Genomic DNA, 57,671 nt, shown 5'->3' with positions numbered 1-57,671 from the left:
CCTCTCGCCAGCCCTGGTGCAGGGAGAAGGGGCACCGGACTCCATTGCTGCGGCCCTCGACGTACTTAATGAGCATGGCGAAGCCGAGGTAATCATTGTTGGGCGTGGTGGTGGTTCGATTGAAGAGCTATGGGCCTTCAATGAAGAGGTAGTTGTACGCGCCATCGCGCGTTCAAGTGTGCCTGTGATTAGCGGTGTTGGTCATGAGACGGATTTTACATTGGCTGACTTTGTCGCAGATCAACGCGCCTCCACGCCAACGGCAGCCGCGACTGCCGTTGTTCCCAATATTGAGGATTTGCGCCTGGAATTGCTGGATCGGCAGCAAGAGCTAACCTCGTTATTGGAGGAGCGTATAGAAGCGTTTGGCGAGCAACTTGCCGACATCCAACGTGAATTGGAGCGCTTTAGCCCAATGGGACGCATAGACAGCTATCGTCAACAGCTTGATGATTTGACTGAGCGTATGCAGACCCATACACGACATCTTTTGAGCCTGCGTGGTGAGCGCTTGCGTGGTATCGCCCTACAACTTCAATCGCTCAGCCCATTGCTCACCATCGCACGTGGTTATGCCGTCGTGCATCGTGATGGGGATCAACGGCTGGTAACAAGTGTGCAGCAGGTGGAGGTTGGTGACGACCTGCATATTCAGGTCGCGGATGGGGACATAGTAGCACGTGTGAGTGAAATTGGGCGGGAATTATGAGATGCCAGATAGTGATTGATTAGTGCTCACATTGTTGGCTTGTTTCGGCAATGCCAACGCTTACAGGGGAAGGAAGTTCACCTTCAATGGAAGAGGCATTATCGTTTGAAGACGCCTTTGCCAGACTAGAGGAGACGGTGGAAGCTCTCAAGGATGGGCAGCTATCGCTTGAGGAGGCCCTTCATTCGTATCAGAAGGGTGTGGCGCTGGTACAGCATTGTAACGACCTGTTACAGAAAGCCGAGTTGACGATTCAACAATTGCAGGGTGATAGCGAGGGCTCGTTATCTCTGCGCTCGTTTGACCTCTAAGAGGGGAGACGCTCTAGCTATCTATGGTAAATGATTCGCTTTTGGATAACCGTGTGTTGCTAGCTTCAGTTCTCGCCTGGCTGATCGCACAGGTGAGTAAGACTGTTGGTGAGATTATCAAGGAGCGCCGACTGGTGCTCAGTCGTCTGGTGTCGTCTGGTGGTATGCCTAGCTCACACTCTGCCTTGGTTACCAGTCTAGCGACGACCACGGCGCGTATAATGGGGCTTGGTTCTCCTACGTTCGCGGTTGCTGCTGTTCTCGCGGGAATTGTCATGTATGACGCCGCTGGCGTGCGACGCGCGGTAAGTATTCAAGCGCGTATTCTCAATCAAATGATTGACGAAGCTTTTCAGGGCCGACCATTCGCAGAAAAACGTTTGCGCGAATTGATCGGGCACACGCCGACCCAGGTCTTTGTTGGTGGCGTTTTAGGAATTTGTGTCGGTCTGGTGGTTACTAGCTATTAGGATATGATAGGATCGCTCCTCGCGAGTGCGCGAAAAGCGGTAATTATCGTTATGTGAGCCTTTCAGCTCAAAGAGATTATTTTCTTTTCCTCAATTCAGGCAATAACGCTCCTTTCTGGTATTTTCAGAAGGAGCGTTATTGCCTATTTTTTTCTGGTATAAACTGAGCTTTTCTATACGCCAAAAAAGATAAAAGAACGCGTCTATGAGATAGAAGTACTCTGCTTTATCATCAGCATAAATCAAGAGCGACTGAATGCATAGAATAAATTATGCTATTTTAAGGTTCTCATGGTATAATCCTGGACTGGTAAGCAGATACGTCAAATATGGTGTATAGTGAAAAAGGCTGAAAATTAATGATATTGCGCGTTTGAGAGTGGGGCGATCCTGGTATTGTGATAGGGACCAGAATCTAGCCGCTCTTAAATAAGCGTTACATATTTTCACCAATGAGTTGTTCAGGGGGGAACTACTACATTGGCCTATTTATCAATTGATAGAGAGGCTCTGATACTGCCGCGTGCCTTAATTTTTTATCCAACCAAAATTGAAAATCAGGAATATAAGTGTTGTGAAGATGAGTACAAGGTATTTCTCGATTCTGGAGGTGATGCTGCATCTCTGGCGTAGATAGAAATGAAAGCCAGAAAATTGGGTTAATTCTTGAAGTGATTTACCTTTACAATCTCGTAAGCCGCAGGATGGCTTATTTGCATAAATGTATATTCTGTGCTATGTGCTGTACTCTGTGTTTATTAGGGGAGGAGTCGCATGAAATTACTGGTCATTGATAGTGACCGTGATTTAGTGGAGATGCTCACAAGCTGGCTGAAGACGCTGGGCTATGAAGTATATCGTGCCTATAATAGCGAGCGAGCCAGGAGCGAATGGTTAGAGCAGCGCCCGGACCTGGTGATTATTGATCCTATGTTGAAGGGTGGGGATGTGTTAAGTATGTGTCGAGATCTGAGCATCAAGCATGATGCCTTAATTCTGGTGGTGACGGATGGGAAAGATGTGCAAGATGAGGTACGCTGTCTGGAGTCAGGGGCCGACGATTATCTAAGAAAACCTTTCTTCCCTTCTCAACTGCTGGCGCGTATTCGAGCGGTGAGTCGTCGCGCTCGCTCAACGTTGGAGCGTCGCCCGTCGTCTATAGTGACGGTTGGTCCTATCTGTGTAGATTCGCTCCATAATGAGGTGAAGGTTCATGGCAATCCCGTGCGCTTGACCCCTACTGAGAGTAAACTACTGCATCTCTTAGCGATTAATGCTAATGATGTCTGCACCGCTAATCAGATTGTAACCCATGTCTGGGGATATGATGGTGACGGCGATGCCTGTTTGATTAAGGCGCATATTCGCCATTTGCGTCAGAAGATAGAACCTCAACCCAGCAATCCCCATTATATTCTTACCGTTCCTGGTGTTGGGTATACCTTAATTCGTCGCAACGAAGAGCCACTAGAGAAGGTTCAGGAAGAGCGTCCCTTACGTGTTCTATCTGTTTAGTGTAAGGTTCGGGCTACAACGTCTCATCCGGGAGCAGCAATGCTGCTCCCTTTGTTTATGCTCTGAGAAGGTGATACATGTTTACAAGTCTCAACTAGATAGGGGAAGATATAACCGTTTTGAAGTACATTCTGGCATTCTATCTCTACGTTGATCCGCTAAGCTGTAAGCAAGCACCAACCCTTTCACGATAGTATACACAGACATAGAATGCTTCAGGTCTCTCGACTCCTGTGATGCATTTGCGCGTTGAGAAGAGCTCTGAAGAGATATGCAGATGCTAGAGTAGTGAGAATGCTTTATTTACAGATGGATCAGGGCCAGTCTATGGCGAGAAGGCGAAGCCGATTGGGGAAGAATGAACGTCCACCGCTACCTTATTTGCGCGTCTTGAGGCGTATTCCTGAAGAGTATCGTTCTCTGCTTCCCCTTCCTTTTATGCTCAGGCAGCGGTGTGCTGTCATCGGAGGCGAAAATGGAAAGTTAACAGTCGCTATCCATGATGTGGAACAAGTGTTGCTCGCGCCTACGCTCAAGCGGTTGACTGGGCATACTATTTTCTTTGTGCGTGTCAATGAACGGCAGTTAAGCCGAGCGTTGGAGCATATGGAACGGGCGATGGTCTCTGGGTCGAAGGGGCGCTGGCCGATTTCTGTCTACCAGCAGTTACATGCACGAGCGTTACTGACGCTGTTCTTTGTGACTCTTGACAAGAAATAGCATTGCCCATGAGCGAAGAGAGAGAAGAGCCGCATATCATCATCCTGCGGCTCTTCTCTCTCTTCTTAACGACGGATGGCAGATTGATCGAGCTGTGAGTTTTGTACAGGCTTAAGTGCTATGCCTACATATGATGGGTTCGAGCCTTTTGAGCATCGCTGTGGCTCATGGGGAAACTGTTGGGTTTCATAGTTGCTCAACCACCTCCACGTGCCAGGATCATGACTGGAATGGTCAGGAAAATGAGCTTGAGATCTTGCCAGAGTGATTGAGCTCGAAGATAACTGATATCCATCTCTATCATCTCTTGAAAAGTCACGCGCGAGCGCCCATAGACCTGCCAGGTTCCAGTGAGACCAGGTTTGCCAGTAAGACGTAACCACTCGCGTTCGCCATAGATCTCAACTTCGTATGGAACGGGCGGACGTGGACCTACTAGTGTCATATCACCGCGCAAGACATTCCAAAATTGGGGTAATTCATCTAAACTCGTTTTACGAATAAAGCGCCCCACACGTGTAATTCGTGGGTCATTATGAATTTTGTAAGCCATCCCCTCCCCTCCCTCTTCACTGAGCTTTTGCCCCTGCATGTATTGCTTGATCTTCTCCGCGTGTAGTTGCTGATTGCTATTGACATACATCGAGCGAAACTTGAGCATGTCGAAGGCGACCCCGTTTTGTCCAATGCGTTTCTGGCGGAAGAAAATTGGGCCTGGTGAGTCGAGTTTGATGCAGATAGCAACAAGTAGGCACACGAACAGAACACCAGGTGCGATCAAGAGTGTGAAGGCGATATCCAGCAACCGTTTGATGCGCAGATAGCTTGCGTCGATGGTGAGCTGAATCTGTGCTGCTTGTGCTTGAACAGCCATAGCTATTCCTCCCCGAAGGTGTAATAAGAAGTTGCTCGTTCTTAAGCCACCGCAACCTCTACTATTTGGCACCGTGTGAGTAATGGTAAGCCATGACGGTAGAGAACTGGTACGTATGCATATGCAAAAACGGTATCAGAGTGTGTATGTGGTGGAAAAATAGTAATAGTGCTATGTGTCAATATGTTGCATAGTGATTGGCTCTTCACTGTCTCACTGAAAACTCGTTAGCTTTTCTCGTTTTAGACTCAACTACAGGTTCTCCACTCGCGCCGAGAAGTTGCACCTAACCTAAACCTCAACAAGTATCGAGTGTTCACTGCTGGATGGTACTATCCAGACTAGCGAGGCCGTAGCACCAGTGGCGAGATGAGGAGTCCGCCTTAGGATTTTCTACGAAACGAACGTCGTTTTTGCGGCGAGCACTGACTTTCAAATAGGGATTTAGAGAAAGATAAGGAGCGAAGAGGACGTGGCAGCATTAAGAGTTCCCCTGGTTGATTTACAAGCTCAGTATCGGAGCCTTAAGCCTGAGATCATGGAGGCGTTCGGCGAAGTCCTTGATGAGATGCAACTGTTTCTAGGACCCAGAACACGAGCTTTTGAACAGCAGTTTGCGAGCTATTGTGAGTGTCTCTATGGTGTGGGGGTGTCCTCGGGAACCGATGCGCTGGTTCTAGCCTTGCGCGCCTGTGACATTGGTCCCGGTGACGAGGTAATAACCGTTTCTAATACCTTTATCGCGACGGTTGAGGCTATCGCAATGGTAGGGGCGCGCCCGGTTTTCGTAGATGTTGATCCAATCACCTACCTCATGGATTGGCGACAATTGGAAGGGGTTCTCTCGGAGCACACAAAGGCCATACTGCCAGTGCACTTGTATGGGCATGCCGCTGAGATGGGACCTATTATGGAGTTCGCGCGCGCACATGATTTGCGTGTCATTGAGGATGCTTCGCAGGCGCATGGCGCTACCTATAACGGGCGTAGGGTTGGGAGCTTTGGCGATGTGGGCTGCTTTAGCCTCTATTATAGTAAGAATCTGGGAGCTTTTGGAGAGGCGGGGATCTGCACAACTAACAATGAAGAGCTTGCGGAGCGCCTGCGTATGGTGCGCGATCATGGTTCTCGCGTGCGTTATCAACATGAGGTGATTGGCGGTAATTATCGCCTGGACGAGCTGCAGGCGGCAGTCTTGCTGTTGAAGATGCCCTACCTGGAGCAGTGGAATCAGGCTCGCCAGCAGCATGCACGTTTCTACACTGAGCGCCTTGGTGATATTGTGGCGCAGGTGCCTCAATTCAGACCGTGGGCAACCCATGTGTACTGCTATTATGTCGTTCAAGTTGAGGGGCGTGATGAGTTTCGTATGAGCCTGGAGCATGAGGGCATTGGGACGAATGTGCATTATCCTGTGCCGCTGCATCTCCAACCCGCGTGCGCTAAGTATGGCTACACACGTGGAATGTTGCCTGTCACTGAAGCCGCATCGGAACGTATCGTTTCGCTTCCCATGTATCCGGAGTTGACTGCCGAACAACTCGAACTGGTAGTGATGACGGTACAGAAAGCCCTGTTGGCAGGCGCGCATCAAGCATGATGGCTCATTATACTGAGTAATTTTGCGTATTGTAGGAGCAATTGGGAATTTAAAAGGAATAAGCAAGCTATGGCGGATTTACGTTTTGGTATCATCGGTTGGGGGTACTGGGGACCAAAGATCGCGCGCAATTTGGAGAGCGTGTCGCATGCCTCAGTGTCAATGGTCGCTGATCTCGACAAGCACCGTGTGGCGATGGTGGCATCTCAGCAGCCAGGGATGCGGACCACAACAGAGATTAATGAATTACTGGCGTCGGATGTGGATGGTGTAGTTATCGCGACGCCTGTACGTACTCACTATCAGCTCGCGAAGCAGGCGTTGTTGCGAGGTAAGCATGTTCTGGTAGAGAAGCCACTTACAGCGAATGTTGAGGAGGCTGAGGAACTGGTTTCTCTGGCACGTCAAGTTGGGCGCGTTCTGATGGTTGGGCATACCTTTGAGTATAGTCCTGCTGTCAACGAGATGAGGAAACTTGTGCAGAGTGGAGAGCTGGGGAAGATCTATTGTGTGGAGGCGGAACGTGTCAATCTGGGACTATTTCGACGTGATATCAATGTTATCTGGGATTTGGCCCCACATGATGTCTCAATCCTCCTTTACCTCTTTGGGCAGACGCCTACCCAGGTTCGGGTCCAGGCGAATGCGCACCTGTTGCCACATATTCATGATGTGGCGCATCTAGACCTTGGTTTCAGCGATGGTATGACTGCGCACATTCATGTGAGCTGGCTTCACCCTTGCAAGATTCGGCGCGTGACGGTCATTGGAGACGCCAGGATGGTTGTCTATGATGATACTAATCCAGCGGAGATGGTGAAGATCTATAACAAAGGCGCAGATGTTAATGTTGACCCGGTTGTTTCATACCGGCACGGAGCCATTACGATTCCGCATATTGATTGGATGGAGCCGTTGCGCCTGGAGTGCGAGGACTTTGCGAACGCTATTCGGACTGGTGAGCCGCCACGCGCGAGTGGGGAGGTGGGTCTCTCCGTGGTGCGTGTGCTGGCTTCAGCACAGCAAGCTCTGGATATGTCAGCGCGTGCCGGAATAGTGACAGCGGTTCCTGCATAACGAACATTTGGCTTGTGAGGCCCTACCTTGTCCGTGTGTTCTGGACAGGATAGGGCCTGATGTATTTCATGGTGATCAGGAGAGATAGAGCATATGAGTGAACAATTTTATGTCCATCCTCTGGCGGAAGTGGAGTCAGGTGTCAGTGTAGGCGCGGGGACGCGCATCTGGAGATATGCGCATGTGCGTGCGCAGTCCTCAATAGGGGAGAACTGTAATTTGGGCAAAGGGGTCTATGTCGAGACCGGGGTACGTATTGGTTCGCGGGTTAAGATTCAGAATCATGTTTCGCTTTTTGAAGGTGTTGTTGTTGAGGATGGTGTCTTTATAGGGCCACATGTCTGCTTTACGAATGACATGTATCCGCGCGCGATCACACCTGAAGGCGCGTTGAAGGGAAGCGAGGATTGGGAGATAACGCCGACATTGGTCAGGAATGGGGCTTCGATTGGAGCCGGGTCAATTATTGTCTGTGGGGTAACCATTGGCGAGTTTGCGTTGATTGGTGCTGGTTCGGTGATAACAAGAGATGTTGCGCCCTATACGCTGGTGTTTGGCAATCCCGCCAGTGCGCGCGGTTATGTCTGTCGTTGCGCGCGGCGCTTGCTCTCAGCGCGCGTTGAGGGCGATAAACTTACTGGTACCTGTGAGGTATGTGGTCAGGTCACGTGGTCGTTGAGCATGCCTTGAATGGTATATCTACATAAATGCATGAATGGATATATGGTATAGAAGATGCTCTGTATCAGTATTGGTATTTTTGTCTGTAATAATTTGCAAAAGCTTGAAAATATGGATACAGATGTCGTATAATCACGATGTTCTCGAAGAAATCTGTTGGGGTTGGAAAGGGATTGATGAACCATATGTCCTCATTATTTACGCCTCTCAGGGTTTCCTCCACACGGGATTATATTGTGGAGGCCATCACGTTGTTGATTGGTATCCGTGATCGAAGGAGTACTGGTCGGCTCTCTATTCGCAGTTGTGATCGCCACGGCTTAGTGCATTTCTATTTCCAGAATGCGTGTCTGATGCATGTGATGGGCGATAGATGTGATGGGGATGCGCTTTTGAATGACTTGCTAGGCTGGCGCAAGGCCAATTTGCGCTTTGATCCTGACGTGTTTGCACCCTATGAAGATGTAACCTGGCAGCAGGCTGAGCTATTTACACGCTGGCTTGGATTATTAGAGGTTCATGGTGAGACCTATAATGTTCCACCGGAGGTCATTGGGGGGTTGACGAAGAGCCTCACCTCGCATCTGCCATTACGTCCCTTGGAGAGTGAGTTCTTGCCTGAATCGGAATTAGAGACTTCGGGCCTCTGGAAGATTGTGAAGACTGATCTACTCGTTGACCTACCCGACGAAATGGATAAAGAGCAGTTCCCAATCACGCAAGTATTGCCTCGGATTGGGGGGATGGTAGCACAAGTTGCGCGTGTCTCCCAGAATATCGCTCTACGCATTATGGGAAAGAAACCTGAGCCTGCTGGCTGGTCTGCTCGTAGGGGCGCATGGACTGAAGAATTAGCGGCGGTTGTGTTGCGTCCTCAGAGACGAGAGGAGTCCCGGCGATAGGTGCTTGATGCTACTATCGCCGGGGAAATGTTATTGAGCCTGAAGTCAGGGTTGCAGACGTTCGGGATGGCGCTTGCGCCAGTATCGCATATAGCCTTGCACTGTCATGGCGTAGTTAGTGGCGATTTCATAGCGTTTGAGCGTGCGCTCCTCGCTTGATACCCGTTTAAGCTCGGGTTGGACATGCTCTATGAGGCGATCAATGATTGCGCCCTCAGAGAGACCATCGCGCATGGCATGTAAGACGAAGTCGCCCCAGCTGTAAAGCTTCTCACGCAAGTGTTCGAGATGGGGTATTGGTGTAGAAGTTGGGCCAAAATGAGCCAGATAGAGCACATCGGGACGGAGCCGCTTGAGTGTATCGATGCTTGCCGACCATGCCTCAATATCCAGGTCAGGTGGGGGCGTGGGAGGTCGTACATAATCAACTCCCTGCAAGCGTACACCCGCTACATCACCAGCGAACAGGTCACCGCTATGCACATCGAAGAAGATTATGTGATGGCTGGCGTGACCTGGAGTATAGTGTACTTCCAGGCGACGTTGCGCGATAGTGAGCACATCCCCATCGTTAATGATCTGAACATTGTGCTCTGGCACCGGATCGATAGATCCCCAGAGTTCCTGCATGCGTTCGCCATAAATGCGAGCTGAACTGGTAATAAGTTTGTCGGGGTTTATCAGGTGGGATGCGCCTTTGCTATGGACGAGTACGCGCGCTTCCGGCATAGTGTGTAGAAGTGTGCCGATTCCGCCAGTGTGATCCAGGTGGATATGGGTCGCGAGCAAATGAGTGACCCTTGCCGGATCGAAGCCAGCCTGGCGTATGCCATCTAGGAGAGCCTCGCTGGTGCTGCCTGGGCCTGGATCGATAAGGGCTATCTCGCCGCCGTCAGCTAGCAGGTAGGCGCCAATGATATCGTGTTCACCCTGGAATGGCAACGAAATCTGCCAGATTCCGGGTCGTAGTTGCGTCACCTCTGTCAAAAGTATCGCTCCTTGCTTCCCTACTATGGGACCCCTCAGAGTCAGTCACGTGTAACTGGCTCTGAGGTACCTTTGGCATTTTCCCTGAACAGTATCTTCCTATCTTTTCTTTGAGATGGACTTACCCTGGGTGAAGAGCAACAGGTAGTCTGGACCGCCAGCCTTTGAGTCGGTACCGGACATATTAAAGCCGCCGAAAGGCTGACCGCCAACTAGCGCGCCTGTGCATTTGCGGTTAAGGTACAGATTCCCGACATGGAAGTCGGCATATGCGCGCTCAAGGCGCTTCTCATCACGTGAGAAGAGGGCCCCTGTAAGGCCATACTCTGTATTGTTCGCAATATCGAGGGCTTCATCGAAGTCTTTGGCTTTGATGAAGGCCAGCACGGGACCAAAGATTTCTTCCTGTGCGATGCGAGCATCTGGCGCGACGTCCGCGAAGATGGTAGGCTCAATGAAGTAGCCCGGTCCCTGGTGACCGCCACCAGTTACAAGGTGTCCCTCGCTCTTACCGATCTCGATGTATTCGAGGATCTTCTTCATGGCATTCTCATCCACAACTGGTCCCAGGTAGGTCGATTGCTGAGTGACATCGCCCATGGTGATAGCCTTGGTCTTCTCTACAACCTTGCTGAGCACCTCATCATAGACCTGCTCTACTACGATAGCACGTGAGCCAGCGGAGCACTTCTGCCCCTGGAAGCCGAAAGCTGAGACTGCGATAGCGGCAGCAGCAGCATCCAGATCAGCGGTCTCGTCGACCACGATGCCATCCTTACCGCCCATCTCCAGGACTGTGCGCTTCAGCCAGCGCTGCCCCTTTGGAGCCTTTGAGGCGCGCTCGTAGATGCGTAGACCTACTTCGCGTGAACCTGTGAACGAGATGAAGCGTACGTTTGTGTTGTCAACCAGCGCATCACCAATGGTTGAGCCGGAGCCGCTGAGGTAGTTGACCACACCAGCAGGCAGGCCTACCTCCTCTAGCAGACGTACGAACTGGTAGGCGATACCTGCCGACGTACTGGCTGGTTTGAGAACAACCGTGTTACCGGAGACGAACGAGGCGCTCGTCATACCAACTGTGATAGCGGTGGGGAAGTTCCAGGGTGGGATGACCGCGCCCACACCTAGCGGAATATAGACAAACTTGTTGTCTTCGCCGGCTACGGGAGGAATTGGCTGATCGCCTGCGAGGCGCATGATCTCGCGCGCGTAGTACTCAAGGAAGTCAATAGCTTCGGCAGTGTCGCCATCGGCCTCGGCCCAGTTCTTGCCGACCTCAAAGATCATCCAGGCGTTGAAATAGAAACGGCGCTGGCGCATCAGGTCTGCTGCGGCGAAAAGATATCCGGCGCGCTCTTCGGCTGGAACGCGTTTCCAGGTTTCAAAGGTCTCGGCGGCAACCTTGACAGCTTCATTGGCCTGCTCGACGGTTGCGCTGGCGAAGTGGCCGATGACCTGATCTGGATGTGATGGGTTGAGCGAGGCAAAGGTCTTCTCGGTGGTAATATGCTTGCCACCGATGATGAGGGGATAGGTGCGCCCCAACTCGCTCCTGACCTGAGCGATGGCTTCCTCTTGAGCGCGTCTGTTCTCTTCCTGGCTAAAATCAACGAAGGCTTCATTTGTAAAAGGCACTTTGGCACGTGCCTGAACATCGATTTTTGTTTGTAACATGAAAGTAACTCCTTATGCAGTACATCTTTGTACCCTGTGATTGATTGCTTTCTTATTCTATCTCATAAAAAGGAGATGGTGGTAGGGGAATGGCACCGAAACCCATATGTAGCTGCTTGTAGCACTGGTTAAGTGCGGACCTAGCGGATCATGGGCGTCTGGTTGGACGCCATGGCATCGGTGATGCGCTCGCGATGGGGCTCGACGATATCCATATGTTCTATTTCTTGTGGCGTAAAGTAGCCAATCTCAGTTGTTTCGTCGCTCAGAGAGGGCATTCCCTCGGTAACTATCCCTTCAAAGCAGAGGTTTACCATGTGAAACTGGTTGCCGTCTGCGTAGGAAAGGAGCATATGCGGATTAGAGTAGACACCAATCAAGCGAGCGACATGGATACGTAGTCCTGTCTCCTCCCTGGTTTCGCGTGCGCAGGCTTCGATGACGCTCTCTCCTGCCTCCATATGTCCACCTGGCAGGCACCAGCGTCCGTTATCACTGCGTCGTGTGAGCAGAACATGTGTGTGTGACTCGTCAAAGATCACCACTGAGGTCGAGAGCATCAGTTTGCCATCCCGACTAACGCGCTCCCCAAAGCGATATGAGGCCATAGGGGTCCTTCCTCTCTAAACGGCATTATGCCGTATGGCGAGTGTCGTTATATTTCGTGTAGTCAGATCAAGCATGCGGATGGCATGATTATTGGTATCGGCTATGTAGAGTATCTTCTGAAGCGGGTCTGCTGGATGGTTGGCAATTGCCAGACCTGAAGGCTCGTTGAATTGCGCCTCGGAAGCGGGACCATCCTGAAAGCCTGCTGTGCCAGTTCCCGCGATACTAACTACCTCGCGCGTGTGGGGATTAAGCATCTTGATGCGGTGATTATAGGTGTCGGCAATGTAGATCAAGCCGTCGTGTGTATGGATACCCTGAACATGTTGTAGTTGAGCGTGCTCTCCTATGCCATCAACGTCTCCGAAGTCAAAGAGGCCGGTGCCAACGAGAGTATGGACCTGTTGCTTGCCTGTTAGCTCGATAGCGCGTATGGCGCTGGCCTCGCTATCCGCGCTATAGAGCGTTAGACTGCTTGTATCGAGTGTCAGCCCACTGGGTTGAGCGAAGAGGGCGTCCTCATATGAACCATCGCGCAGAGCTTCGGGACCCGCGCCCGCGAAAGGTTCAATCTCATCACGCGAGAGATAAAGGATAAAAATGCGATGCATACCTGCCATCGCGATATAAAGTTTGTTGTCATGATAGACAAGATCCCAGGGGGAACTGAGCGCGATGGTGCGGGCGGGTCCCTGGACTGGCATGGGCTTAAAGCCGTATTGCTCGCCAGTTCCCGCGATAGTTTCGACCCGTCGTATACGCAGGTCTACACGACGTAGGAGGTGATTATCGGTATCGGCGACATAGAGAGTATCGCCAGCTAGAGCAACGCCCTGGGGTGAATGGAAGCTTGCCTGATTGAAGAGGCCATCATCTCGACCAGCTACTCCTGAGCCGATGACGTTGCGTACATTACCCAGAAGATCTGTTTCGAGTAGGCGATGATGTCCTGAATCGCTAATGATGATACGGTCGGCCTGTTCGTCGATGGCGAGCTTGCCAGGAAAGGCCAGGAGCGATGCTGGAGTGGACTCTGTTGTAAAGCGTAGTAGGCTATGTTGAAGTAATCCTCTGGCTTCGAACTCCTCGCTCATTTGTGTGATCAGGTCCTTTGCCATCGAGGGTGAGATCTCGCCTTCATGTTTGCCAATGACTCTGCCTTCGGGGTCGATAAAGATCAAGGTGGGCCAGGCGTGCACAGCATATTGTTGCCAGAGGTGCATAGAGTGATCATTGACCACAGGATGCTCGATACCATAGCGGAGCACTGCGTTGCGAACACTACTGGTAAAGTGCTCGCCGGGGAACTTAGGCGAATGGACGCTAATGACGCTGAGCGTTTCGGGGAAAGCTACCTCTAGTTCGCGCAGTTGCACTAGAGCGTGCTTACAATTAATACAACAGAAGGTCCAGAAATGCAGGATTACGATGCGACCTCGGAGTTCTTTGAGGCTGAGTGGATGGTCGCTATTAATCCAGGCTAGATCTTGTGGTAACTCAGGCGCGCGAACCTCTCCGCGAAAGCGTTGTGTCATAATTGTTTCCCTTTGTTATTGGATCGTACCAGCATTGCTGAAATATGATGTGATTTCTGTGCGTCAATTGTAGCACATGGATGGTCCAGCTCTCCTGAGAAGGTAGCTTGAATGTAGCCTCTTAATCTATGTTCTGCTTGTCGGGCGTCAGAGGTGATTTATGCAGACAGAAGTAGTATACTAGTGGCACTACACTGTCTATACAAGGAGATACGTTGAAATGGCTCGGCAGGAATTCCCCATAGAGCAGCAATTGCGTAAAGATATTCAAGAGGCGCAACGCGCCCGTGATCAGGTCAAGATTGATACACTTCGTATGGCCCTGGGCGCGATCCATAACCTTGAGGTCGCGCGTACGGATCGCAAACATCCCCAGTTTGGAGAGGCGCTGACCGAAGCCGATTGTGTACGTGTTCTAGAGCAAGAAGTCAAGAAACGCAATCAGGCTATTCCTCTCTATAAGCAAGGTGGTCGTCTGGAACTTGCCCAGAAAGAGCAGGCTGAACTGGATATTCTCCAGGCATACCTGAAGTCTTCACAGATGAGTGACGAGGACATACGCGCTGTTGTGAGCCGCCTGATTGATGAGCAGGGCAAAGAATTCCGTAAGGTCATGCCGCAGGCCGCGAGAGAACTGAAGGGGAAGGCTGAGGGCTCGCGAGTCCAGGCCATTGTCAAAGAGCTGACGCAGTAAAGCATGTGGCGAGAACAAGCCCCTCTGCCTCTAAAGGCAGAGGGGCTTGTGTGTCTGAGAGCATCGTTAGGAGGTTAGGAGGCATCCGTAGCCGGCGCTGGCACGGTTGTCTCGACCACATCGATATCGCCTTGCGCCTCGCGGTTGGCATACTCGCGCAGGCCCCATGCAGCTAGAGCCGAAATGATTGCCATGAGCAAGATGTAGAGCGAGAGCGGGACAGAGGAATGATAGGTAGCGAGCAGGAGCGTCGCGATGATGGGGGCGGGGCCGCCTGCCGTCAGTGATGCCAGTTGATAGCCAAGTGAGGCTCCGCTATAGCGCAGGCGCGCGCCAAAGTGCTCTGAGATGAAAGCTGCCTCTGGTCCATAGAGACTCGCGTGACAAATGCTAATCGCAATCACCAGGGCCAGGATGACAAGAATATCAACCTTACTTTGCATCAGTAGGAAGAAGGGGAAGGCGTAGACTGCCATTGCCAGTGAGGCGATGATGAACCAGCGCTTGCGCCCAACTATGTCTGACAGGTAACTGGCGGCGGGCATGGTAAAGAACGAGAGGAAGGCCGCGATGATGATACCTGTATAGAGTGTGTTGACCGAGAGTTTGAGTGTTGTCACGCCATACGAGAGCACAAACGTAGTGAAGAGGTAGAAAGGTGCTTGCTCGCCTGAGCGTAGGAGCGCAGAGAGCACGATCTCTTTCCAGTGGTGACGAAAAACCTCTCCTAGCGGGGCCTTGGCAATACGCTGTTCTTGTTTGAGGCGTGTAAACTCTGGCGTTTCCAGGATGCGCGTGCGGATGAAGAAGCCAACCAGGATCAGAAGTGCGCTCAGGAAGAAGGGAATGCGCCAGCCGATCTGTAAGAATGCATCGCCAGGGAAGATAGCCTTACAGGCCAGAAGCGCCAGTGCTGCCAGCGCCAGCCCGACTGGTACACCAGTTTGGGGCCAGCTTGCCCAGAAGCCGCGACGACGATTGTCGCCGTATTCTAGTGAGAGCAGGACTGAGCCGCCCCACTCGCCTCCAACACCTGCCCCTTGTAGGAAGCGCAGGATTGCCATGAAGAGTGGAGCAAAGATGCCGATACTTGCATAGGTTGGGACGAGTCCAATAAGCACAGTGGCTGCGCCCATCAGGAAAAGGGTCGTAATCAGTGTCGATTTACGTCCAACCCGGTCACCAAACCAGCCGAAGAATGCGCCTCCAATTGGGCGTGCGATAAAGCCGATGTAATAGGTCGTAAAAGATGCGAGAATACCGGTAATGGGGTCCAGATTTGGGAAGAAGAGAGGGGCAAAAATAGTTGCGGCAAAGAAGTTGTACAGGAAGAAGTCATACCATTCGATGGCGGTTCCTATAGTGCTTGCGCTAATAACGGGCAGCATGCGACGAACCGAAACTTCTCCTGCGGCGACATTAGCCATAGTGCCTCCTTATGCTCACTGTGTCTATGAGCAACAAATACGACAACTGCAATTAGCGGGTACATTCTATCTGTAGCCGATTGGCTTCAGATGGCGTAAATCAGTCGCGTCCCCTTCTTTGGGGAGATGGAAGCAGATATTAGTTAGCAATGGTGCCTGTCGTTGAGAGGGATTTACAGTAAATAACAGATGCCTCTCAACAATATTAGCATAATGAATCGTTGTATGCTTGTCAAGCTTTAGAAGGGGTGGTAAGGATGGTTTATAATGTCTGGAGGTTAGATAGTTTTGTGCGGATGTGTTAATGCGTGCTCCTATTAGGTGTTGGGAAGCATCTAATTAGATAGAGATAATGTGCCTTGAGATTGGTAGGAGGAGCATAGGTCCATGGCATCAATTACGATAGAGCTACCTCTGTTTCCGTTGGATGTGGTGCTTTTTCCCGGAACGGTGTTGCCATTGCATGTCTTTGAACCTCGTTACCGGCAAATGGTTACGGATTGCCAGCATACTCAGAAGCCCTTTGGTATTGTTCTGGCGAAACCTGGGAGTGTGTACCAGCATGAAGTTCCTTATAGTATTGGGACAATGGCGCAACTACACAATGTTGAGCGTTTGGATGATGGGCGCTATACATTGATGGCCGTGGGAACACGTCGCTTTCGTATCAGGAGCCAGCATCGCCAGAAGCCGTATTTGTCGGGTCTTGTTGAGCCTTTTGGCGATCAGCCAGAGCCCATTCAAGCATTAAAACTACCGATGGCGCGAGCCTGTGGTTTGTTTCGTAATTACCTGGAGATGTTGCTGGAGGCGGTGAACGAAGATAGCAGTTATGCCGATTTGCCCGAAGATCCAGAAGACTTATCGTACTTTATCGCCTACTTTCTAGAGATTCAGAACGATATTAAACAGTGCCTCTTAGAGATGACTTCGACCCAGGAGCGTTTACACGATGAGATCGATATCTTGAGGCGAGAAATCCCTTTTATGAGGCAGATTCTCTCAAAGAATTTGCCTGAAGGCAAAAGTATGCTAAACTGAGCTCAATCCTTATGCGAAAACCTGAGCGTGTGTGCGCTAGCTGCGACCCCATGCATGGGCACGGCAGCGGATTGGTTCTCGTAGAAGACCTAAAAGAAACCTTTGGGAAGCGAGCAAGTGGATCGATGAAAGAAATGCCTCAATTTCGGCAACAGTTAGATAATTTGTTGCGCACTCGTGATGTGCAACGAGTACGAGCGTTTTTGATCGAGAGTGGTCAATGGTACGAGGACGCACCTGCGGATCCTCTCTATGCTATGTGGCTCATGATTGCTGGTAGTGATAAACTGAGCGATCTGCATGCTGAAGCGCGTGAATGGCTGCTTAGTAATGGGCATGAGAATGTCGTAGAAGCCCTTTTGGGGAAAGAAAGTCAGAAGAAGACAAAGCCTGATCGCGCTGTTCGTTCCTCACGTGGGAAGCAGTCTCAAGGGAACAGTGGTCGTAAGCCGCCTCACAAAGGTCGAGAGAAGACTACAAAGCGGGACGTATAGTGTCCTTTAAGATGGAACCCTCTGCCTCAGATAGGCTGGCAACTGCATCGATAGTTTGTTAGCTGGCAAGGTGCTCATAGTTCATCTGGAATAATTACCCTTCTCAATACTGTTTTCCTGTGTAGAGTCGCATCCCAAAAGCTTCTCTACACAGTGGTACATATGCTCCTCGCACGTTTTTTCTTCGAGAAACCTCCAAGATCAAGGATGAGCCAGGACTATTGCTGTCATTAATCTACCTTTAGAGAGTTGCGGTGTCGCTGTCACTGCTATGATTAGCACGGATGTGCTCAGATATGCGAATTTGGGAAGTAATCGATTACCATTTGTCAGTGTCGTTGTGTGCAGGACGCTCTCCATCTATGGTGAATCTCTATATTTATATGCCTGTAATGAAGGATGTGAAAAAACTGTATGTCGACTAATGCTGTAAAAAGAGCGAAAGGCGATGTGGGTGCCAATAAGGCGCAAATGGATAGACGCCTGGTATGGATTATGGCGGTAGCTTGTGGCCTCTCTGTTGCGAACCTCTATTATGTGCAACCTGTGCTTGCGGATATTGGGCACGAGTTTACTGTCTCTTTTGATCAGGTAGGGATACTTGCCACGCTCTCTCAGTTAGGGTATGCCCTGGGACTGCTTCTCATTGTCCCATTGGGTGATCGGTATAATCGTCGCACTTTGATTGTTACCATGCTCTGTGCTGTCACTGTGGCCCTGATTGCAATGGCTACTGCTCCAACTCTTCCCTTGCTTGCTGTTTCAAGCTTTGCTATAGGTGTGACCACTGTTGTGCCGCAACTATTAGTACCACTGGCGGCGAGCATGGCGTATGAGCATGAGCGTGGGCGCGTCGTAGGTACGGTTATGAGTGGCCTATTAATAGGTATTCTCCTCGCGCGAACCGTGAGTGGCGTGGTTTGCGCGAATCTGGGTTGGCGTGCCATGTATTGGATAGCTGCCGGGTTGATGGTCCTGTTGGCACTGGTTCTGCGCTTCTTATTGCCACCTGATCGCCCTCGCTCTGATATGAGCTATCCTCAATTGTTGCGCTCGCTTTGGAGTTTGCTGCGCAGTGAGCCTGGTCTACGCGAGACGTGTGTCTTTGGTGCCATGGGTTTTGCATCCTTTAGTGCCTTCTGGGCCACGCTTTCGTTTCTCTTGCAGACACCTCCCTATCATTATGGTAGCGAAGTTGCGGGTCTCTTTGGGTTGGTGGGTGTTGTAGGTGCGGTGGCTGCCTCCTTTGTAGGTCGACTCGCTGATAAGATGGAGGCGCGCAAGACTGTTGGCATCGCCTTGCTAGTCTTGCTGCTCTCGTTTGGAATCTTCTGGCTGACAGGACAGTTTATCTGGGGCTTGATCATTGGCGTGATTCTGCTCGATCTCGGTGCGCAATCAAATCAGGTCTCGAACCAGACGCGTATCTATAGCCTTAATCCGGAGGCACGTAGCCGCCTCAATACCATTTATATGGTGTCGTATTTTATTGGTGGCTCGCTTGGTTCATTCTTGGGGACGTATGGCTGGAGTATCGCGGGTTGGAGTGGCGTATGCGCTGTAAGTTTGCTGCTGATAACGGTGGCGGGTATAGCCTATGTCATCAATATGCGCCGTGCATTAGCTCGTTAGAGCGGAATACCGCATATAGTTCTGATCCATTGAGCAGTAAAAGGAGGGGTCACATTCTAAAAGTGTGACCCCTCCTTTTACTGTCTGCTTGTGGTCTGATAATGTCCCTTAGCCAACCGCTTTTTTGTGGTGCTCGGCTAACTCTTGTTGGACATGCGTAGGAACCTCTTCGTACTGCCCAAATTCCATTATGAAGGAGCCACGTCCCTGTGTAATGGAGCGCAGATCGGTTGCATAGTGTAGGATCTCAGCCTGAGGGATCATGGCGGTAATGCGTTCCATTCCCTCTTCCTCAGCAGGCTCCATTCCCAGGACACGACCGCGTTTTGTATTGATATCGCTCATCACATCGCCCATATTCGCGTCGGGGACTGTGATCGTCACATTCATGACTGGCTCCAGAATGACAGGGCTCGCCAAGGGAACTGCCTCTTGCATGGCAAGGGAGGCCGCGACCTCAAAGGATTGGGCTGAGGAGTCGACGGGGTGATATTTTCCGTCGTATAGCGAGACTCTGACATAGAGCATGGGGTTGCCAGAGACAAAGCCGCGCTTGAGAGATTCGCGCACGCCTTTCTCGACTCCGGGGATAAACTGGTTGGGTACGACGCCACCCACGACGCGGTCCTCAAAAATGAAGGTTTCTTCGCTCTCGCGTGGTAGTGGCTCAATCTCTAGCCAGACGTCGCCAAATTGTCCGTGTCCGCCGCTCTGACGCTTGTGGCGCCCATTGGCCTTGGCCTTTTTGCGGATTGTCTCACGATAATGGATATGTGGATCACGTGTCTCCAGGTCGACGCCATATTTGCGCTTGATGCTCTCGACCACAATTTGCAGATGTGCTTCTCCCATGCCGGAAAGGAGTGTTTCCGCTGTTTCGGGGTCACGCGAGACATGAATGGCGCGATCCTCCTGTACGATGCGCGCCAGGGCATTTCCCATCTTATCCAGATCTGACTGAGTGTGAGGAACAACGGTCAACGTGAAGCAAGGGGCTGGGAAGTTTATCGGCTCTAGCGGTGAGGAGGCGTCCTTTTTATCGGTCAGGGTATCACCGCTATGGGAGTTAGTAAGCTTCGAGACCGCGCCGAAGTCACCCGCGCCAATGACTCCCGCGTTTTCTGGCATTTTGCCGCGTGGTATGGATAGACCACCAAGGCGCTCATCTGTTTTGGTTTGGACGTTATAGAGGTGGCTATCAGCTTTGATTGATCCGGTGTAGACGCGAAATGTCGAGAGTGTGCCCGCTTGCTGGCCCGTCGTTTTAAAGATGAGGGCCGAGGTATGGTCGCCAAAGGCTTGAGCATCCTCTGGTAAAGTGTCGGCGGCGCTGGGCAGGTAATCGACAATCGCGTTCATAAGTGTTTGGAGGCCGACGTTCTTCGCTGCTGATGCGCAGAGGACTGGGACAAGTTGTCCCGAGGCTGTGCCAACTTTGACGAGTTTAAGCACTTCTTCGTCGTTCAGCTCATCTCCTTCCAGAAACTTTTCCATGAGCTCATCGTCACTTTCAACAGCGGACTCGATCAATTGCTCACGGTAACTGGCAATCGTTTCTTTCAGTTCATCGGGAATTGCGATCTCTTGTACGCTGCCGCCCTCGAACGTATAGCCCTTTTGATGGAGAAGGTCAACGACTCCTTTGAAGCTTGCCTGCTCGCCTATGGGAATTTGAAGTGGAACGACTTTAGTGCCGAATTGGGCGCGTAATGACTCGAGCGCGCTATCGAAGGAGGTGTTTTCGCGGTCAAGTTTATTGACCAGGGCGATACGTGGCAGGTTACGCTCGTTGGCATAATGCCAGACCAATTCGGTGCCAACCTCGACACCTTTCTCGGCTGTTACCACGAGCAGGGCCGCATCTGCTACGCGTAGGCCTGCCTTTACTTCTCCTACGAAGTCGGCATAGCCTGGGGTGTCGATGAAATTAATCTTATGATCTTTCCACTCGACGGGAATAACCTTGGTATGTAAAGACATCTGGCGCTTGAGTTCATCAGGATCATGATCCGCGATAGAGGTTCCTTCATCCACCTTACCTTGCCGCGTAACGGCTCCGGTGTCAAATAGTGCGGCATCAATCAGGGACGTCTTCCCTGCTCCCACGTGGGAGATCAACGCTACATTGCGAATGTGTTCCGCCCCGTAAACCTTCATAGAACCCTCCTGACGTGCTAGCGAGAGATCGTCACGTGCCGGACTGTCTGGGAGTCTGACGTAGAGACCTCCCCTGCGACTGCTGTTCCACAGCATAGCCGATGATAGCACGGTAAAAGCTGTGCTATACGCTATTCCTGTTGAATATGTCTAGTATAACAGGGCAATATATTTTATTCAATAAATTGTAGGTTGTTTCAGGGTTTCTCGCTACTTCAAGTAGCGCGTGAATATATATTGCTGGTTCTTGTGAAGCAGGTCGCCCCCTGCTATACTGAAAGAGGTATTTTTGCAGCCTATGCATGCTTAGTAGGGAGAGAAACTGATGAACATAGATATACATGATATAGAGGAGATATTGGCGCGCCAGGAGCAGTGGCGTCAGCACCAGACGATCAACCTGATCGCCAGCGAGAACGCTCAAAGTGAGGCCGTGCGCCGTGTCCAGAACTCTGATTTCATGGGTCGCTACGCCGAAGGCCATCCGAATGAGCCGGGCAAAGTTAACCGCTATTACCAGGGAACACGTTATATTGATGAGATTGAGACTCTGGCGCGTAACGAGATTCTGGAGTTGTTCAAGGCCCGTCAGGCCGATGTGCGCCCTATAAGCGGCAACGCGGCGAATACCGCGATTGCGCTGGGATATCTACGTGGTGGTGACACTGTAGTGGCGAATTCTACCGATGCAGGCGGACATATTAGTCATGGACCTGTAGGAGTGATTGGTCGTCGCATCCAGAATAGGGGTCAGGCACTCAAACTGGGTGGCGAGAAGTCGGTGAATCTACACTATCTTCCTCTGACCGAGGATCGTTATCATGTTGATGCGCAGAAGTCAATTGAATTGATTGATCGCCTGTCGCCGCAGCTAGTCATCATGGGTAAGAGCCTCTTCCTCTTTCCTGAACCGGTAAGAGAAGTGGCGGCCTTCTGTCGCACAAAGGGTATCCCCTTGCTCTATGATGGCGCGCATGTGCTTGGTTTGATCGCGGGTGGACAGTTCCAGGACCCGTTACGTGAGGGCGCGACCTGGCTGACGGGAAGCACACATAAGACCTTCCCTGGCCCTCAGCGTGGCGTGATCCTGGGTAATCTGGATGAAGAGGGCGAGAAAAAGTTCTGGCCTGCCGCCGATCGGGGTGTCTTCCCTGGCTCTTCCAGCAATCACCATTTGAACACGCTTCCCGCGCTCCTGGTGGCGACCCGCGAGATGAAGCAGTTTGGTCATGACTATGCCGCGCAGATTGTGCGTAATGCTCAGGCGCTTGGTCGGAGCCTGGATGCGCTTGGCACCCCGGTTGAGGCGCGTGATTTCGGCTATACTAAGAGCCATATTATCGCGGTCAATGTCGCCCAGTTCGGGGGAGGTGTTGAGGTCGCGAAGCGCCTGGAAGACAATGATATCATTCTCAACTACAACATGTTGCCCGGCGATGAAGATCCACGCAATCCCTCTGGTCTGCGTCTTGGTGTCTCCGAGATGACACGCTATGGCATGGATGAGCAGGCGATGGGCGAACTGGCCCAATTGATGCATGACGCTATTCATGGCAAGAATGTGAAGGATCAGGTTAATCAGTTGCGCGCTCGCTACCTTGAGATGCACTATGCCTAGCGGAGACGTTTTTTTACTGTGCTAGTGCTCTCGATTTTCGAGGATTTCGCAGTGTTTATGTACTCTTAAGGATCAAGGGGGATAATCGCCAATGATTACCCCTCTTGATCCTTATTGTCTGCTTCCCTTATGAGCGAAGAGCTTTTGCCATCAAGATATCTGGCTTGCCGGGACCATTTGCATCGGGAATGACGCCCACAATCGTATAGCCAAGCTTTTGATAGAACTCATAAGGATGATGGCGGAGGTTCTGAATCTGGGCGATATGCTGCCAGAGGTCGGGGAGCAGGTCCTTACCCGAAAGGCTAGTGCGACCGTCCTCGTCATCGGTGCCTAGCATGATTGTGATTGCTCCTCGCTCGCGAACTTTATCTTCAAAGTCTGCTACTAGGGCGCGTCCGATGCCCTGCCCCTGGTATTGCGGATTGACCACCAGGGGATGCAACTCCCAGACGCGTCCTTGGTACTGGCTTTGACCAGCGATCCAACCCAGCACCTCACCATCCTCGTTGAGCGCGACCAGGCTTACATTGTCTCCGCTAAAGGTTGTGTGTATTTCTTCTCGCGCGCTTGTTAGATCAGGCCAGGCTGTGGGCGACGATTCCTTGAAGCCTGCCACAAGGATATGCGCCACCTGCTCAATTGTATCTCTCTGATTGGGCAGTAGGTCAGTGATACGAATCTTCGGCATAGCTACCTCTGCTTGTACTTTGTGAGGGTCAGTTGGATGAGTTCTGTCACTTCTTGTATGACTGCCTGATTGGAGGTAGGTCGATGCAGAAACTCACAGAGGCTCATCAGGTCGAGCAGTTTGGCGCGGCGATGCCAGTCAGGCGGTAGGTTCCCGCCGTGCTCCTGATACCCCTTCAGAAAGTAGCTCACAAAGGAAGGGGGCATACGGTGCTCATAGCGCAGCATGTTGGCGATATCGAAGAGGGGAGTGTCTGCGAAGGCGAATTCCCAGTCTAGGATCGCGCTTACCTCCCCTCTATGCACCAGAATATTGATGCCCTTGAAGTCTGAATGAACCAGCACGGGAGGTGTAGAGAGGGGCTCAAGACTTTTCTGTTGCTCCTCGATAAAGCTCCAGAGGCTGGTGCTCAGTTCCGTCCCTAAGCGTTCGCGCGTGGGGCCAGTCTCGATGAGCTGTCGTAATACCTCGAAATAGGTTCCAACACCCTCGAATGGCTCGGTGATATTAAGTCCAGGCCCGAAGAAGCCCGCATGTGGGAATGTATGGCTTCCGATGGCGGCCAGGGTCGCCCCAACTGCATAGCCATAGTTTTTATGCTCTTCTTCACTTCCTTGCGCAATAGCATCACGCAAGAGTATGCCGTCGGCCCAGGCTATGATGGCATAGGGATAGGCGAGCAACTTGCAGGAGGTGTCATGATAGAGTATGCGGGGCATCGGCACTCGCTCATGCACAAGCTGATAAATATCCCAATCCTTTTGACTGCTGGTCTGGTCGCGACGATAGATACGCAATACAAATGGCGTCTTCAGGTCCGAAAGCATGAGTTTGTAGTTTGTGTTGCAATGTCCCTCCGAGAGCAGTTCGGCGGTAAGCACTCGGTGCCCTGGAAACGCTGGACATATCAAGGTGTCCAGCGTTTCTCGGTCTAGCTCTACAAAGTCATGGTAGCGTCCCCAATCTTGTTCTAGCATGGGCGCTCCTGTTCTCTTAAATGGTTTGCTCTGACTTCTGGTGAGCGGCGAGCAGATCTATCAACCATTGCTCGTCATGAACTGGAACCTTGGCTTTCTGAGCTTTTTCTAGCTTGGAGCCTGCGTCCTCGCCCGCGATCAAATGGCTTAGAGATTTACTGACGCCTGTGGCTATCGTGCCGCCGAGAGCCTTGATAGCTGTTTCCGCCGCCGAGCGAGTCATATTCTCAAGGCGACCTGTAAGCAGGAAGGTTTGCCCTGAGAGCGGACCGTCACTGTGTTGGCGCTCCTCAATCATGTTCAGGCCGAAACCTCGTAGGCGCTCGATGAGGGCGCGGTTCTCGTCCTGTTGGAACCATTGGGCGACGCTGTGCCCGATCTTAGGGCCAATACCCGCAACCGCGTTGATTTGAGCTTCAGTAGCAGTGAGCAGGGCATCGATATTCCCAAACTCGTTGGCGAGGATCTGCGCCGTCTTTTCGCCCACATAGCGGATGTTCAGGCCAAAGAGAAGGCGTGAGAGCGAGCGCTGCTTACTGGCCTCAATAGCTGTCAGCATATTGTTGGCACTCTTCTCCTTGATTCCTTCTAGCTCAAGCAAATCGTCATGCGTCATGCGATAGAAGTCTGAGACGCTTTGAATATAGCCAGCGTCCATGAGTTGTCCGCAGGTCTTCTCACCAATGGAATCAATGTCCATCGCGCCTTTAGAGACGAAGTGAATGATGCCCTCAAAGTTGCGGGCTGGGCATTGTGTATTGGGGCAATAGGCCATCGCCTGATCTGGAATGCGCACAATTGGTGTGCCGCAGCGTGGACATTGCTCTGGTAGGTGATAGACCTCCTCTGTACCTGTGCGCTTCTCCATGACGGGCTTCACGACCTGGGGAATAACCTCGCCCGCGCGCTGAACCAGCACCCAGTCGCCAATGCGCAGGTCTTTGCGCTGGATATCCTCTTCGTTATGTAGAGCTGCGCGCGAGACGGTCACGCCACGAATATTGATTGGTTCTAGCGAGGCCCAGGGATTGACGGAACCAGTGCGTCCGATATTGACCTGGATATCTAGCAAGCGTGTCGCGACCTGGATAGGTGGATACTTAAAGGCGATAGCCCAGCGGGGATCGCGTGCTACAACGCCCAACTCTTCCTGATGGGCCAGGTCATTAATCTTGATGACCACGCCATCGATCTCATAGGGGAGGTTAAAGCGCTCATGTTCCCATTTGTTGCAGAAGGCCATGACTTCTTCGAGGGAGTGCGCCATTTGTACATGAGGATTGAGGGGAAAGCCCCATTCCTTGATGAGTTGAAGTGATTCCCAATGGCTATTGATGCGCATGCCATTTACATAGCCAACCTGATAGCCAAAGAAATCCAGGTTGCGCGAACCGGTTACGCGCGAATCCTTCTGGCGTAGTGAGCCAGCGGCGGCATTACGTGGATTGGCAAAGAGCTTGGTATCGCTCATCTGCTCATTAAGCTTCTCGAAGCTTTGAGTTGACATATAGATTTCGCCACGTACCTCGACCCGTTCGGGAATGGGGGCGTTCTCGTTGAGGCGCTGGGGAATGGCGCGAATTGTACGTATATTGGCGGTCCAATCCTCTCCTACCATGCCATCGCCGCGCGAGGCTCCAGTTACCAGTTTGCCCTGATCATAAGTTAGGGCCATAGCCAGCCCATCGATCTTCAACTCGCAGACATAGGTAAATGTCGCGTTCGGTAAAATATTTTGTGCGCGTCTGTACCAGTCGTAAAGCTCCTTCTCGCTCCGTGCATTCGCCAGGCTGAGCATGGGGACCGGGTGTCGATGTTGTTGCACATCCTGTAATGCCGTAGCTCCAACGCGTTGTGTTGGCGATTCGGGCGTCTGAAGCTCGGGATGCTCAGCTTCGATACGCTGTAATTCGATCATCAACTGGTCATATTCGGCATCGGTCAGAGTAGGGTTATCGAGGGTATGATACTGGTAGTTTGCCTCTTCTATCTGACGGCGTAGTTCGGCTACGCGGGTTGCAAGCTTCTCCTCTTCCGTCTGCCCAGCATGTTCCAGGAGCGAAGCGCTCTGTTCGCTCGCTTGGATGTTCTCCTGCTGATCCTGCATACTTTGCTGCACCTCCCGTAATTTTAGATTCGTTGTATAGGGTCTGCTTATCTATTCTTTTTAAAACGCCTCATAGTGGAAGACTTCGGGGGCGTCTGCGAAGAGTCCATTGATGTGGCTACGCCATTCGGCGAAAAGGGGACCATTCCGGAAATCGACGGTATGTGCTTCAAATGAGGTCCAGGTGTTATAGATCATAAAGCGCCCTGACTGCTCTATACAGCGCGTTGCGTGCGCGGAAATGCATTCGGGGTGTCTGCGAATGGCATCGATGCCGCGAATGATACCCTGTGCAAGTTCCTCTTCTTTTCCTGGAATGGCCGTAAAGATAGCGACTTCTGTAACCATGTTGATATTCTCCTTCTTAATGAGAAAATAAGCGGAAGCGCTGCCCCGCAACTGGTATAGAGGGTCCCGACCTATCCTATCACGAAACACCATTGTCTGGTAGTGCAGGAAATAGTTATGCACCGTTGAATATGTTCTTCGCAGGAAGAAGAGGTGAGTCACACGAACTAGTATTATCAGTAGGTGTGATTCACCCCTTCTTGAGGGCAGAGAAGGGCTACTCAAGCGCTCTTAGAGGCACTCCAATCTTGCTCGAATGTCTTTTGAAGCGTATTGAGCACCTCATTATCGGCGATCAAGATGCCTAATTCGCGGTTGCGTTCCAGGGACGCCGTTGAGATGTTTTCTGAACCAACAAAAGCTTTTTTTCCGTCAACGACGAAGATTTTGGCATGCATATAGAGCTTGCTCGATAGCTTGACTTTGACTCCTCCGTCGCTAATTGTGTTGATGCCATCTCCATTGTTGTCGTCACTGGATTGGGGTTTAGGGAGAATGACCTGGACATCTACGCCATCCTTAACAGCGCTAATCAGGGCCTGCTCAACCTGATCATCCTGCATCTCCTCAGCCTCTACCAGTAAGGTTTTCTTTGCGCTCTTGATAAGTGAGAGGAAGGCGTCGCGCGAATTGAGTGGGCTGACGACCAGGGTATTGTTATCGAAATCAAGGTTCTTGCGGTCCCAGTCGGCATTGAAGATATCAATAATGGTCTGGACGTCTTTGTCGTTCGTATCGATGATGCCATACTCGCGGTTTTTTGTGCTGGAACTGCCACCCAGTGCTGAGGCTGTCAGGTTGGCTGTCAGGATATACGCTGTCTTCTCATCAATAATCATCCCCTTCTCGTGCGTGAGCGCGAATTTGGGGTTTGTGGTTTCTGCTTTGACACCAGCAGCGTTCAGCGTATCAATTGTCTGTTGGGGTGAGACGCTACCGCCTCCATAGGGGTGGCCCTCCAGCATCACGCGTACATCCTTGCCATCGTGCGCTGCCTCTTCCAGCGCACTAATTACGTGCTTCTCCGTCAGGAGATAGACTTCAACCCAGACTGATTTCTCCGCCTTTGAAATCGCGTCAGTGATGACCTGATAGCCGGCGTCTGGTTCGACAAAGACTTGAAGGCCCTGCGCGCCGGTGCCTGAAATGCCGTTACTATTATCAGTGTTGAAATCAATAGTGCTACTATTACAGGCTGTTATTAGCACGCAGATGATCAGCATCATCAGCGTGAAGGTAGACTTCCTTGCTCTCGTTAGTAGGGGCTGCATGTGAACTCTCCTCATCTAGCTTCTCAACCTGCGCCACTCATAATATGCTTCTATACATTAAGCGATTGCGTTGATGAAATCAATGTGCTCACACGAAAGTTGGCACATCATTAATACGGATGATGAAGCATGAGCGATGCGTGCCGGTTCTAGGCATTTGTCCCCCAGCAAAGCCAGTGGCCCCAGATTGTCAATAACAATCTGGGGCCACTGGCTTTGCTAATGCGCCTGATATGTTAGGGATGCAGGTAGACGAAGAGGGGAGCCAGGACCAGAGTAATCGTGCTCAACAACTTGATCAACACGTGGAGCGAAGGTCCTGCTGTATCCTTGAAAGGATCACCAACGGTATCGCCTACAACACTAGCCTTGTGTGCCTCGCTCTTCTTGCCTAGCACAATCCCATTTGGATCATGCGAATCGACAACCTCGCCCTTCTCATTAACACGCAGATAGCCTGCCTCGATATACTTCTTGGCGTTATCCCAGGCACCACCACCATTGTTCAGGAAGAGTGCCATTACAATGCCACCCATGGTACCAACCATCAGCAGACCCGCGCCAGCCTGAGGTCCGAGGATTGTGCCCACCGCAATAGGGGTAAGCACAGCGACGATACCAGGCAGGATCATCGCGCGTAGGGCGCCTCGGGTGCTGATATCGACGCAGCGTGCGTAATCAGGGTCGACTCTGTCTTCGGCGTTTTCCGCCATGATCTTTGGATTCTCGCGGAACTGGCGACGCACCTCTTCGATCATGTTCTGTGCCGCGCGACTCACCGCGCGAATCGCGAGCGAACTGAAGAAGAAGATCAGAGTCAGCCCAAGCAAGGCCGCGATAAAGACCGCTATATTTGAGAGGTCAACACGGTAGACGTCCTGATTGTTCTTATAAGAGAAGAGTACATCCAGATATGCGCTAAAGAGCAAGAAGGCGGCTAGCGCGGCAGAGCCAATGCCATAACCCTTGGTCAGTGCCTTCGTCGTGTTGCCCACACTGTCAAGCGCGTCAGTTACGTCGCGTACTGCTTCTGGCTGATTGCTCATCTCGGTAATGCCACCAGCGTTATCGGTGATGGGGCCAAAGGTATCCATTGCCAACACATAGGCGCAACTCATGAGCATGCCCATTGTTGCGACCGCTGTGCCGTAAATGCCTCCAGGATTGATTGCCGTTGGTAGGCCAGCATCAGCGGGGAATGTTACCTGACTACCTAAGAAGAAGGAGAGTCCCAGGGCCGCGCTAATTGCTAGGACGGGCAGGGCCACACACTCAAAGCCAACAGAGATACCTGTAATGATCGTGGTTGCAGGCCCTGTAAGAGACGACGAGGCAATTTCGCGTACTGGGCGCCAGGTGCCGGAGGTATAGTACTGAGTAATGTAGACAAAGACGATACTTAATACGATGCCCACCAGGCCCGCCAGCCCATACCAGATCCAGGGAGCGATACCTGCCGCACCTTGAGCGTTCGTGTCACGAAGCAGAAGGTAGGTGCCAACAAAGATCCCTATTGCGGCCAGAAAGCATGTGAGCCAGTATCCTTTTGTGAGCTGACTCATAGCAATGTCGCCAGGATCACGCCCCGCTGCCTTGTCTGGCTCGATAACGGCAGACTTGCGCACAGAGAGCAGGCCAATGCTGGACGCGAGCAGGCCAAAGGAACTCATAATAAGGGGTAGGAGAATCCAGCTTGCGCTTTTTGTCGCGATGAAGAGTGTTGCTCCTAGCAGCATCGCGCCGATATTTTCAGCTGCGGTGGACTCAAAGAGGTCCGCACCACGGCCTGCGCAGTCTCCAACGTTATCACCCACGAGGTCTGCGATGACGGCTGGGTTACGTGGATCATCTTCTGGAATGTTGGCCTCGACCTTGCCTACGAGGTCGGCTCCAACGTCGGCAGCTTTGGTATAGATGCCGCCACCCAGTTGCGCGAAAAGTGCTACAAAGCTTGCGCCAAAGCCAAAGCCAATGATGAGGGCTGGCGCGGCCTGGGGATTGCTTAGGCCGTCATAGGCGGTGAAGAGGATCGAGACTCCTAGGAGCGAAAGGGCTACGACCAGGAAGCCTGATACTGCCCCACCCCGTAGTGAAACGATCAGTGCCTCACCCAGCCCACGTGTAGCGGCGCTGGCAGTGCGGCTGTTTGATTTGACCGCGACATACATACCGATATAGCCGGATAGGCCAGAGCAGAGCGCGCCGATAATGAATGCAATCGCCGTGTGCCAGGCAAGAGTTAGGCGTTCGGCATCGGTTCCCTTACTAAATAGGAAGAGGACAGCGGCCACCACGATTGCTGCCGCGATGGATAGGGTTGCGATAGTACGATACTGTCGATTCAGGAACGCCATGGCACCCTGAAAGATGGCGTTGGCTACCTTTTGCATGGCGGGTGTGCCACTATCTTTGCGCAATACTGATGTGGCAAGGATAATCGCAAATCCAATTGCGAGCACACCAATAACGATGGGCACCCAAATATAATAGTTACTCACGAATACCTCCTTACAGGGATGAGGGCGATGTGTGATCCGCGCTGATCATAGAACTGGCTGTGTTTCTTGAAGGTCTGGATATCTGACCACTGAAAGGCTTGTAACTAGAGTGGGTTGGCCGTTCGTGCTTAGACTTCTGCGCACCTTCTACGCCTGGTGGGGGTAGATGTGGTGTGGGGCAAGATGCCAATTTCTTCTTGCCCCACACCACATCTACCCTGGGCTGCGTAGTCTCATCCCCACATAGTTACTGGTGTTTAACATTCAGATGAGCCGCAGGCGGGACGCCTTCTCTGAACGAGCATCACACACGAATTGGGCCTCGACCAAGTTATCAGGCGGTATGTTTTCGCAAGTGCTGGCTTTGTGCATATTGACCTTCTTGCCGCTAGCTCAGCGTCCCTAATCCCTATTCTTATGGAAAACCCGAGTCGAAAGATAGTGTAACATACGCGCGTCTTCTGTGACAAGAGTATTGCATTTAATCTGAGGCTTCATGTGATGCGATAGAGAATCTATAAACATCTACTTTGCGTACAACTGTTACACATTTTAGCAAATCTTTGCTTGCTTGTTTGAGGTGATGGTATATTCATGCCTATAAATGCTGGCTCTTTACATGTATGTGTTGTTTTCACAAGCAATTTGCGAATTGTATGTAAGAGATAGAATGGGATTGGACTTCATGAAAAGCATTCATGTATTTATTCATAATTCTTACCGATAGCTTTTCCACAATCTTGCTTATAGAGCCTTGTGTCGAAGATGTTTATAGTATTTGTGAATTTTCATGCTCCCCTCGTCGCTCAGGAATATCGACAAATAGATTGTGCTATACGCGATATGTCGGTGGCTTGTGGCAGGTTGTTCTGGCGGGTGTTACTCATGATGGGTTGGGTAAAAAGGGAAGAGAGCAAGTACGTCGTGTTTGCGATGTAACGATAGTTGCGACAAAAAATTATGAAGGCCTGAACCCAGAATGCCTATGGTGCAATGATTTTGAGGAACTTACTGTGGGGAAGGCCGAAAAGAGGGCGTCTCATTTCGATAATTGCGGAGCAGTCACCTTCCTCATGAGGAAGGTGACTGCTCCGCAATTATCGCCATGCTTCTATATTATGGGGTTAATCAGCGCACGCCCGCGCGATTGGTGATCAAGTGTTGAATGTGTGGCAGTTGCGGTACCATCTGTTTCTTGCGTGAGACCATACCTTCAACCATGATGGAATGGCCCCCCTTCTCCAGAGGCACATTAAACGCGTCCGCAACAGCGTCAGCGCATCCATGAATCAGCAAATGGCAATTCATGTTGATGATATCGACGATCATGAATAGGAAAGAGGTGTAGCCACGGCTCTGAGAGAGCTGCTTCATCGTTGCCAGCAGTTCGTCGGTGCGTTTCTCCACTGTCTCAGGACTGGCGGTTTCCACGGTTCCGACGGCGAATGTCATATCGTGCATGCTAAATTCTTTGAAATCAGAGGTGAGCAATTCTTCGGCGCTACGCTCGTTTAGTTCACTGGCTCCGGCTGTGAAAGCGGCCTGCCCTAATTCCTGAATATTAACCTGAGCGATCTCTGCCAGTTTGTGGGCGACATCGACGTCTCGGGGGTGCAGGTTGGCGAGCGGAGAATGAGCGTATCGTAGAGCAGACCCGCAAGCATCATGCCAGCTACCTCGCGTGGAATCTCTATGCCTGCCTCCCGATAGAGACTATAGATGAGCGTTCCAGTGCAGCCCACGGGCTCTGCGCGGAAAAAAATAGGTTTGCTAGTATGTACATTAGCAATTCGGTGATGATCGATAATGCCAAGCAATTCGGCATCCTCTGCTCCGTCGACCGATTGTGAAGGCTCATTGTGGTCGACCAAGAAGAGGCGCTTGGGACGCGCTTGCAGGATATCGCTACGCGTGATAAAGCCGACCAGTTTCCCCTCGCTATCAACGGCTGGTAGTGAGCGATAGCGCTCAAGTTTGGGCTGTACATCGCTCATCAAATCTTCTGGATGGCAATACGCGAAATCACGTTCCATGATGTCCTGTACACACGTGCTGAGATTGATGAGACGGACCGTGGTAAATGTGTGATAGCTAGTGCTAATGATCATGGTTCCATGTTCACTCGCCATTGCCAAGGTGCGCTCCGAGACGGGGAAATCGCCTGTAATGACGAGAATGGCTGCTCCGCGCTCAATGGCGGTTATCTGAGCGTCCTCACGGTTGCCAATAACGACCAGGCAGCCTGGCTCTACATAGTCTGCCATGCTCTCTGCCTGCATGGCACCAATAAGCACACGGTTGCCGAGCTCATGCAGCCCTTGCGTAAGTACGCGTCCTTTGAGGACCTTGACCAGGTTATCGCGTTTGAGAGGGATACGATTGACCGTTTGGGGATCGAGATCATTGAAGAAGAGCTTCGCGAAATCTTTATTAGTGATAATACCATAGACTTTATTTTCGTCATCTATGACGGGCATTGAGTGGCGATTATGCTCCTGCATCATCTGACCAGCTTCTAATAGGGGCTGATCAATATGTGCTGTCATGACCTCCTGACGCATAAAGTCTTGTACCTGGAGGTAAACATGTTCGAGAGCCTGGGGAGCAGGAACTTGGAAGCGATCTAATACATAACGAATCTCTGGTTTGAGTGTGCCATGTCGTGCGGGGATAACATTTGCCTGGCCCTGAAACTGCAGGAGGCGCGCATAGGCGTAGGCCGAGGCCACGGAGTCCATATCTGAATTTTTATGTCCTATTACATAGATAGGCTGTTGTGCCATAGATGAAAGTTCTCCAAATCAGGGTGCGTTCTCTGCTTGCTTATTTAAGTATAGGTAACTGTCGAATTATCGCGAGATTCGCAAGCATCGTCAAGCAGTGTGTGACCGGGTATGATGTAACAATTGTATCACGCCTGGCTGCTTTAGCAAATGGTTTTCCTCCTAATAGCTCATCTGACGCCCTATGAGTAGGATGCAACTATGGCTACTGAGTAGCTCTTCAGGGTTACACGCCCTATGTGCTGACTCTTATGGATATGGGGAATGTGTAGATTACTCTTCTAAATCGCATACCTCTGTGAAGTAAGTATGTGCTGAAAGAGTTCTGATATCGGTGTGGTAGAACACTGACAGGTGAAGATTAGCAAGATTACGTGAGAAAGATAGCCTATTCTACTTATTTTTATTCAAGCGGAAAAACACCATGATACACTATAGACAAATTTTATAAAAGCCTGGAGTGTATTTCTTGAAGAAGAAGTGAGGGCTCATGTTATGCGTAGTCTGGAAGTGCTTATCGAAAAGGATGCATTTAGTGCTGCCCAGCCGATGGAGGTGACGGCGGATACTCCGCTTTCGTCTTTGGTGCCGCTGCTGGTCGATAAATTGCAACTTCCTCAAACCGATCTCTTCGGGCAGCGATTGCACTATCAGTTACGTCAGTCGGCAGGCGCGGTCTTGCCTGAAAACGCGACATTGGAAAAAGCTGGTATTGCCTCGGGCGCTCGCCTCTCCTTAGAGGTGCTGGCGGATGGCGAACGTGACATGCCCCAGACGCAAAGAGGTAGTGGAAGTCTCATCTTGCCCCCCTCTCGTTCCGCAGCCGAGCTTTATACTTCCGATACCCTGGGGGATGAGGCTGGATTCGCGCCTATAAAGGCTGGGTCGACGCGCAAGCACACTCGCCGCAGTGTTCTACTCCTTGGTGGTCTGGCGAGTATGGTCTTGCTCGGCGGAGGGATCTCATATGCGAACATGCATGGCTGGTTGTCTGGAACTCAAGGCACTGGCATGCAGTCATCAGGTAAAGGGGCCGGAATGATGAAGGGCTCTCCTGTGCCGTCACCCACAGTACAGCAGGCCATGGTCCCAACCCAGGCGCGAGCGCTGACTGACTTTACTCGCCATCAGGGGACCGTGCGGGTTGCGCGCTGGTCGCCCGATGGCAAAATGATTGCGAGTGGTGCTGACGATGCCAATGTCTACCTCTGGGATAGAAATGGTATGGCGGGGAATGCCCTTAAGCATCAAGCTTCCGTTCGGGCTCTGGCCTGGTCGCCTGATGGGCAACGTCTGGTAACAGGCGCGGGCACGCAGGTTACTTTCTTTGATAGCGGTAATAAGACAATTCTTGGACACTCCATGAGAGCACATACGAACCGGATTACGAGTCTTGATTGGAGCAACCAGGGAGCGCGGCAGGTGGTTTCAGGTGGCATGGATCGGCGAGCGCTGATATGGGACACTACGACATATCGTTCTTTGCGCCTGTTCACGCGACATACTACAGCTATCTATGCGGTGTCCTGGGATGCGGGTGGAAATCTGGTTGCTTCCTCATCGCAGGGAGGTGTGACGCGAGTCTGGCAGGCGAGTAATACAAGCGAGATACACGGCCTTTTGATGGATGGAGAACACTCCATGCGTGCGACAGCGTTTGCTCCAGTAGGTATGCGTCTGGCGTGTGCGGGAAGCGATGGGGTGGTGCGTATCTGGGATGGTGCTGTCTGTCAACGCCAGGGCAACGGTCAGTTTGGACTACAGTGTATGGATACCCCTATGCGTATTCAGGTGACAAAGACCAGCTTACGAAGCCTTACATGGTCACCCAATGGGCGTTTTCTGGCAGTAGGAGCTGATGACGGAACATTGGCGTTTCTGTATCCCGAGCGAAGCCAGAAGCCCCTCTTCATGGTCAAGCGGAATGCTCCGGTGCTTAGTGTATCCTGGAACAGTGATGGTAAACATGTCGTCTCTGTCTCAGGTCGAAGCGCCACGATATGGGAGTTGAGTTAGTGGGTCAAGGTGCGCGATGCCTCGCTCAGAAATACAAGCGAGAAGGACATAGAGCACTCTATGTCCTTCTACCAGGGTCGCCAGCGCGTAATGGGCGGCTAGCGCGCGGCTGCATCTATAAATTCGAGCATGACGCGCATGTCGTCGAGCGCTCGTGTGGGAACCTCGCCTTGCAGAACGGGGATGCTTGCTAGGGCCGTGCTGGCCAATTGGCTCTGCTGTGCCAGGAATTGGCGGCAGTAGGCACGTGTACCTGTGCGCTCCATAATCGCCAGGACGATATCAACCTGTTCTTTGGTAAGCGTTTCCTGTTGTTGGTAGATGTCTATGAGGGTCGCTTTATCCTCGTCGCTGGCATGCTCGCGGGCGTGCAGAATCGGGAGGCTCTGCTTACGGCGATAGATATCGCCTGCCTCTGTCTTGCCTGATTCCTCACTGCTGGCCCAGACACCGAGCAGATCATCGCGTACCTGGAAGGCGATACCCATTGCTTCGCCAAAGCTACGCAGTCTGGCAATTGTCTCTTCGTTGCTCGTTCCCAGGCGCGCTCCCAGTTCCGCTGCACAGGCCATCAGTTCCGCCGTCTTACGTCGGATCATATCGATGTACATAGACGTAGAGATGTCTCGGTGACCCTCGAAGCTCATATCCAGGTATTGGCCCTCAGCTATGACTAAGCAAGTTTGATCAAGAATTGCCCCCAGTTTGACGGCGATGTCCGCCGTGACTCCCTGTTCGAGGACTCCCCATAGCGCTAGACGTCCGAGCGCGAACATGCCGTCCCCGCTATTGATGCCGTTGGAGGTGCCCCATATGGTCCAGAGGGTCGGACGGTGATGACGCTCTGTATCGCCATCCACAATATCGTCGTGGATCAATGAGAAGTTGTGAATCAATTCCACGGCGGCGGCGGCTGGTAGCGCACGCTGAAGATATTCAGTTTGCTCAGTCAGGCCCCAGGCTCCCGCTGCCTCATAGGCCAGGAGCAAGAGCGTTGGGCGCAATAGTTTCCCTGTAGCACTACGCACTGGCTGAAGCTGGCTATCGACCCAGCCCAGGTGATAGCGCATCTGTCCATAATAAGCTCGAAGTGCCTGAGTATCTTCTGTCAGGCCATTGACGGCGCTAAGGAGCGCGCTATCAATGGCCTGCTGATGGCGAAGTAAGGTAGCTTGAAGTGTAGATAGTACAGTCATGAACGAAATGATCTTCCTTATGGGCCGACTTTGGTCCGTCAACTATGGCTTAATGTAGAATAGGATGATAGCCGCGACGGTGCCAACAATGGTGATTGTACTCGCGACACCTCTGATGCCGCCGACGCGATGCAATGGCGAACAAAGCTGACAATAACGATTAGTGTACTGGTAGCGATGTCCACGCATGCCCTCGCGCACGATGTGTACATCCTCGCTCTTGCGTCGTGTGTGTAGCTCGTCGCAGACGTGACGACCGCATCCATTACATTTAAAATGATCGACGAAATGTGATGTTTTTGAAATTGACCATTGATCCGGGTAGACTTGGGTACCGCAGACGTAGCAGACCTGGGTATGTGCCAGGCGCATTTGCTTCTCTGCACAAGGCGAGTGCTGCTGTTTGGGGAAGTGGTCCTGACAGAATGCCTGGCGACAATCCGGGCAGCGTCCAAGAGCTTCCTCGTCACATTCTTTACATCGGCGGCTCGGGCTTACACCATGAAGACGTTTGGGTGCGTTTCTTAGAGTCATAATGACAGGCTCTCACAATCTTTTTAGGTGGTGCGATGAAATTGAGCGTAATAGGTTTCCTAGAAGTTCTCTTGCTATTATACCAAGTATGACGTTGGCTGCCCATTTGTAGGCATGGATTCAGCTAAAATGGCCGTTCGATAGCACCTTTTTTACTAAATTTGTACATTGCCGCTTGCGGCGAAACGGGATATGATGTTAGCGGGGCCTTCGTGGCTATAGAAGGAATCTAATTGGTATTATTTGGATGTTTTTCGATTAGCAGAAAGGGGAGGCGGCATTGTTCCCTGCCGCACGGAGCGAGCAGGAGTTGTGGGCCGCTATGTGGATGGAATTCTCTCTCTCTTTACCTCCTATGACCTGGGGGCGGCATCGCCTGGACTGGGGGCGACAAACCTATGTAATGGGCATCGTGAACGTAACGCCCGATTCTTTTTCTGGTGATGGTATCTCGCCTGCCGATGTGAGCCGGGAGGACGTGGTGAAGCGTGCTGTGGAACAGGCGCGGTCCTTCGTGGCGCAGGGAGCACGCTTTATCGATGTTGGGGGAGAGTCCACGCGCCCCGGTTTCCCAGAGGTGTCAGCGCGAGACGAAGCCGAGCGGGTGGTGCCAGTTATTGAAGCTCTACATGCTGAGCTGCCCGCCGATGTGATTATCTCTGTAGATACCTCTAAAGCTGAGGTTGCTGAGAAGGCTCTGGCAGCGGGCGCGGATATGCTAAACGACATCTGGGGTTTGCAGAAAGATTCGCTTGTAGCGAGCGTAGCACGCGCTTATGGCGTGCCTGTGATCTTGATGGCGAATATGCGCGGCTTTGAACGGCGTGAACTCATAAGCGATATCACGCGCTTCCTCGCTCATAGCCTTGACATGGCTCTGAAAGCTGGTATCCCCTGGGAACATCTTATCATTGACCCCGGCATTGGTTTTGGTATGGGATTGGAGGGAGACCTGCTGATGCTACATCGCCTGGGCGAATTACGGGCGCTGGGTCGTCCTATCTTATTAGGTACCTCGCGTAAGTCTGTGATAGGAAAAGTCCTTGGGGGCCTACCTGTGGAGGAGCGAGTAGAGGGGACTGCGGCGACGGTGGCGCTGGGGATTGCTCAGGGAGCGGATATTGTGCGTGTCCATGATGTCCGCGAGATGATGCGCGTTGTTAAGATGAGCGATGCCGTGGTACGGGGTACTTTCGCTCTTGACTGAGTGCTATGGCCCAAGCGTAGACCAATACGAACAGAAAGAACACGAAACTGTGAATTACCAGGAAGCACTTGCCTATATCTATGGCTTTACTGACTATGAACGAAGTGGGAAGTATACCCGTGATCGTAACGAGAATTTGACTCGGACTGCTCGCCTGCTTGAACTGTTAGGTGATCCACACCATGCGTATAGTAACACCCTGATAGCTGGTACCAAGGGCAAAGGTTCTACGGCTGCGATGGTTGAGAGCGTGCTACGTGAGGCGGGGGTGAAGACCGGACTCTATACCCAGCCTGATCTCCATACCTTCCGCGAGCGGATACGCGTTAATGGTGCTCTCATTCCAGAGGTTGAGGTTGGCAACCTGATCCCAGAGATCAAGCGCGAGGTTGAGCGCGTTCAAGCCGACCATGAGTATGGTCCCTTCATCACCTACGAGATTGGTACAGCCCTGGCGTTTCTTTATTTTGCACATAGCCATGTGCAACACGCCGTGGTCGAAGTTGGGCTGGGAGGGCGTCTCGACGCAACCAACCTGACACATCCTCTGGTTTCGGTGATTACCTCCATCAGTTATGACCACATGAGTGTACTGGGCAATACATTGAAGCAGATTGCGACGGAGAAGGCCGGAATTATCAAAGAGAATGGCCTGGTTGTAACCTCAGCGAGCGCGCCAGAAGCTTTGCTTGCTATCGCTGCTAAGGCCAGCGAGAGGCAGGCACGAATGGTGCGTGTCGGCTCTGCCGCTGGCGATACGGCCCAGACAGAGGTTGAGGCTGGCTCTCTGCCATCACTAAGCTATCGCTATCAACTGAATGAGCGTATCGGCTCACGTCAGTGCTTCACAGTCTGGACGCCTGAGCGTGAGTATGCAAACCTCGAATTAGCCCTGGCGGGTGAGCATCAACTAGAGAATGCCACTGTGGCTGTAGCAACGCTTGAGATGCTGCGTGAGAAAGGAATCGACTGGGATGAAGCGGCGCTACGTAAAGGGCTGGCATCTGTCCACTGGCCCGCGCGCATCGAGGTTGTGGGTCGCCAGCCAACAATTGTCGTGGATGGTGCTCACAATACCGACTCAATTCAAAAGTTGGTGCGAGCACTGCACGTGACGTTTGATCCGCGTCGCCTGATTTTCGTCCTTAGTACCTCCAAAGACAAGGATCTGGTGGGCATCATCAAAGAACTGGCCCAGGCCGATGCTGTAGTCCTGACAAGCATGAATAATCCCCGCGTGACCCCTCTCGAAGATCTGAGAGCCCTCTTTGCGGAACATGCGCCACGGGTAGAACTCCTGAGCGCGCCTACCAGTGAGGCGGCGCTCGATATGGCGGTTGGGTTGGCGGCTCCCGAAGATCTTGTGTGTGCTACTGGCTCGATCTATCTGGCGGGCGAGGCCCTACGCTGGGCTGCGGCTCGCGGCGATCAACTTGCCGCCTCTGAGATCGAAGGCGTTGACCACTAGTTCTCCAGATAAAGAGCCAGCCAGAGAGCCGCCCGGTTGAGATTAATCTTAACCGGGCGGCTCTTTATCTGCTTGGGCTATGCCTGAATCAACCCTTTCCCTCCGACTGGCTGAATATCGATCTTCTCTGGCGCGCCAGCGAGAAGTGGGATGGCTAGCTGAATAGTTTCTTGTGCTCCCTCGATGGTGAGCGATGCGTCATGTTCCTCCTGGCTGTTCCATACCTCCGTGACCCAGACACATTCGGGTTCGGTTGGTGAGGTGTTGACGATATAGAGTTGGCACCCCGGAACCTTCTCCATGGCAGAGGCTGCGTTTAGCAGGTAGGTGACGAACGTATCGCGCTGTCCTGGCTTCGTGGTGAACTTAACATAGCATCCATATGCGCTCATTGGAGTTCTTTGACCGTCCCTCTATTCTATCTAGAACAAAACTTCTTTGAGTATAGCATCCCAGGCCTAATATTGCCATGCGAGGCTACGAGTAGCAGTATTAAGAATTGAAGGCGCTTCGGAGACCTGGTTGTATGGTGCATTGCTTATGCTATAATTGCGGATAACATTATAAATTCGCATTGTCAGGGTATTTCAGGTCGTCTATCGTTTTGAGCATCACAAAGGAGCGATCTCATGCAAGGCTTGATGATGGATTTCCCACTGACACTACAGCATGCCTTTAATCGCGCTATCCGCCTGTATCCGCGTAAGGAAATTGTAACGCAGACCGAGGCTGAGCCTCATCGCTATACCTACGCCGAGTGGGGAAAGCGTGTGGCGCAACTTGCTAATGCACTGGCGCGTGCCGGCGTACGAGATGGAGACCGTGTCGCTACCTTCGGTTGGAACACCTATCGCCACTTTGAACTCTACTATGCGATCCCCTGTATGGGAGCGGTATTACACACGCTCAATATTCGCCTCTTCGCCGAGCAATTAGCCTACATTGTCAACGAGGCCGAGGATAAGATTATTTTCGTGGATGGAGATCTCGTTCCTGTGCTGGAGAAGCTTGCTCCCCAATTTCCCTCGGTCGAACTCTATGTCATCATGGGGGACTCTCCATATGCTACGGGAGCGCTCCAGCCTTCGGTCGATTACGAGACCTTTATCGCGGCTCAGCCAGAGACCTATGCCTGGCCTGAGCTGGATGAGAATGCTGCCGCTGCTATGTGCTACACCTCTGGCACGACTGGGAATCCCAAGGGCGTTGTTTACTCGCACCGCTCAATTTTTCTACACTCGATGGGTGTGGGGCTGGCGAATGGTCCCGCGCTGAGTGAGCAGGACTCTGTTCTGCCTATCGTGCCGATGTTTCATGCGAATGCCTGGGGCTTTGTGCATGCTGCCGCTATGGTAGGGTCAAAGGTTGTCTTTCCAGGGCGCTTTATGGATCCTATGAGGATTGGCAAACTCATGGAGAGCGAGCGTGTGACGCTTGCCGCTGGCGTGCCAACAATATGGATTGGCCTGTTGAGCCTGCTAGGGAAGGAGCACTTTGATTTCTCCGCACTGCGTTCCATTGTCTGTGGTGGTTCCGCAGCACCTCAAGCGCTGATCGAGGGTTTGCAAAAGCAAGGTATCACACTGCTGCATGCCTGGGGCATGACAGAGACCTCACCGCTGGCTTCGATTGCGCGGCTGCGTAGCTATCAGCTTGAGCAATCGGAGGAGGAGCAGTTTAGTGCGCGAGCCCGACAAGGGACGGTTATCCCTGGTGTTGAGTTTCGCGTCGTCAATATGGAGACGGGCCAGGAGGTTCCCTGGGATAACGAGACCTACGGTGAACTTCAGGTGCGTGGTCCCTGGGTGGCACGCGCATATTATAAAGATAGCGAGTCCGCTGCCAAGTTCGCGGACGGCTGGCTACGTACCGGAGATGTCGCTGTTGTTGATCAAGATGGCAGTTTGCACCTCGTTGATCGGACCAAGGATCTTGTGAAATCTGGCGGGGAATGGATTAGCTCTGTAGAGCTAGAGAATCTATTGATGGGTCACCCCAAGGTGCTTGAGGCCTGCGTAGTGGGGATTCCGCATCCCAAATGGTCCGAACGTCCCCTGGCTTGTGTAGTGCTCAAACCGGAGTATGTAGATCAGACCACTGGCGAGGAGATTCTTGAGTACCTACGTCCTCATGTAGCGAAGTGGTGGTTGCCCGATGATGTGGTATTCATTGATGCTGTTCCAAAGACCAGCGTTGGCAAGTTCGATAAGAAGGTCCTACGCAACCAGTTCAGCATGCATGAATTGCCTTCTTAGCCGCAAATATCGAAGTAAGCGCTGCTTCCAATCCTATTGGAAGCGGCGTTTCTGTTATGACCAAGAGACGCCATAAAGTTGGCACCACAACTGAAGTGTGACGATAGCGACAAGGGGATGGCGCCCACTGGTGCTGATGTGTGGGGGTGGTGGCTGGCGGAGAAGTTGTTGAACCGCTTGTGCATCGAAGAGCCCCGTAGCGCGCAAAGCCTCCACTGAGAGCAGTGATTGGAGGAGTTCGGAATGTTCAACTTGCCAGAGTGAGGCACAGGGGAGCGTGAGGGAGGCTTGTTCATTTGTTAGGAGTGGAGAAGCTCCATCCGGAAGTACACCGGCTAGTATGTCTCTGGCGGGCATCGGAGATAGGGAGGAGAGCAGATGTGGGTGTAGGTAAGGCGAGTGTAGAGCAATGTGCTCTTGCTGTGCGAGTTTTGTGATAGGAGCTACAAGGCCATCTGGCAGCCGCAAGTGCCTGTCCAGGTAGGTTTGGCGCTGTTCTGAATGTGGTAGCTGCTCAGCGAGGCGCGCGAGGCGGCGTGCATGCGTTGTTAGCTCCCATGGCTCCGTTCCGTGGATGGCTTCACGTAAATCTGAGGTAAAGTAGGAGAAGAGGTCATATGCAAGCGCCTCTTGCTGTGTCTGGGCATAAGCGCTGAGAGGGTCTGACATAGGCGGCTGAGCTGCGGTTTCCAGATGAGATGATCCTCCCAGACCACAGAACGCTACGCGTGCTCCTGTTTCGAGGGCGCTGGTATGGAGTAACTGGTGCCAGGCGAGCAAGCGTGTATCCAGACAAGGGGTTTCGGTCGCATAGAGGGTTGCGTGCCAGAACTCAGGCTGGTCCACTCCTCCTACTTCTAGCAATTGGCTTTGCCAGTGCTGACTCAAATCCCGTAAGTATGCGCGCCTTTTTATATCTCTGCTTTGCTTATAGTCAAATGATGTGAGTGTAAGAGGTTGCTGGCTAGTGTTCTCACTGGCGTAAGCCGCAAGTGCAAGAGCCAGTGTGGAGTCCGTGTCGCCGCCAGTATAGCCTACTATTGGTTGTGGATGAGGTGGAATCAGGCCTGACACGATCTCCTGTAGCTGGTCGCGTATCTGGTCTGGTCTAGTGGGTGTTGTGACTTCGGAGGAGGGGGCAACTGGCGGGCTAATGATTAGGCGCGTGTGCTGCCAGCGGAGATGTGAACCAGCGGGAACAATGTTGATATCTTCAAAGAGGGTCCAGGGTGCGGGAAGAAAGCCATAGCGCAGGAGAGCCGCCAATCCTGCTGGGCGTAGGCGGCGCGGTATACCTACCGCGAGCAGTGCCTTGATCTCGCTGGCGAAGAGCAGGTTTCCCTGCGCGGGCCAATCCTCAATGTAGTAGAGCGGGTGCTGTCCTGAGACTGGACGCCTGTAGACCAGCGTGCGGCGCTCAGGCGTCCAGTCTAGCAGGGGAGGATCATCGTTCTGGCGTGTAGCATAAGCTGTGTCAGAGAAGGAGAGAATACCCGCGCCGGGTTGGGCAGAGCGCGCTGGGGTTCCACCAGCACGCTCCAGTGCGTTGCCCATGCTTGTTAATACTTGCTCTATCGTCTCTAAAGGAACCTGCTCGCTGGTAATCCATCCTGCGAGTACCGCCATGATCTCACCTCATTTCGCGCTAACTGGAGCTTGTTACTCCTTGCGCCAGGGGGTCTCCGAGCGCCTTATCCAGCGCTGCTGATAGAAAATATAGCTATCCTCGCGATCAAAGTATTCGTTGGTGAGATCGCATTCGTTCCATTCGATATTTTGCTCATCGGCGTGTAGCTTGTTCGTAATATGCTGGATGACATCCAGCCCTTCTGTTAGATCGATACCGGAGAAAGTATCCTGCTCAATGTCATCGTCAAATTCGACGATCTCGTCACCTCGTTTACCGCGTAAGACATAGTAGATATACATGCTGTGTCGCCCTTTCGCGTGATATGTTGAGCGTATCATAGCGCATTTCCATGACTGTGTCAGCCCTTACCAAGTAAGGGCTGACACAGGTTATCCTGTTCTGCTGACCAACGCAGGCCGCTATGCGGCTTCGTTGAAGGACCCATGCTTCTGAGGAATGGTCTGTCGCTACTTGGATAGGGGAGAGAAGGGGGGAGCTGGCAGCCTGGATAAAGGGAGACAAGTGGCTAAGGCGCGAAGAGATGCTGTGGATTTCTTTGAAATCCTAAGAAATCATATGGTATAGTACTTGTGATGGCTGCGGGTGCGTACATTGCGTTTCGATCAATGGTAATGTATAGTAGCCTTAGAGCAAACAGGGCGCTACAAGCAATGTGGGCATTTGAATCCCTTCTGGGATGACTGCCAGCGCTCAGCAGAGCAGTACATCGTTACATTGAAGTTCTTAATTAGGAAGTGCTGAAAACACTGGAGTACATGGATGTTTGTTCCTATATTCATCCTCCTTATCGCGGCTGTCGCGATCCTCTGTGGGCTGTTTCTCTCACCACGTTCTCACCATTCAGACTCGGATGAGCGACCAATCTCCTATGTGAATAGTAGGAATCGTCGTGCTTCGCGGGCCCTTATGAGCGATGTTCGTGGCCGGACTACTCGTTCGCGGCGTCCGATTCTACAGACCCATTATGAGTATCAATGGGAGCCGCGTGTAGGCGCGCTCTCCTGGGCGGGTGTTCGCGGCTCGTTTTCTAGTCGCTCGCTCTTTGGAGCTTTGCTTATTCTTGGAACGGTGATTGTTGCGGGCATCTGGCTCTGGTCGCATGTCTTTTCCTCTCCAACCCTCCTCCAACAGCAATGGCCTGACGTGGCCGTCTCAGCCTCGCCCCCTGCCTCCTCAACGACGCCAACGATCAAGGAAACGATTCGAGCTTCAAGCTCAATGGTTCGACTCAGCCAACTCGATCCCGCGCAGTACCGGAATGACCAGGAATATAAAACCTGGGCCTATTCTGCCTGTTCCACTGCCGCGATGACGGAAGTGATTAATGCATATAATACCATGAATAAGACGGGTAAGCAGTATCGCATTACTGATATTCTGAATGCTGAGACTGCTGTTCATGCCATAACACCTGAGTTAGGGCTCTTGGAACCGAAGGGCATTGATCGAACGGTCGCGCGCTTCAACTTTAAAACAACATGGCTGAACAAGCCGACGGCGCAAGACCTGATTCGTATTGGCAATAGTGGTCGTCCCATTATCATTGGCTTCCCTCCCGAACGCTGGTCCGGTGGGCACCTCCTGATTGCCAGGGGAGGTAATAGCAAAAGTGTCTACCTCACAGACTCCTCAAAGCTGAACATGCAGGTAATGGATATCAACACCTTTAATAAGTATTGGGCTGGTTTCGCCGTCATAGTCGAACCGAAATGATGTAATGTGAATGATCCAGGCAACACAAGAGAGCATGTCAGAACTTCTGACATGCTCTCTTGTGTTGCCTGGGTAAGATCGATCTCTCATAGATTCCAGAGTTCTGCCTCTACGAAATAGGTCATGGTTGCTTCCCTGAGTCCGAGTGCGGCGGCTCCAAGCGAGCCTTTGCAAGACCATCCTATATCTTCTACCTGTGTGCCATTTACATAGAATGTACACCCGTTTGATCGTGCTACCATGCCAATGCGGAGCGGAAACTTTAACGGAAATGAGATTTTTCCACTTTGAGAAGGAGTTCCGCCAATGAGAGCAATATTGTAGATTCCATAGTTGCCATCTTTGTCGATGAGAAACATACTTCCACTATTTGCACCGAGCTGAGTCTTCGCATCGAATAACAAACCAATGCTGCCTGCTGGACTACCTTGAAAATTCTTGAAGATGATTTGAAATGTGTAGTTTGTTTCTGTCTCTGTTCCCAAGCGAGGGCAGCCCACAAAATAGTTCTTATCCGCTTTTAGGAAGTAGCCTTCACCCCCAAATCCACAGCCCGTGCCATCCCAGCTTGCATTTAGTTTTGTCAGGTCATCGTGAAAGGCAACATTCGCGCTGAAAGGGTATGTTTTTGCGGCGACGGTTGCGGTCGCATGCTCTGCTATTGTCGTTGCCTGGTTTGCGGAACTTATTGTCTTCTGAGCCACAATCGCTGTCTGGCTTACGCTGGTCGCTGTAGCCTGTTCAAAAAGGGTCTGCTGATGCCCATAGTTCACATTCCAAATGAAGCCACCTATCAGAAGTAGGATGGCGGCAATGGCGGCTACCCAGTAGACTAGTTGTTTCTGGTTGGGGGGTGATGGAGGAGCAGATTGTGCATATGGCGGCTGTGTAGTTTGATGTGAGATGAATGATAATAGTTCATATTCTGACTGATCTTCATTGAGAGCAATCTGGATGCCCAGGTGTTGCAGAAAGTGGCGCACTGATCTGAAGCGTTGCCCTGGGTCTGGTGATTGAGCCTGCGAGATCGCATGTTCTGTGGGTGCGTCAATGGTAGGACCTGTTCGATAATCGATGAGGAGTTCGCCCGCCAATCCTCCTAGCGCGAACTGGTCGCTTAAACGTGTCATTGTATTTTCTGGTGGCTGGTAGAGAGGATCGAAAGAGCTTCGCAGCCCTACGGTGCTTGTGATCAGTGGCGCAAATGAGACTAGAACTTCATTCTCTGGTGTAAGTAGGATTGCCTCGGGTGAGAGTGCACCATGTACAATGGCTTCCTGGTGCGCGATTACCAGGACAGTGCCTACCTGCCCTAGAATCTTGCGTGAGGTATCTTCCGTGACTGGCTCAATGTCATCGTGCTTCAGGCGCTGCTGTAGTGTTTGAAGGCTTAGAGCCTCCTCTGGCAAAATCAAGTAGGGACGGTCATCTTCGTCGATTCCATAATCTAGAATTGGTAAGCAATGGGGAAGCTTAAGCTTCATCAACCCTAGAACCTGTTCGCTGAATGTAGAGTAGTATGCTGAGGTCGCGTCATACATTTTCCAGCTTTTAAGCGCCAGTGTTCCTGAGTTCTCATAGGTATGCTCGACGATGTATAGAGTAGAGGTTGGTGTATCTGCCTGGACAGCTATTATTCGATAGTTATCGATATACTCTCCAATGGCTTTCATCGCTTGCGCCTTTCTCTAGATAGAGTATCAGGGGATGTATATATCACTCTTATAATGGGGTAGATAGTTGTGATATGGAATTTGGTGCATACTTGTCTTTTAGATTATCAAAATCATTTTATAAGTGTCAAGCTCCATATATCGTAGCAGGTAGAGGCAGGAAAATTGTGAATGATGCGTGAAGGAAGTCTTAAGGGCAAGCAAAAGGACTGGCACAACAATATGTGCCAGTCCTTTTGCTTATTTTTTGCGTCTACTCAGCTACTTCTGTGGGGGCTTCATCGGCGGGTGTTGGCGGGATATGTAGTTTGACGCGGCGGAAAGCCTCAGCGAATTGCATATCCAGGTTGAGTTTCTCTTTGGCTTCTTTTGCGGTTTTTGCCGCGCGCTCGCGCAATGAGGAAGAAAAGTCGACATCGGGACCAAATTGCGTGACATGGCACTTGAGACCCTGTGCTTTGATGTCAATGGTCTCGGTGACATCGACGTAGGTGTTTGAGCGCTCTGTGTAGAAGAGATAGAGCTCATGGACGCGATATGGCATATAGCCCTGGGCGATGAGATCGCGATACGAGCGTGGGTTGCCCACATATGGGAAGATCGCATCCAGCACAATGCTTCCGGTTGCGCGATGATCGGGATGGTTGATATGACCAGTGGCTTCAGGTTCCTCGTTAGGATCGGGAGCCATGAGAAATGTGGAGGGATCATGTGTAAGCACAACGCGCGGGCGATACTTGCGGATCAGACGTACAATAGCCTTGCGTGTCTCCTCGTTATTGGTCAGATGCCCATCGGGGAAGCGCAGAAACTCGACAGCCTTGACGCCATAGACTTCAGCGGCTGCGCGCTGTTCCTGCTCGCGGGTCAGCATGAACTCTTCATCGTCCATATCTGGGGCTTCGCCACCCTCGACGCCGTTAGTCATAACGACCCAGACGACCTTCTTACCTTGCTTGGCCCAGAGCGCGCTTGTCGCGCCCGCGCCAAAATCGTCGTCGTCAGGATGAGCACCAATAATCATGGCCTCGTAATCGGGTTCGGTGATAACTTGAACGGCTCCAGGGGCGTTTCTATCTCCCATAGTAGGTTCCTCTCGTAGATGTTTGTAAGTACATTGTGGTCTTATAAAATAACGTGCGTATTTTGTATATGATCGGATAGACTGCTCTCAAGCGCTAGCTCTGGTCAGGAGTTGCGGAGCAATCACTTCTTCAAACGCATCGATGAGAGCATTTATTCCAGGCGGATTGGCGCTGAGGTGATTCAGCCCTATGGCTCGCTCAGGCAAACCTGTGCGCAGGATCTCCTGCTCCTGGGAAGTTCGTCCTAGTACGCGCGCCAAAGGTTCGCAATCCCATTTGAGTACGACGCCTGCCTGTAGGAGGCTTCCCTGGCGGCGACGTACCATACACAGCCCAACGACCTTGCGCAACCCCACTACGACTTCATACGGGGAGAGTGTACCATAGCAAGCCCGGTTCATCAAAGACTCATATTCGTGGGTCTCTGGCTGTTTCAGGCGCTCTCGCTCGGCGTGCGCTTCTTTGGTGGGGATCGCGCGTGTCTCGATACCAAACGTGTGAAGCGCTTGAACCCAGGCTTCGCCAAACCATCTGTATGACTCGACAATATCACTAATGATAAGCGGATGCTCCGCCGGAAGAATCACGTCGAGACAGAGCAGGTCCGGTCCTACCAGGACCGTTGTGCCACCTGCTCTTCGGCGGTAGACTGGCAGGCCCAGTTCGCTTAACGCGGTCTGATTAAGGCTCTCTATCTTCTGTGAGAGACCCAGGACCAGGCTCGGGCGCTCAGCCAGGGACCAGTAGAGTTGGGCCGGGTCTCCTGGCTGAGCGTTGTCAAAGAGTCGCTCATAGCGGTCAATATGTGTTTGTTGATCAGCGATGGTGAGTGGGTGGGAGATCCACTCATGAACGAACGGTTCTGCTTTGCTCAAGGTATTGCTCCGCGGGTGCGCGCTTGAACCAACCAATAATGGCGGCAATGAGACTGATTGCGCCTCCTGCCAGTAACGAAACGGACGCACCAAAGGTATTGGCAAGCCCTCCTGTGAAGAGATTACCGATAGGGATACTCCCCACAAAGACCAGGGTGTAAACGCTCATTATTCTACCACGCAAATGATCTGGTGTCATGGTCTGGAGCGTAGTGTTGGCCGCCGCCGAAAAACTGATCTGTGTGGCTCCAACCAGGGCGATGAGCACGAACGAAAGCGCGGGGAGATTCGAAAGCGAGAAGACCATCTCTAACACCGAGAAGGCGATACAGGCCAATAAGATCTGCTTCAGTGGTGGGCGTTTACCCCGCGAGGCTATCCAAAGGGCCGCGACCAGCGAACCGATACCGTAGCAGGACGAGAGGAAGCCATAACCACTCGGTCCTACCTTAAGAATGGTGGTTGCGAAAAGCGGCAGGACCACATTAAAGTTAATACCGAAGAGCGAAACTGCTCCGACAACAGCAATAGTTAGCAGGACAATCGGTGTCTGCTTGATGTAGCTGAGGCCTTCTCTCAGGCTTTTAAGTGTGCCCTGAGCTGACGTTGGTTGGGCCTGGCGTCTAGGAGAGGCATAGAGTCTGCTGATGTCAATCAGCGCCAGGCCAGTGATCACGGGCACAAAGCTTACGGCGTTGATGACAAAGAGGAAGGATGTACCAAACCAGGCAATGAGTAGCCCGCCAAGGCCAGGACCAACTATGCGTGCCATATTGAAGAGCGATGAATTGAGCCCGATGGCGTTTGCCAGATCATCGCGCCCTACCAGTTCAGATATGAATGATTGGCGAGAAGGCATATCAATGGCGTTGGTACAGCCGAGCAGAAAAGCCAGGATATAGACATGCCAGATCTGGATATGTCCGGTGGTGACCAGAATTGCCATGACTGCAGCCTGAAGCATTGCGAAGGACTGAGTAAAAAGCAGAACGCGTCGCTTTGGTAGCCTGTCCGCGACCAAGCCGCCAAAGAGAGCGAACAACATAATGGGTAAGAACTGCAAGGCACCAACGATACCAAGAGCCAGCGGGCTATGTGTCAATTGTAGGACCAACCATTCCTGCCCGATGGTCTGCATCCATGTTCCAATCAGGGAAACAAGTTGTCCAAACCAGAAGAGGCGAAAGTTGCGGTGTTTGAGAGCGTCGAAGGTTCGTAGGCGACGGCGCGCCTTACGTTCTACTTCAATGACAGTGCGTTCGGTGGCTTCTTCTACCTCCCGAACTTTCTGTGTTATTCCCTGACCTTCTAACTCCTTCTGCTGTGTGATAGATGATTGAATCAAGTGAAGATAAATCCATTTCTAGCTTTGGGTATTCAGATGAAGAACTGCTCTTCAAGTGCAGCATAGGGTACCTGAATACAGGCATATTAGGTATAGTGAAGACAAACCCAGTTACATCAATAAAGAGGTATCTAGACCCAAACCACGTTGTTTTTAATTATTATGAAGATGATTGAGGACTTGTTTCTTTTCCCGATGACGTTCCAGCTTCGTATAGAGGGAGGCACGCATCTGCTCCAGCGCCGCGATTTTCTGCTCCACCAGCCCGATTTGTTGTAGAATCAGTTCGTCCGCGCGGTCAAGGTGCGCAACTTTTGCGTTCTCATCTGTCTCAACGCGAAATGCCTCGCGAATTGTGCCACGCTCTTCTTCCACATTCAAGATCTCGCGGATTTCGCTGAGAGAGAAGCCAAGCAGGTCGCGAAGCTCTTTGACTCGTTCCAGGCGTTGAATATCTTCCTCGCTATAGCGGCGGTAATTACCCTCAGTACGTTCGGCAGGGGGCAGGAGACCCATTTCTTCGTAGTACCGCAGGGTCCGCTTCGTCAGGCCGGTGCGGGTCGCGACCTGCTCGATACTATAGCATGAAGAGGCTTGTGTTGAAGTTGGCTCGCTCACGGCGGACAAATTGACCTTTCCAAATAGCAAGTAGGAGACGCTCAATGCGTCGTATCAGGAGACATCCACAGTATAGCATAACCTTGACGTTAACGTCAAGGTTGATCATAAAGTCTCTCTCTATTTTGTTTGGCCGAATAGTGGTTTCCTCTCATACATAGCTTTAGTAAAAAAAGCACTTGTTGCTGGCCTTTGCCTCTGCCACGAAGCTAGTGGGAAGTTCATAGGTCTCCTGTTGCGAATAAAATGACCTCGTATCGCGATATAAGCGCTTGACTTTCCGATGCACGTAAGATATTATCGTCTCTATACACATCAATGTTTTGTAGTAACAGGAGCAGCCAGTGAAGAGTGTTTATACTTTCAGGCATGTATGGGCCTTATCCCAGGCTGCATATTGCTATGCTCCTCCACTTCACTACAAACGTGTTATCTACTATTCATCAATCCCCTCAATCTCCTCCAAGCAAGATGCGGCGCTTATCATCGCGAGTGGCGCGGCGATAATGGCGGTCGCGTAACCTCCTTCGCACCCTATCAATTAGCTTCGATCTTTTCTCTTTTGTAGGGAAGAGATCTCCTCAATGTGTATATCCCCATATATAAGGAGCCTATCCAACATGGCGGAACGAATATATTCTCAGCGCCTTGGTAAGATTGCAGATGAGCAATTTCAAGCTGCCCTGGACCATTTCCATCTGGGGTGCTTCTTGCATGCCGAAGCCATTCCCTTCGGCAATTTTGGACAAAATGTCTTTGTCACCAGTACCACGGGAGAGTATGTCTTGCGTGGGTGCCCCCATATCTGGTGGCAGTTTCCAACCGAGCAGTTTTTTGCACGCCAACTCTATAAGCGAACAAGCGTTCCGGTTCCCTGGCCGTATCTTGTTGAGACCTCACCTGAGATCTTTGGTTGGAGCTTTGTGCTTATGCCGCGTATGTCAGGGCTCCAGCTGGCAGATCCTCAGGTCAAGGCACAGCTAGGGACAGCGGATAAACTGGGTATCGCGCGTGCGCTTGGCAAGAACATGGCCCATATGCAGGAGCTAACTTGGCCTATTGCTGGTCGCTATAATGCTGCTAGAGAGACCGTTGAGCTATTTGAACGGACACAGGAATTTCCCTGGCTCTCTATGGAGTCTTTAAGTGATATAGAGACCATTACTTATAGCGAGCGTGTCCTGGGACATCTTCGTCATCGTCTTGCTAGCGCGCACACATGCAATGCTGCCACAACTACGCAAGAGGATCTTGCCTGGGTCGAGGAACTTATTGCTGAGGCCCAGGAAGCGTTCGATGAACCATATGAGCCCTGCTTTCTAATGGAAGATTACAAGGAGGGCAATCTCGTGGTAACTCAGCATAGTAATTCCTGGCAGGTAAGTGGCCTGTTTGATTTGATGCAGGCTCATTTTGGAGATGGCGAGTCTGACCTTTCGCGTCCGATTGGTGAGTATCTCAATGAGGACCCACAATTAGCTGGCACGTTCTTTGAGGAATATCGACGACATCGAGTGCTGCGTTCTGGTTTTGCCAGACGTTTCCCGGTTTATATGCTGCTGGATCGTGCGATTCTCTGGGAGTTCTTCCAGCGCCAGGGGTGGAGTTGGTGGCCTGAGGAGTGGACGTTTCGGAATTGGGCGAGCCAGTATATCGCGCCTGAGGTTATCTTGAACCAGCTTTAATATCTAGTAGAGTAGGGTAAGAAGGCTTGCTCTTACCCTACTCTACTAGAGCGGCGTTTGAAGTATGGCTAAAACAATTCCTCGAAGGGCATGGCAGGCGAGAAGAACGCGAATGGCAGGAAAACAAAGCGAAAACTTGTGATAAAATAGGTTATGCGAGCCTCTCTATCTTTAACGAGTGGTGGAGGATAACACGCGGTATGCCATGTCTTATGTGAAAACCAACGCTGCCTGAGCGGCAGCTAGCGCTGGAGCGCTCAGGTTTTCTTATAAGGAGTATAGCAAGTTACGCGAGACTCTCGCATGGTGCTGGTTCTGTTTTCGCGTGGCAAGAGGTTGATGCGCTGGGATAATGAGGGACGAGAGGCATGTTGGCTGAGCCTAGTTGTGGATTACAAGGACGGGTTTGTCATGCATGATACGTTGTCTTCCCTGGTAGAGAGGGCATTAACAGGTAATCCTCGACCATTGGAGTTTTATTTACGTGAGAATAGCCGCTTACCTGGACCGCGCGCGAACCTGGAACTGGCGAATGATGTAAGTACTCTGCTGGCGGCTGCCATCGCTCGCTATCCTGAGAGTGTGCGCTCCTTGCTGCACTACTTTGTGAATGGAGATCGTAAGTGGATGTCGGGAAATACCCCATCCGAGTTCGTCATTCTCTGCGGCATTATCGCGGCGGGGGCCTGTGCGGCCTCTGAGTCGACGTGGCAGGAGGAAATGCTGGAACTGCTTGACCATTACGCGTGTAGTCCCTATTGGCGCATACGTGAGGGAGTCGCCATTGCCTTTCAGCATATGCTGCCTGCTAATGTTCCGCGTATGCTTAAGCACCTGCGTACCCTGGCGCTGTGCGGCGATTACCTTCAACAGCGCGCGGCAATCGCTACACTTGCTGAGCCTCATATTCTGGTTTCGCCTCAATTGATAAGCGCCGCGCTCGATCTGCAACGTATGGTGCTATCACGCGCTCGCGAAGTTCCCTTGCCTGAGCGTAAGCAAGAGAATTTCCGCACGCTACGGCGTACTCTGGCCTATACGCTGAGTGTGGCGACGGCGGCTTCGCCTGATGAGGGGTTTGCGCTCATGCGTGAGTGTGCTGCTTGGAATGATAGTGATATCAACTGGATCTTGCGCGAGAACCTCAAGAAGAAGCGCCTTGCCCGTTTCGCCTATGATACCCAGCTTATCAATCGGCTACTAGCTACGCCTTATCCTGGGGGCTCCGGCGATGCTGGTATGCACTACAACCGCTAATGCGTGATTTCTGTATCGCTATTATGGATAACGCAAGGAGGTATAAGCGAGACTATTGGGGAATGAGGGGCAACCTCGCTTATACCTTCTTGACCTTACGCAACACGGAGGCTGACTATTATTTTGGGCGGAAGGTAGTCTAGTGTTATTGCCTCTAAGCATGGTTTGTGATATCATGTCACGCTGTGTTCCCCTGCTTTATGCATTCCATGTACGCGCATAGAGCTGGTTTGATTGTTCCACTAGATAATGCAATTGTCAGCGTCCCTACTTTCCATACATGCCGATCCCTTACTGGGCAAGGCTGTTTTGTGTTCGGAGTGGCCTTACGCAGGCGATTGAGACGCATAACAAAAAGAAATCGTAATTGGATGTCGTATCTCTCTTATGTGATGACTATGCCGGGCCTGGAGACGCTGGCCTTTGGCGAAGTGCGTGCGCGAATTGCGGACGCTGAGTTGGTGAAGTTTTCGCGCGGAATCGCTCTCTTTCGCACAGATATCGCTCCGGCTGAACTATTGGAGTTGCGCACGGCTGAAGACGTCTTTGTGGCCCTGGCGCATATCAAGGGTTTGGGACCAGGACGCAATGCGCTACGAGCTGTGCATGGGGCAACTCTGAACGCAGACGTGACCCAGGCCCTGACTCTCTGGCGTCGAGCGCATCATGGTTCCTTGCCGAGAAGCTGGCGGGTGGTGAGCCAGAAGTGGGGCTCGCATGAGTTTCGGCGTATCGACGCAGGCGATTCGGTTGGTGCGGCCTTGCAGCGGATGCTACCACGCGGCATGCGTCAGGTGAAAGATGATGCCGATATAGAGTTTTGGATCTGGATTAGTGGTAGTGAGGCTTTTATTGGGGTGCGTCTGAGTGATGCAAGTATGCGGCACCGGAATTATAAGCATGAGCACCTCCCTGCCTCCCTACGCCCTACCGTAGCGGCTGCGATGAGTTTGCTCTCACGTCCTACTTCTGATGACGTGGTGCTTGATCCGCTATGTGGCGCGGGCACAATCCTGATTGAGCGTGCGCTTGCCGAGCCATATGAAACCCTCCTGGGTGGTGATCTGCGTCCTGAAGCGGTAGGGATGGCCCGGCGCAACGCGCGTGCGGCGAACGTCGATGCCAGAATTGAAACCTGGGATGCGCGCGATCTCTCCCTTGAGCCCGCGAGTGTGACAAGGATCATTACTAATCTGCCTTTTGGCAAGCAGATTGGGACGCATGAGCAGAATGTCAAACTCTATATGGATCTTGTGCAAGAGTTCCAGCGCATCCTGACCCCCGATGGTCTTTTAGTCGCGTTGACAAGCGAAGATCGCCTATGGGAGACAGCTCTGCGCAAGCATGGTTGGCGCGTCTCTAAGAAGGTCGTCCTGGTGGTCCTGGGGCAGCCCGCGAGCATCTTTGTTGCTGCGCGTGCCTGAGCAATGATACTATGGTGAGTGCATGCAATCGCATTACTATCTGAAGTAAGAAGGAGTATACCCTTGGCTAACGCTACGACTGCCGATTTTCGTAACGGCATGGTCATACGCTTTAATAACGAGCTATACAGTATTAGTGAGTTTCATCATGTCAGCCCCGGAAACTGGCGTGCCTTTGTGCGCACACGCCTCAAAAGCCTACGCAATGGGCGTGTGATCGAGCAGCGCTTCCGCGCTGGTGAGGAAATTGACGAGGTACGTGTAGAGCATCAGAACTGGCAATTTCTCTATGTTGATGGCGACGAATACGTCTTTATGAATACCGAAACCTTTGATCAGCAGCCAATCTCTAAGGCTCTGTTGGGTGATGCCATCAAGTTCCTCAAGGAGCAGGATGAAGTTGAGATGCTGGTCGATGGCGAGAATATCATTGCCGTTGAACTCCCCAACTTCGTTGAGGTGCTGGTTGAGAGCGCTGAGCCAGGCGTTCGCGGTGATACCGCGAACAACGTAACCAAGCCTGCTACTCTGGAGACTGGCACCGTTGTCAACGTGCCACTCTTTGTAAATCCAGGCGACAAGGTCCGCATTGATACACGTACCGGTCAGTATGTTGAGCGCGTGAAGGCATAGATTACTCCTGAAGCATTTTCTAAGGCCATCCTCCATTAGAGGATGGCCTTATTTCTCTCTCTGTCTCTAGTATGTCTATTGAGATAGTAGTAGAAAATATGTGCTGAGCAAGGCTACTGGTGAGCTTCCATATGTGAGGCCATAGAAAGGTGTGCATTATTCATGGGAAAGCCTGTATTGGTGATTGTGAACGGCCTGCCTGGTTCTGGTAAGAGTACGCTTGCGAAGCGGCTCGCGACAGATATGCCTTTGCCAGTTTTCTCGCGGGATGGTATTCATGCGACCCTCTACGATGTGCTCGAATGCTCGGTTGACGCAACTCCGCCACGTTTGGGCCATGCCGCGTACGCATTGCTCTATTCTTCCGCAGGATCTCTGCTGGCGGCGAGCCAGTCAGTAGTGATCGAGGCTTTCTTTGGTAATCCCAAATTGCGTGGCGCTGAACTAGCGGACCTGAAGCGAATGCATGATTTTGAGCCGTTGCAGATCATGTGTAAGGCAGATGGAGAGGTCTTGCTAGAGCGCTTTCTAAAACGTGTGGCATCTGCGGAACGCCACGCAGGCCTTAATGATATGGAATGGCTTGAGGAGAATAAAGAGCGTATCTTGCGGGGGCGCCTTGAATCTCTTGCGCTTGGTGGTCGGATCATTGAGTTCGACACCACGACCTCTGATAATTTGAGTTATGCTAATCTGCTCCAGCAGGTGCGTACGGCCCTCACCAATTCGCTTGCTCATTAAGCGTCATAGGCATTGATAATGCTCTTTTTTATAATGCCACTTGAGAATAATGGTGCTTAACGTGTACCGTATCCTCTATTGGACGCGGGGGGAGAGAAAAGCAATGCCTCTCTCCCTCCCCCATTGATGTCCTCCGTTCTTACCCAATATACTTTCTGGGTATAAGCATGATAATTGCCATGGCTCCTAGCAAGAGGATTGCGCCAAGCAGGCCGAGCGGATCAAGCTCCTCATGAAAGAGAAACCACGCCAATATAGCCGCTGTTAGAGGCTCGCACATGGTGAGGATACTCGCGACTGTCGCTGAGAGCGAGCGTATACCCGCTTGAAAGAGGCCATAGCCCAGGGCCGTAGGAATGCACCCCAGGTACAGCAGCAACATCCATCCCTCAACTGGATAGGTGACTACCAGGTTGGTCGATGACGCACAGACCAGCAGCAGAAGTGTTCCGGCTCCAAATGAGATCGTACTGATCTGAAGCGGATGATAGCTACCAGTGAGTAGGCGTCCGCAGAAGACAAAACCAGCATAACCGCAGGCAGAGAGAAACGCGAATACTATTCCTGAGAGTGATACTGTTCCGCTACCATGATGCCGAGTCATCATAAGTAGCCCTGTTCCGCCAAGGGCCGCGAGAAGCGCGATGAGAGTGAGTGGCGTCAGACGCTCGCGCGTGATAAGGACCGAGAGCAGTACAATGATCACAGGGGCAGCGCAAATGGCAATAAGGGTTGAGACACTCACGCCTGCGTTAGCAATCGCTCCGACATAGAATGCCTGAGAGAGAGCGAGTAGACAACCCATTAGGATCATCATGCCGAGATCTCGCTCCTTGATGTGTAAGAGTTGGCGACGTAAAACTATCCCACCCGCGAGAAAGAATAGTGGG

General features: G+C 51.8%; 51 protein-coding genes (2 of these 51 running past the window's edge). 25 read left to right on the top strand and 26 right to left on the bottom strand.

Annotated elements, in window-relative coordinates:
• From xseA to K3T82_RS05945, 5 genes are all read left to right on the top strand, one after another.
• On the top strand, positions 1-709 hold the 3' portion of the coding sequence (xseA, locus tag K3T82_RS05965) for an exodeoxyribonuclease VII large subunit (RefSeq protein ID WP_220192569.1). Its footprint begins 518 nt before the window's first position; the window shows 709 of its 1,227 coding nt (coding positions 519-1,227); its start codon lies beyond the left edge, outside the window; it ends in the stop codon at positions 707-709.
• Between the two features lie 86 nt (positions 710-795).
• Positions 796-1,020 (top strand): exodeoxyribonuclease VII small subunit, encoded by a 225-nt coding sequence (gene xseB, locus K3T82_RS05960; protein ID WP_220192568.1) that lies wholly within the window; start codon positions 796-798, stop codon positions 1,018-1,020.
• Positions 1,021-1,043: 23 nt separating this feature from the next.
• A complete protein-coding gene (locus tag K3T82_RS05955; RefSeq protein ID WP_220192567.1) occupies positions 1,044-1,490 on the top strand; it encodes a divergent PAP2 family protein in 447 nt (148 codons plus the stop codon).
• Positions 1,491-2,264: 774 nt separating this feature from the next.
• Positions 2,265-3,005: a response regulator transcription factor gene (locus K3T82_RS05950; protein WP_220192566.1), complete on the top strand. Its 741-nt coding sequence runs from the start codon at positions 2,265-2,267 to the stop codon at positions 3,003-3,005.
• Between the two features lie 294 nt (positions 3,006-3,299).
• Positions 3,300-3,725: a GspE/PulE/PilB domain-containing protein gene (locus tag K3T82_RS05945; protein WP_220192565.1), complete on the top strand. Its 426-nt coding sequence runs from the start codon at positions 3,300-3,302 to the stop codon at positions 3,723-3,725.
• A 196-nt stretch (positions 3,726-3,921) separates the two neighbouring features.
• On the opposite strand, the gene K3T82_RS05940 is transcribed toward K3T82_RS05945, so the two are convergent.
• Positions 3,922-4,599: a sugar transferase gene (locus tag K3T82_RS05940; protein WP_220192564.1), complete on the bottom strand. Its 678-nt coding sequence runs from the start codon at positions 4,597-4,599 to the stop codon at positions 3,922-3,924.
• Positions 4,600-5,071: 472 nt separating this feature from the next.
• Between K3T82_RS05940 and K3T82_RS05935 the strand changes: the two genes are divergently transcribed.
• The 4 genes from K3T82_RS05935 to K3T82_RS05920 all read left to right on the top strand — a co-directional run bounded on the left by K3T82_RS05935 (position 5,072) and on the right by K3T82_RS05920 (position 8,859).
• The gene (locus K3T82_RS05935; protein ID WP_220192563.1) at positions 5,072-6,199 is read left to right on the top strand and encodes a DegT/DnrJ/EryC1/StrS family aminotransferase; all 1,128 of its coding nucleotides are present in this window, start codon (positions 5,072-5,074) and stop codon (positions 6,197-6,199) included.
• Positions 6,200-6,268: 69 nt separating this feature from the next.
• Positions 6,269-7,276, top strand: a complete 1,008-nt coding sequence (locus tag K3T82_RS05930) for a Gfo/Idh/MocA family protein (RefSeq protein WP_220192562.1) — start codon at positions 6,269-6,271, stop codon at positions 7,274-7,276.
• Positions 7,277-7,369: 93 nt separating this feature from the next.
• Positions 7,370-7,966: an acyltransferase gene (locus K3T82_RS49585; RefSeq protein ID WP_220192561.1), complete on the top strand. Its 597-nt coding sequence runs from the start codon at positions 7,370-7,372 to the stop codon at positions 7,964-7,966.
• Positions 7,967-8,142: 176 nt separating this feature from the next.
• Positions 8,143-8,859 carry a hypothetical protein gene (locus tag K3T82_RS05920; protein ID WP_220192560.1) on the top strand — a complete coding sequence of 239 codons (717 nt, stop codon included), beginning with the start codon at positions 8,143-8,145 and terminating at the stop codon, positions 8,857-8,859.
• A 45-nt stretch (positions 8,860-8,904) separates the two neighbouring features.
• Here the strand turns inward: K3T82_RS05920 and K3T82_RS05915 are convergent, their stop codons facing one another.
• From K3T82_RS05915 to K3T82_RS05900, 4 genes are all read right to left on the bottom strand, one after another.
• On the bottom strand, positions 8,905-9,837 hold the full coding sequence (locus K3T82_RS05915; RefSeq protein ID WP_236031250.1) for an MBL fold metallo-hydrolase: 933 nt from the start codon (positions 9,835-9,837) through the stop codon (positions 8,905-8,907).
• 108 nt (positions 9,838-9,945) lie between these two features.
• Positions 9,946-11,523, bottom strand: a complete 1,578-nt coding sequence (gene pruA, locus K3T82_RS05910) for an L-glutamate gamma-semialdehyde dehydrogenase (RefSeq protein WP_220192558.1) — start codon at positions 11,521-11,523, stop codon at positions 9,946-9,948.
• Positions 11,524-11,663: 140 nt separating this feature from the next.
• Positions 11,664-12,131, bottom strand: coding sequence for an NUDIX domain-containing protein (locus tag K3T82_RS05905; protein WP_220192557.1), 468 nt, complete (start codon positions 12,129-12,131; stop codon positions 11,664-11,666).
• A gap of 15 nt (positions 12,132-12,146) precedes the next feature.
• Complete coding sequence (locus tag K3T82_RS05900; protein ID WP_220192556.1) at positions 12,147-13,667, bottom strand: thioredoxin-like domain-containing protein; 1,521 nt, start codon at positions 13,665-13,667, stop codon at positions 12,147-12,149.
• Positions 13,668-13,887: 220 nt separating this feature from the next.
• On the opposite strand from K3T82_RS05900, the gene K3T82_RS05895 reads away from it, so the two are divergent.
• Complete coding sequence (locus K3T82_RS05895; RefSeq protein WP_220192555.1) at positions 13,888-14,361, top strand: GatB/YqeY domain-containing protein; 474 nt, start codon at positions 13,888-13,890, stop codon at positions 14,359-14,361.
• Between the two features lie 74 nt (positions 14,362-14,435).
• Here the strand turns inward: K3T82_RS05895 and K3T82_RS05890 are convergent, their stop codons facing one another.
• Positions 14,436-15,788, bottom strand: a complete 1,353-nt coding sequence (locus tag K3T82_RS05890; protein ID WP_220192554.1) for an MFS transporter — start codon at positions 15,786-15,788, stop codon at positions 14,436-14,438.
• 387 nt (positions 15,789-16,175) lie between these two features.
• On the opposite strand from K3T82_RS05890, the gene K3T82_RS05885 reads away from it, so the two are divergent.
• From K3T82_RS05885 to K3T82_RS05875, 3 genes are all read left to right on the top strand, one after another.
• Positions 16,176-16,829: an LON peptidase substrate-binding domain-containing protein gene (locus K3T82_RS05885; RefSeq protein ID WP_220192553.1), complete on the top strand. Its 654-nt coding sequence runs from the start codon at positions 16,176-16,178 to the stop codon at positions 16,827-16,829.
• 125 nt (positions 16,830-16,954) lie between these two features.
• Positions 16,955-17,323 (top strand): hypothetical protein, encoded by a 369-nt coding sequence (locus K3T82_RS05880; RefSeq protein WP_220192552.1) that lies wholly within the window; start codon positions 16,955-16,957, stop codon positions 17,321-17,323.
• 414 nt (positions 17,324-17,737) lie between these two features.
• A complete protein-coding gene (locus tag K3T82_RS05875) occupies positions 17,738-18,955 on the top strand; it encodes an MFS transporter (RefSeq protein WP_220192551.1) in 1,218 nt (405 codons plus the stop codon).
• Between the two features lie 108 nt (positions 18,956-19,063).
• Here the strand turns inward: K3T82_RS05875 and fusA are convergent, their stop codons facing one another.
• Positions 19,064-21,112, bottom strand: coding sequence for an elongation factor G (fusA, locus tag K3T82_RS05870; RefSeq protein WP_220192550.1), 2,049 nt, complete (start codon positions 21,110-21,112; stop codon positions 19,064-19,066).
• 325 nt (positions 21,113-21,437) lie between these two features.
• Between fusA and K3T82_RS05865 the strand changes: the two genes are divergently transcribed.
• On the top strand, positions 21,438-22,730 hold the full coding sequence (locus tag K3T82_RS05865) for a serine hydroxymethyltransferase (protein WP_220192549.1): 1,293 nt from the start codon (positions 21,438-21,440) through the stop codon (positions 22,728-22,730).
• Between the two features lie 127 nt (positions 22,731-22,857).
• On the opposite strand, the gene K3T82_RS05860 is transcribed toward K3T82_RS05865, so the two are convergent.
• The 8 genes from K3T82_RS05860 to K3T82_RS05825 all read right to left on the bottom strand — a co-directional run bounded on the left by K3T82_RS05860 (position 22,858) and on the right by K3T82_RS05825 (position 33,405).
• On the bottom strand, positions 22,858-23,421 hold the full coding sequence (locus K3T82_RS05860; protein ID WP_220192548.1) for a GNAT family N-acetyltransferase: 564 nt from the start codon (positions 23,419-23,421) through the stop codon (positions 22,858-22,860).
• A gap of 2 nt (positions 23,422-23,423) precedes the next feature.
• Positions 23,424-24,398 (bottom strand): phosphotransferase family protein, encoded by a 975-nt coding sequence (locus K3T82_RS05855; protein ID WP_220192547.1) that lies wholly within the window; start codon positions 24,396-24,398, stop codon positions 23,424-23,426.
• A 16-nt stretch (positions 24,399-24,414) separates the two neighbouring features.
• Positions 24,415-26,505, bottom strand: coding sequence for an NAD-dependent DNA ligase LigA (gene ligA / locus K3T82_RS05850; protein ID WP_220192546.1), 2,091 nt, complete (start codon positions 26,503-26,505; stop codon positions 24,415-24,417).
• Positions 26,506-26,565: 60 nt separating this feature from the next.
• The gene (locus K3T82_RS05845) at positions 26,566-26,853 is read right to left on the bottom strand and encodes a putative quinol monooxygenase (protein WP_220192545.1); all 288 of its coding nucleotides are present in this window, start codon (positions 26,851-26,853) and stop codon (positions 26,566-26,568) included.
• Between the two features lie 221 nt (positions 26,854-27,074).
• On the bottom strand, positions 27,075-28,124 hold the full coding sequence (locus tag K3T82_RS05840) for a phospholipase D-like domain-containing protein (protein WP_220192544.1): 1,050 nt from the start codon (positions 28,122-28,124) through the stop codon (positions 27,075-27,077).
• Positions 28,125-28,360: 236 nt separating this feature from the next.
• On the bottom strand, positions 28,361-30,622 hold the full coding sequence (locus K3T82_RS05835) for a sodium-translocating pyrophosphatase (RefSeq protein WP_220192543.1): 2,262 nt from the start codon (positions 30,620-30,622) through the stop codon (positions 28,361-28,363).
• A 1,128-nt stretch (positions 30,623-31,750) separates the two neighbouring features.
• Positions 31,751-32,182 carry a DHHA2 domain-containing protein gene (locus K3T82_RS05830; protein WP_268886646.1) on the bottom strand — a complete coding sequence of 144 codons (432 nt, stop codon included), beginning with the start codon at positions 32,180-32,182 and terminating at the stop codon, positions 31,751-31,753.
• Positions 32,170-33,405 carry a putative manganese-dependent inorganic diphosphatase gene (locus K3T82_RS05825; RefSeq protein ID WP_220192542.1) on the bottom strand — a complete coding sequence of 412 codons (1,236 nt, stop codon included), beginning with the start codon at positions 33,403-33,405 and terminating at the stop codon, positions 32,170-32,172. The genes K3T82_RS05830 and K3T82_RS05825 overlap by 13 nt, the downstream gene beginning before the upstream one ends.
• A 495-nt stretch (positions 33,406-33,900) precedes the next feature.
• On the opposite strand from K3T82_RS05825, the gene K3T82_RS05820 reads away from it, so the two are divergent.
• Positions 33,901-35,421, top strand: a complete 1,521-nt coding sequence (locus K3T82_RS05820; protein ID WP_220192541.1) for a WD40 domain-containing protein — start codon at positions 33,901-33,903, stop codon at positions 35,419-35,421.
• A gap of 98 nt (positions 35,422-35,519) precedes the next feature.
• Here K3T82_RS05820 and K3T82_RS05815 read toward each other — a convergent pair whose 3' ends face one another.
• On the bottom strand, positions 35,520-36,617 hold the full coding sequence (locus K3T82_RS05815; protein WP_220192540.1) for a polyprenyl synthetase family protein: 1,098 nt from the start codon (positions 36,615-36,617) through the stop codon (positions 35,520-35,522).
• Between the two features lie 42 nt (positions 36,618-36,659).
• Positions 36,660-37,151 (bottom strand): hypothetical protein, encoded by a 492-nt coding sequence (locus K3T82_RS05810; protein ID WP_220192539.1) that lies wholly within the window; start codon positions 37,149-37,151, stop codon positions 36,660-36,662.
• 322 nt (positions 37,152-37,473) lie between these two features.
• On the opposite strand from K3T82_RS05810, the gene folP reads away from it, so the two are divergent.
• On the top strand, positions 37,474-38,358 hold the full coding sequence (folP, locus tag K3T82_RS05805) for a dihydropteroate synthase (RefSeq protein WP_236031024.1): 885 nt from the start codon (positions 37,474-37,476) through the stop codon (positions 38,356-38,358).
• A gap of 49 nt (positions 38,359-38,407) precedes the next feature.
• Positions 38,408-39,826, top strand: coding sequence for a bifunctional folylpolyglutamate synthase/dihydrofolate synthase (locus K3T82_RS05800; RefSeq protein WP_220192538.1), 1,419 nt, complete (start codon positions 38,408-38,410; stop codon positions 39,824-39,826).
• Between the two features lie 77 nt (positions 39,827-39,903).
• Here K3T82_RS05800 and K3T82_RS05795 read toward each other — a convergent pair whose 3' ends face one another.
• Positions 39,904-40,218: a putative quinol monooxygenase gene (locus K3T82_RS05795; RefSeq protein WP_220192537.1), complete on the bottom strand. Its 315-nt coding sequence runs from the start codon at positions 40,216-40,218 to the stop codon at positions 39,904-39,906.
• Positions 40,219-40,455: 237 nt separating this feature from the next.
• On the opposite strand from K3T82_RS05795, the gene K3T82_RS05790 reads away from it, so the two are divergent.
• Positions 40,456-42,081, top strand: a complete 1,626-nt coding sequence (locus K3T82_RS05790) for a long-chain fatty acid--CoA ligase (protein WP_220192536.1) — start codon at positions 40,456-40,458, stop codon at positions 42,079-42,081.
• A 54-nt stretch (positions 42,082-42,135) separates the two neighbouring features.
• Here the strand turns inward: K3T82_RS05790 and K3T82_RS05785 are convergent, their stop codons facing one another.
• Both K3T82_RS05785 and K3T82_RS05780 read right to left on the bottom strand, forming a co-directional pair.
• The gene (locus tag K3T82_RS05785) at positions 42,136-43,707 is read right to left on the bottom strand and encodes an asparagine synthetase B family protein (protein ID WP_220192535.1); all 1,572 of its coding nucleotides are present in this window, start codon (positions 43,705-43,707) and stop codon (positions 42,136-42,138) included.
• A 33-nt stretch (positions 43,708-43,740) separates the two neighbouring features.
• Complete coding sequence (locus tag K3T82_RS05780; RefSeq protein ID WP_220192534.1) at positions 43,741-44,049, bottom strand: hypothetical protein; 309 nt, start codon at positions 44,047-44,049, stop codon at positions 43,741-43,743.
• A 442-nt stretch (positions 44,050-44,491) separates the two neighbouring features.
• Here K3T82_RS05780 and K3T82_RS05775 point away from each other — a divergent pair, with 442 nt between their 5' ends.
• Positions 44,492-45,445 carry a hypothetical protein gene (locus tag K3T82_RS05775; RefSeq protein WP_220192533.1) on the top strand — a complete coding sequence of 318 codons (954 nt, stop codon included), beginning with the start codon at positions 44,492-44,494 and terminating at the stop codon, positions 45,443-45,445.
• Positions 45,446-45,531: 86 nt separating this feature from the next.
• Here the strand turns inward: K3T82_RS05775 and K3T82_RS05770 are convergent, their stop codons facing one another.
• The 5 genes from K3T82_RS05770 to K3T82_RS05750 form a co-directional block, all read right to left on the bottom strand.
• On the bottom strand, positions 45,532-47,118 hold the full coding sequence (locus K3T82_RS05770; RefSeq protein WP_220192532.1) for a serine/threonine-protein kinase: 1,587 nt from the start codon (positions 47,116-47,118) through the stop codon (positions 45,532-45,534).
• A 253-nt stretch (positions 47,119-47,371) separates the two neighbouring features.
• Positions 47,372-48,202: a PIG-L deacetylase family protein gene (locus K3T82_RS05765; RefSeq protein ID WP_220192531.1), complete on the bottom strand. Its 831-nt coding sequence runs from the start codon at positions 48,200-48,202 to the stop codon at positions 47,372-47,374.
• Between the two features lie 87 nt (positions 48,203-48,289).
• Positions 48,290-49,078, bottom strand: coding sequence for a lipoate--protein ligase family protein (locus K3T82_RS05760; RefSeq protein WP_220192530.1), 789 nt, complete (start codon positions 49,076-49,078; stop codon positions 48,290-48,292).
• Entirely contained in the window at positions 49,050-50,423 is a 1,374-nt protein-coding gene (locus tag K3T82_RS05755; protein ID WP_236031022.1) for an MFS transporter, read from the bottom strand. Before K3T82_RS05755 ends, K3T82_RS05760 begins: the two co-directional genes overlap by 29 nt.
• A 153-nt stretch (positions 50,424-50,576) precedes the next feature.
• Positions 50,577-51,041, bottom strand: coding sequence for a MerR family transcriptional regulator (locus K3T82_RS05750; RefSeq protein ID WP_220192529.1), 465 nt, complete (start codon positions 51,039-51,041; stop codon positions 50,577-50,579).
• Between the two features lie 344 nt (positions 51,042-51,385).
• On the opposite strand from K3T82_RS05750, the gene K3T82_RS05745 reads away from it, so the two are divergent.
• The 6 genes from K3T82_RS05745 to K3T82_RS05720 all read left to right on the top strand — a co-directional run bounded on the left by K3T82_RS05745 (position 51,386) and on the right by K3T82_RS05720 (position 56,781).
• Complete coding sequence (locus K3T82_RS05745; RefSeq protein WP_220192528.1) at positions 51,386-51,562, top strand: hypothetical protein; 177 nt, start codon at positions 51,386-51,388, stop codon at positions 51,560-51,562.
• A 99-nt stretch (positions 51,563-51,661) separates the two neighbouring features.
• Positions 51,662-52,726 (top strand): phosphotransferase family protein, encoded by a 1,065-nt coding sequence (locus tag K3T82_RS05740; protein WP_220192527.1) that lies wholly within the window; start codon positions 51,662-51,664, stop codon positions 52,724-52,726.
• Positions 52,727-53,137: 411 nt separating this feature from the next.
• Positions 53,138-53,983 carry a hypothetical protein gene (locus tag K3T82_RS05735; RefSeq protein ID WP_220192526.1) on the top strand — a complete coding sequence of 282 codons (846 nt, stop codon included), beginning with the start codon at positions 53,138-53,140 and terminating at the stop codon, positions 53,981-53,983.
• A gap of 371 nt (positions 53,984-54,354) precedes the next feature.
• Positions 54,355-55,407: a THUMP domain-containing class I SAM-dependent methyltransferase gene (locus K3T82_RS05730; protein WP_220192525.1), complete on the top strand. Its 1,053-nt coding sequence runs from the start codon at positions 54,355-54,357 to the stop codon at positions 55,405-55,407.
• Positions 55,408-55,470: 63 nt separating this feature from the next.
• A complete protein-coding gene (efp, locus tag K3T82_RS05725; RefSeq protein WP_220192524.1) occupies positions 55,471-56,040 on the top strand; it encodes an elongation factor P in 570 nt (189 codons plus the stop codon).
• Positions 56,041-56,202: 162 nt separating this feature from the next.
• The gene (locus K3T82_RS05720) at positions 56,203-56,781 is read left to right on the top strand and encodes a P-loop nucleotide/nucleoside kinase family protein (protein WP_220192523.1); all 579 of its coding nucleotides are present in this window, start codon (positions 56,203-56,205) and stop codon (positions 56,779-56,781) included.
• Positions 56,782-56,920: 139 nt separating this feature from the next.
• On the opposite strand, the gene K3T82_RS05715 is transcribed toward K3T82_RS05720, so the two are convergent.
• Positions 56,921-57,671, bottom strand: the 3' portion of a protein-coding gene (locus K3T82_RS05715; RefSeq protein ID WP_220192522.1) for a DMT family transporter. The gene runs 152 nt beyond the window's last position; the window shows 751 of its 903 coding nt (coding positions 153-903); its start codon lies beyond the right edge, outside the window; the stop codon is at positions 56,921-56,923.

Origin of the sequence: Ktedonospora formicarum (assembly GCF_016587355.1) — a bacterium.
GTDB classification, from domain to species: Bacteria; Chloroflexota; Ktedonobacteria; order Ktedonobacterales; family Ktedonobacteraceae; genus Ktedonobacter; species Ktedonobacter formicarum.
Note: the sequence above shows the minus strand (reverse complement) of the source record. Positions and strands in the feature narration are given on the sequence as shown.

Coding starts and splice junctions, on each gene's coding strand:
- xseB (WP_220192568.1), top strand. CDS start 796: ATGGAAGAGGCATTATCGTTTGAAGACGCCTTTGCCAGACTAGAGGAG.
- K3T82_RS05955 (WP_220192567.1), top strand. CDS start 1,044: ATGGTAAATGATTCGCTTTTGGATAACCGTGTGTTGCTAGCTTCAGTT.
- K3T82_RS05950 (WP_220192566.1), top strand. CDS start 2,265: ATGAAATTACTGGTCATTGATAGTGACCGTGATTTAGTGGAGATGCTC.
- K3T82_RS05945 (WP_220192565.1), top strand. CDS start 3,300: ATGCTTTATTTACAGATGGATCAGGGCCAGTCTATGGCGAGAAGGCGA.
- K3T82_RS05940 (WP_220192564.1), bottom strand. CDS start 4,599: ATGGCTGTTCAAGCACAAGCAGCACAGATTCAGCTCACCATCGACGCA.
- K3T82_RS05930 (WP_220192562.1), top strand. CDS start 6,269: ATGGCGGATTTACGTTTTGGTATCATCGGTTGGGGGTACTGGGGACCA.
- K3T82_RS49585 (WP_220192561.1), top strand. CDS start 7,370: ATGAGTGAACAATTTTATGTCCATCCTCTGGCGGAAGTGGAGTCAGGT.
- K3T82_RS05920 (WP_220192560.1), top strand. CDS start 8,143: ATGTCCTCATTATTTACGCCTCTCAGGGTTTCCTCCACACGGGATTAT.
- pruA (WP_220192558.1), bottom strand. CDS start 11,523: ATGTTACAAACAAAAATCGATGTTCAGGCACGTGCCAAAGTGCCTTTT.
- K3T82_RS05905 (WP_220192557.1), bottom strand. CDS start 12,131: ATGGCCTCATATCGCTTTGGGGAGCGCGTTAGTCGGGATGGCAAACTG.
- K3T82_RS05900 (WP_220192556.1), bottom strand. CDS start 13,667: ATGACACAACGCTTTCGCGGAGAGGTTCGCGCGCCTGAGTTACCACAA.
- K3T82_RS05895 (WP_220192555.1), top strand. CDS start 13,888: ATGGCTCGGCAGGAATTCCCCATAGAGCAGCAATTGCGTAAAGATATT.
- K3T82_RS05890 (WP_220192554.1), bottom strand. CDS start 15,788: ATGGCTAATGTCGCCGCAGGAGAAGTTTCGGTTCGTCGCATGCTGCCC.
- K3T82_RS05885 (WP_220192553.1), top strand. CDS start 16,176: ATGGCATCAATTACGATAGAGCTACCTCTGTTTCCGTTGGATGTGGTG.
- K3T82_RS05880 (WP_220192552.1), top strand. CDS start 16,955: ATGAAAGAAATGCCTCAATTTCGGCAACAGTTAGATAATTTGTTGCGC.
- K3T82_RS05875 (WP_220192551.1), top strand. CDS start 17,738: ATGTCGACTAATGCTGTAAAAAGAGCGAAAGGCGATGTGGGTGCCAAT.
- fusA (WP_220192550.1), bottom strand. CDS start 21,112: ATGAAGGTTTACGGGGCGGAACACATTCGCAATGTAGCGTTGATCTCC.
- K3T82_RS05865 (WP_220192549.1), top strand. CDS start 21,438: ATGAACATAGATATACATGATATAGAGGAGATATTGGCGCGCCAGGAG.
- K3T82_RS05860 (WP_220192548.1), bottom strand. CDS start 23,421: ATGCCGAAGATTCGTATCACTGACCTACTGCCCAATCAGAGAGATACA.
- K3T82_RS05855 (WP_220192547.1), bottom strand. CDS start 24,398: ATGCTAGAACAAGATTGGGGACGCTACCATGACTTTGTAGAGCTAGAC.
- ligA (WP_220192546.1), bottom strand. CDS start 26,505: ATGCAGGATCAGCAGGAGAACATCCAAGCGAGCGAACAGAGCGCTTCG.
- K3T82_RS05845 (WP_220192545.1), bottom strand. CDS start 26,853: ATGGTTACAGAAGTCGCTATCTTTACGGCCATTCCAGGAAAAGAAGAG.
- K3T82_RS05840 (WP_220192544.1), bottom strand. CDS start 28,124: ATGCAGCCCCTACTAACGAGAGCAAGGAAGTCTACCTTCACGCTGATG.
- K3T82_RS05825 (WP_220192542.1), bottom strand. CDS start 33,405: ATGGCACAACAGCCTATCTATGTAATAGGACATAAAAATTCAGATATG.
- K3T82_RS05820 (WP_220192541.1), top strand. CDS start 33,901: ATGCGTAGTCTGGAAGTGCTTATCGAAAAGGATGCATTTAGTGCTGCC.
- K3T82_RS05815 (WP_220192540.1), bottom strand. CDS start 36,617: ATGACTGTACTATCTACACTTCAAGCTACCTTACTTCGCCATCAGCAG.
- K3T82_RS05810 (WP_220192539.1), bottom strand. CDS start 37,151: ATGACTCTAAGAAACGCACCCAAACGTCTTCATGGTGTAAGCCCGAGC.
- folP (WP_236031024.1), top strand. CDS start 37,474: ATGTGGATGGAATTCTCTCTCTCTTTACCTCCTATGACCTGGGGGCGG.
- K3T82_RS05795 (WP_220192537.1), bottom strand. CDS start 40,218: ATGAGCGCATATGGATGCTATGTTAAGTTCACCACGAAGCCAGGACAG.
- K3T82_RS05790 (WP_220192536.1), top strand. CDS start 40,456: ATGCAAGGCTTGATGATGGATTTCCCACTGACACTACAGCATGCCTTT.
- K3T82_RS05785 (WP_220192535.1), bottom strand. CDS start 43,707: ATGGCGGTACTCGCAGGATGGATTACCAGCGAGCAGGTTCCTTTAGAG.
- K3T82_RS05780 (WP_220192534.1), bottom strand. CDS start 44,049: ATGATACGCTCAACATATCACGCGAAAGGGCGACACAGCATGTATATC.
- K3T82_RS05775 (WP_220192533.1), top strand. CDS start 44,492: ATGTTTGTTCCTATATTCATCCTCCTTATCGCGGCTGTCGCGATCCTC.
- K3T82_RS05770 (WP_220192532.1), bottom strand. CDS start 47,118: ATGAAAGCCATTGGAGAGTATATCGATAACTATCGAATAATAGCTGTC.
- K3T82_RS05765 (WP_220192531.1), bottom strand. CDS start 48,202: ATGGGAGATAGAAACGCCCCTGGAGCCGTTCAAGTTATCACCGAACCC.
- K3T82_RS05740 (WP_220192527.1), top strand. CDS start 51,662: ATGGCGGAACGAATATATTCTCAGCGCCTTGGTAAGATTGCAGATGAG.
- K3T82_RS05735 (WP_220192526.1), top strand. CDS start 53,138: ATGCATGATACGTTGTCTTCCCTGGTAGAGAGGGCATTAACAGGTAAT.
- K3T82_RS05730 (WP_220192525.1), top strand. CDS start 54,355: ATGTCGTATCTCTCTTATGTGATGACTATGCCGGGCCTGGAGACGCTG.
- K3T82_RS05720 (WP_220192523.1), top strand. CDS start 56,203: ATGGGAAAGCCTGTATTGGTGATTGTGAACGGCCTGCCTGGTTCTGGT.